At 66.9% G+C, this 49048-nt stretch carries 74 protein-coding genes and 3 tRNA genes (1 of these 77 only partly in view); 54 read left to right on the plus strand and 23 right to left on the minus strand.

Annotated features, from left to right (window positions below):
- The 5 genes in view from Q0Q47_RS16870 to Q0Q47_RS16890 are tightly spaced (each overlapping or abutting the next) and all read left to right on the plus strand, a layout consistent with a single transcriptional unit that may run on beyond the window.
- Positions 1-283: the final stretch of a hypothetical protein gene (locus Q0Q47_RS16870; RefSeq protein ID WP_293862374.1), read on the plus strand. The gene continues 377 nt to the left of window position 1, outside the view; the window shows 283 of its 660 coding nt (coding positions 378-660); its start codon lies beyond the left edge, outside the window; its stop codon occupies positions 281-283.
- Positions 280-507 (plus strand): hypothetical protein, encoded by a 228-nt coding sequence (locus tag Q0Q47_RS16875; protein WP_293862377.1) that lies wholly within the window; start codon positions 280-282, stop codon positions 505-507. The genes Q0Q47_RS16870 and Q0Q47_RS16875 overlap by 4 nt, the downstream gene beginning before the upstream one ends.
- Positions 500-949, plus strand: a complete 450-nt coding sequence (locus Q0Q47_RS16880) for a hypothetical protein (protein ID WP_293862380.1) — start codon at positions 500-502, stop codon at positions 947-949. The genes Q0Q47_RS16875 and Q0Q47_RS16880 overlap by 8 nt, the downstream gene beginning before the upstream one ends.
- Positions 942-1256 (plus strand): hypothetical protein, encoded by a 315-nt coding sequence (locus Q0Q47_RS16885; protein WP_293862383.1) that lies wholly within the window; start codon positions 942-944, stop codon positions 1254-1256. Before Q0Q47_RS16880 ends, Q0Q47_RS16885 begins: the two co-directional genes overlap by 8 nt.
- Positions 1253-1624 carry a hypothetical protein gene (locus Q0Q47_RS16890; protein ID WP_293862386.1) on the plus strand — a complete coding sequence of 124 codons (372 nt, stop codon included), beginning with the start codon at positions 1253-1255 and terminating at the stop codon, positions 1622-1624. Before Q0Q47_RS16885 ends, Q0Q47_RS16890 begins: the two co-directional genes overlap by 4 nt.
- Positions 1625-1657: 33 nt before the next feature.
- Here the strand turns inward: Q0Q47_RS16890 and Q0Q47_RS16895 are convergent, their stop codons facing one another.
- From Q0Q47_RS16895 to Q0Q47_RS16975, 17 genes are all read right to left on the minus strand, one after another.
- Positions 1658-1972, minus strand: coding sequence for a hypothetical protein (locus Q0Q47_RS16895; RefSeq protein ID WP_293862389.1), 315 nt, complete (start codon positions 1970-1972; stop codon positions 1658-1660).
- Between the two features lie 2 nt (positions 1973-1974).
- Positions 1975-2547 (minus strand): helix-turn-helix transcriptional regulator, encoded by a 573-nt coding sequence (locus tag Q0Q47_RS16900; protein WP_293862392.1) that lies wholly within the window; start codon positions 2545-2547, stop codon positions 1975-1977.
- Between the two features lie 26 nt (positions 2548-2573).
- Positions 2574-2837, minus strand: coding sequence for a hypothetical protein (locus Q0Q47_RS16905; RefSeq protein WP_293862395.1), 264 nt, complete (start codon positions 2835-2837; stop codon positions 2574-2576).
- Complete coding sequence (locus Q0Q47_RS16910; protein ID WP_293862398.1) at positions 2830-3276, minus strand: hypothetical protein; 447 nt, start codon at positions 3274-3276, stop codon at positions 2830-2832. The genes Q0Q47_RS16905 and Q0Q47_RS16910 overlap by 8 nt, the downstream gene beginning before the upstream one ends.
- Before the next feature lies 1 nt (position 3277).
- Positions 3278-3739 carry a hypothetical protein gene (locus Q0Q47_RS16915; RefSeq protein ID WP_293862401.1) on the minus strand — a complete coding sequence of 154 codons (462 nt, stop codon included), beginning with the start codon at positions 3737-3739 and terminating at the stop codon, positions 3278-3280.
- Positions 3740-3788: 49 nt separating this feature from the next.
- The gene (locus Q0Q47_RS16920) at positions 3789-4559 is read right to left on the minus strand and encodes a hypothetical protein (RefSeq protein WP_293862404.1); all 771 of its coding nucleotides are present in this window, start codon (positions 4557-4559) and stop codon (positions 3789-3791) included.
- A gap of 3 nt (positions 4560-4562) precedes the next feature.
- Positions 4563-5198 (minus strand): hypothetical protein, encoded by a 636-nt coding sequence (locus Q0Q47_RS16925; RefSeq protein WP_293862407.1) that lies wholly within the window; start codon positions 5196-5198, stop codon positions 4563-4565.
- Between the two features lie 308 nt (positions 5199-5506).
- On the minus strand, positions 5507-5770 hold the full coding sequence (locus Q0Q47_RS16930; protein WP_293862410.1) for a hypothetical protein: 264 nt from the start codon (positions 5768-5770) through the stop codon (positions 5507-5509).
- Positions 5771-5851: 81 nt separating this feature from the next.
- Positions 5852-6085 carry a hypothetical protein gene (locus Q0Q47_RS16935; RefSeq protein ID WP_293862413.1) on the minus strand — a complete coding sequence of 78 codons (234 nt, stop codon included), beginning with the start codon at positions 6083-6085 and terminating at the stop codon, positions 5852-5854.
- Positions 6086-6134: 49 nt separating this feature from the next.
- Positions 6135-7004: a hypothetical protein gene (locus tag Q0Q47_RS16940; RefSeq protein WP_293862416.1), complete on the minus strand. Its 870-nt coding sequence runs from the start codon at positions 7002-7004 to the stop codon at positions 6135-6137.
- Positions 7005-7218: 214 nt separating this feature from the next.
- Positions 7219-7764, minus strand: coding sequence for a hypothetical protein (locus Q0Q47_RS16945; protein WP_293862419.1), 546 nt, complete (start codon positions 7762-7764; stop codon positions 7219-7221).
- A 203-nt stretch (positions 7765-7967) separates the two neighbouring features.
- Positions 7968-8153, minus strand: a complete 186-nt coding sequence (locus Q0Q47_RS16950; RefSeq protein ID WP_293862422.1) for a hypothetical protein — start codon at positions 8151-8153, stop codon at positions 7968-7970.
- A 231-nt stretch (positions 8154-8384) separates the two neighbouring features.
- A complete protein-coding gene (locus tag Q0Q47_RS16955) occupies positions 8385-8771 on the minus strand; it encodes a hypothetical protein (RefSeq protein ID WP_293862425.1) in 387 nt (128 codons plus the stop codon).
- A 1-nt stretch (position 8772) separates the two neighbouring features.
- On the minus strand, positions 8773-9123 hold the full coding sequence (locus Q0Q47_RS16960; protein ID WP_293862428.1) for a hypothetical protein: 351 nt from the start codon (positions 9121-9123) through the stop codon (positions 8773-8775).
- 317 nt (positions 9124-9440) lie between these two features.
- The gene (locus Q0Q47_RS16965) at positions 9441-9602 is read right to left on the minus strand and encodes a hypothetical protein (protein ID WP_293862431.1); all 162 of its coding nucleotides are present in this window, start codon (positions 9600-9602) and stop codon (positions 9441-9443) included.
- Between the two features lie 60 nt (positions 9603-9662).
- Positions 9663-9833 (minus strand): hypothetical protein, encoded by a 171-nt coding sequence (locus Q0Q47_RS16970; protein WP_293862434.1) that lies wholly within the window; start codon positions 9831-9833, stop codon positions 9663-9665.
- A 14-nt stretch (positions 9834-9847) separates the two neighbouring features.
- A complete protein-coding gene (locus Q0Q47_RS16975; protein ID WP_293862437.1) occupies positions 9848-10057 on the minus strand; it encodes a hypothetical protein in 210 nt (69 codons plus the stop codon).
- 448 nt (positions 10058-10505) lie between these two features.
- Between Q0Q47_RS16975 and Q0Q47_RS31160 the strand changes: the two genes are divergently transcribed.
- The 6 genes from Q0Q47_RS31160 to Q0Q47_RS17000 all read left to right on the plus strand — a co-directional run bounded on the left by Q0Q47_RS31160 (position 10506) and on the right by Q0Q47_RS17000 (position 13236).
- Complete coding sequence (locus tag Q0Q47_RS31160; protein WP_367278260.1) at positions 10506-10853, plus strand: HNH endonuclease; 348 nt, start codon at positions 10506-10508, stop codon at positions 10851-10853.
- Between the two features lie 200 nt (positions 10854-11053).
- Positions 11054-11557 carry a hypothetical protein gene (locus Q0Q47_RS16980; protein ID WP_293862440.1) on the plus strand — a complete coding sequence of 168 codons (504 nt, stop codon included), beginning with the start codon at positions 11054-11056 and terminating at the stop codon, positions 11555-11557.
- 179 nt (positions 11558-11736) lie between these two features.
- Entirely contained in the window at positions 11737-12084 is a 348-nt protein-coding gene (locus tag Q0Q47_RS16985) for a hypothetical protein (RefSeq protein WP_293862443.1), read from the plus strand.
- Complete coding sequence (locus Q0Q47_RS16990) at positions 12084-12296, plus strand: hypothetical protein (protein ID WP_293862446.1); 213 nt, start codon at positions 12084-12086, stop codon at positions 12294-12296. Before Q0Q47_RS16985 ends, Q0Q47_RS16990 begins: the two co-directional genes overlap by 1 nt.
- A 221-nt stretch (positions 12297-12517) precedes the next feature.
- The gene (locus tag Q0Q47_RS16995) at positions 12518-13036 is read left to right on the plus strand and encodes a hypothetical protein (RefSeq protein ID WP_293862449.1); all 519 of its coding nucleotides are present in this window, start codon (positions 12518-12520) and stop codon (positions 13034-13036) included.
- A 125-nt stretch (positions 13037-13161) separates the two neighbouring features.
- Positions 13162-13236: transfer RNA gene (locus tag Q0Q47_RS17000), tRNA-Met, on the plus strand.
- A gap of 72 nt (positions 13237-13308) precedes the next feature.
- Here Q0Q47_RS17000 and Q0Q47_RS17005 read toward each other — a convergent pair.
- On the minus strand, positions 13309-13620 hold the full coding sequence (locus tag Q0Q47_RS17005) for a hypothetical protein (RefSeq protein WP_293862452.1): 312 nt from the start codon (positions 13618-13620) through the stop codon (positions 13309-13311).
- Positions 13621-13716: 96 nt separating this feature from the next.
- On the opposite strand from Q0Q47_RS17005, the gene Q0Q47_RS17010 reads away from it, so the two are divergent.
- From Q0Q47_RS17010 to Q0Q47_RS17205, 40 genes are all read left to right on the plus strand, one after another.
- Positions 13717-13854, plus strand: coding sequence for a hypothetical protein (locus tag Q0Q47_RS17010; RefSeq protein WP_293862455.1), 138 nt, complete (start codon positions 13717-13719; stop codon positions 13852-13854).
- A 3-nt stretch (positions 13855-13857) separates the two neighbouring features.
- Complete coding sequence (locus Q0Q47_RS17015) at positions 13858-14298, plus strand: hypothetical protein (RefSeq protein ID WP_293862458.1); 441 nt, start codon at positions 13858-13860, stop codon at positions 14296-14298.
- Complete coding sequence (locus Q0Q47_RS17020) at positions 14298-16148, plus strand: terminase TerL endonuclease subunit (RefSeq protein ID WP_293862461.1); 1851 nt, start codon at positions 14298-14300, stop codon at positions 16146-16148. The genes Q0Q47_RS17015 and Q0Q47_RS17020 overlap by 1 nt, the downstream gene beginning before the upstream one ends.
- Positions 16149-16160: 12 nt before the next feature.
- Positions 16161-16535 carry a hypothetical protein gene (locus Q0Q47_RS17025; protein WP_293862464.1) on the plus strand — a complete coding sequence of 125 codons (375 nt, stop codon included), beginning with the start codon at positions 16161-16163 and terminating at the stop codon, positions 16533-16535.
- 11 nt (positions 16536-16546) lie between these two features.
- Entirely contained in the window at positions 16547-17932 is a 1386-nt protein-coding gene (locus tag Q0Q47_RS17030; RefSeq protein WP_293862467.1) for a phage portal protein, read from the plus strand.
- Positions 17933-17939: 7 nt separating this feature from the next.
- Positions 17940-18899: an HK97 family phage prohead protease gene (locus Q0Q47_RS17035; protein ID WP_293862470.1), complete on the plus strand. Its 960-nt coding sequence runs from the start codon at positions 17940-17942 to the stop codon at positions 18897-18899.
- 102 nt (positions 18900-19001) lie between these two features.
- Positions 19002-20315 (plus strand): phage major capsid protein, encoded by a 1314-nt coding sequence (locus Q0Q47_RS17040; RefSeq protein ID WP_293862473.1) that lies wholly within the window; start codon positions 19002-19004, stop codon positions 20313-20315.
- Position 20316: 1 nt separating this feature from the next.
- A complete protein-coding gene (locus Q0Q47_RS17045) occupies positions 20317-20757 on the plus strand; it encodes a hypothetical protein (RefSeq protein WP_293862476.1) in 441 nt (146 codons plus the stop codon).
- Positions 20758-20769: 12 nt separating this feature from the next.
- Positions 20770-21264, plus strand: a complete 495-nt coding sequence (locus Q0Q47_RS17050; protein WP_293862479.1) for a hypothetical protein — start codon at positions 20770-20772, stop codon at positions 21262-21264.
- Positions 21265-21394: 130 nt separating this feature from the next.
- Entirely contained in the window at positions 21395-22015 is a 621-nt protein-coding gene (locus Q0Q47_RS17055) for a hypothetical protein (protein ID WP_293862482.1), read from the plus strand.
- Entirely contained in the window at positions 22015-22368 is a 354-nt protein-coding gene (locus Q0Q47_RS17060; RefSeq protein WP_293862485.1) for a head-tail adaptor protein, read from the plus strand. Before Q0Q47_RS17055 ends, Q0Q47_RS17060 begins: the two co-directional genes overlap by 1 nt.
- Positions 22368-22850, plus strand: coding sequence for a hypothetical protein (locus Q0Q47_RS17065; protein WP_293862488.1), 483 nt, complete (start codon positions 22368-22370; stop codon positions 22848-22850). Before Q0Q47_RS17060 ends, Q0Q47_RS17065 begins: the two co-directional genes overlap by 1 nt.
- Positions 22847-23236: a hypothetical protein gene (locus tag Q0Q47_RS17070; protein WP_293862490.1), complete on the plus strand. Its 390-nt coding sequence runs from the start codon at positions 22847-22849 to the stop codon at positions 23234-23236. The genes Q0Q47_RS17065 and Q0Q47_RS17070 overlap by 4 nt, the downstream gene beginning before the upstream one ends.
- 8 nt (positions 23237-23244) lie before the next feature.
- Positions 23245-23484, plus strand: coding sequence for a hypothetical protein (locus Q0Q47_RS17075; RefSeq protein ID WP_293862492.1), 240 nt, complete (start codon positions 23245-23247; stop codon positions 23482-23484).
- A 21-nt stretch (positions 23485-23505) separates the two neighbouring features.
- On the plus strand, positions 23506-23928 hold the full coding sequence (locus Q0Q47_RS17080; RefSeq protein ID WP_293862494.1) for a hypothetical protein: 423 nt from the start codon (positions 23506-23508) through the stop codon (positions 23926-23928).
- A gap of 4 nt (positions 23929-23932) precedes the next feature.
- Positions 23933-24406, plus strand: a complete 474-nt coding sequence (locus tag Q0Q47_RS17085; RefSeq protein WP_293862496.1) for a hypothetical protein — start codon at positions 23933-23935, stop codon at positions 24404-24406.
- Between the two features lie 80 nt (positions 24407-24486).
- The gene (locus Q0Q47_RS17090; protein WP_293862498.1) at positions 24487-24678 is read left to right on the plus strand and encodes a hypothetical protein; all 192 of its coding nucleotides are present in this window, start codon (positions 24487-24489) and stop codon (positions 24676-24678) included.
- Complete coding sequence (locus Q0Q47_RS17095; protein WP_293862500.1) at positions 24675-28823, plus strand: tape measure protein; 4149 nt, start codon at positions 24675-24677, stop codon at positions 28821-28823. The genes Q0Q47_RS17090 and Q0Q47_RS17095 overlap by 4 nt, the downstream gene beginning before the upstream one ends.
- The gene (locus Q0Q47_RS17100; protein WP_293862501.1) at positions 28823-29449 is read left to right on the plus strand and encodes a hypothetical protein; all 627 of its coding nucleotides are present in this window, start codon (positions 28823-28825) and stop codon (positions 29447-29449) included. The genes Q0Q47_RS17095 and Q0Q47_RS17100 overlap by 1 nt, the downstream gene beginning before the upstream one ends.
- Positions 29449-30009 carry a hypothetical protein gene (locus Q0Q47_RS17105; protein WP_293862503.1) on the plus strand — a complete coding sequence of 187 codons (561 nt, stop codon included), beginning with the start codon at positions 29449-29451 and terminating at the stop codon, positions 30007-30009. Before Q0Q47_RS17100 ends, Q0Q47_RS17105 begins: the two co-directional genes overlap by 1 nt.
- Complete coding sequence (locus Q0Q47_RS17110) at positions 30009-30419, plus strand: hypothetical protein (RefSeq protein ID WP_293862505.1); 411 nt, start codon at positions 30009-30011, stop codon at positions 30417-30419. The genes Q0Q47_RS17105 and Q0Q47_RS17110 overlap by 1 nt, the downstream gene beginning before the upstream one ends.
- Entirely contained in the window at positions 30419-33301 is a 2883-nt protein-coding gene (locus Q0Q47_RS17115) for a phage tail protein (RefSeq protein ID WP_293862507.1), read from the plus strand. The genes Q0Q47_RS17110 and Q0Q47_RS17115 overlap by 1 nt, the downstream gene beginning before the upstream one ends.
- A 1-nt stretch (position 33302) precedes the next feature.
- Positions 33303-34679 carry a hypothetical protein gene (locus tag Q0Q47_RS17120; protein ID WP_293862509.1) on the plus strand — a complete coding sequence of 459 codons (1377 nt, stop codon included), beginning with the start codon at positions 33303-33305 and terminating at the stop codon, positions 34677-34679.
- Positions 34680-34682: 3 nt separating this feature from the next.
- A complete protein-coding gene (locus Q0Q47_RS17125; RefSeq protein WP_293862511.1) occupies positions 34683-35033 on the plus strand; it encodes a hypothetical protein in 351 nt (116 codons plus the stop codon).
- The gene (locus Q0Q47_RS17130) at positions 35026-35343 is read left to right on the plus strand and encodes a hypothetical protein (protein WP_293862513.1); all 318 of its coding nucleotides are present in this window, start codon (positions 35026-35028) and stop codon (positions 35341-35343) included. The genes Q0Q47_RS17125 and Q0Q47_RS17130 overlap by 8 nt, the downstream gene beginning before the upstream one ends.
- 13 nt (positions 35344-35356) lie before the next feature.
- On the plus strand, positions 35357-36148 hold the full coding sequence (locus tag Q0Q47_RS17135; protein ID WP_293862515.1) for a hypothetical protein: 792 nt from the start codon (positions 35357-35359) through the stop codon (positions 36146-36148).
- A gap of 7 nt (positions 36149-36155) precedes the next feature.
- A complete protein-coding gene (locus Q0Q47_RS17140; RefSeq protein WP_293862517.1) occupies positions 36156-36569 on the plus strand; it encodes a hypothetical protein in 414 nt (137 codons plus the stop codon).
- A 7-nt stretch (positions 36570-36576) separates the two neighbouring features.
- On the plus strand, positions 36577-38007 hold the full coding sequence (locus Q0Q47_RS17145) for a hypothetical protein (protein ID WP_293862519.1): 1431 nt from the start codon (positions 36577-36579) through the stop codon (positions 38005-38007).
- Positions 38004-38153, plus strand: coding sequence for a hypothetical protein (locus Q0Q47_RS17150; RefSeq protein WP_293862521.1), 150 nt, complete (start codon positions 38004-38006; stop codon positions 38151-38153). The genes Q0Q47_RS17145 and Q0Q47_RS17150 overlap by 4 nt, the downstream gene beginning before the upstream one ends.
- A gap of 65 nt (positions 38154-38218) precedes the next feature.
- On the plus strand, positions 38219-38731 hold the full coding sequence (locus Q0Q47_RS17155) for a TIGR02594 family protein (RefSeq protein WP_293862523.1): 513 nt from the start codon (positions 38219-38221) through the stop codon (positions 38729-38731).
- Positions 38728-38862, plus strand: a complete 135-nt coding sequence (locus tag Q0Q47_RS17160; protein WP_293862524.1) for a hypothetical protein — start codon at positions 38728-38730, stop codon at positions 38860-38862. Before Q0Q47_RS17155 ends, Q0Q47_RS17160 begins: the two co-directional genes overlap by 4 nt.
- The gene (locus tag Q0Q47_RS17165; protein WP_293862526.1) at positions 38859-39560 is read left to right on the plus strand and encodes a hypothetical protein; all 702 of its coding nucleotides are present in this window, start codon (positions 38859-38861) and stop codon (positions 39558-39560) included. Before Q0Q47_RS17160 ends, Q0Q47_RS17165 begins: the two co-directional genes overlap by 4 nt.
- Entirely contained in the window at positions 39560-39913 is a 354-nt protein-coding gene (locus Q0Q47_RS17170; protein WP_293862528.1) for a hypothetical protein, read from the plus strand. The genes Q0Q47_RS17165 and Q0Q47_RS17170 overlap by 1 nt, the downstream gene beginning before the upstream one ends.
- 9 nt (positions 39914-39922) lie before the next feature.
- A complete protein-coding gene (locus tag Q0Q47_RS17175; protein WP_293862530.1) occupies positions 39923-40267 on the plus strand; it encodes a hypothetical protein in 345 nt (114 codons plus the stop codon).
- Between the two features lies 1 nt (position 40268).
- Positions 40269-40661, plus strand: coding sequence for a hypothetical protein (locus Q0Q47_RS17180; protein ID WP_293862532.1), 393 nt, complete (start codon positions 40269-40271; stop codon positions 40659-40661).
- 1 nt (position 40662) lies between these two features.
- Positions 40663-41277, plus strand: coding sequence for a hypothetical protein (locus tag Q0Q47_RS17185; RefSeq protein WP_293862534.1), 615 nt, complete (start codon positions 40663-40665; stop codon positions 41275-41277).
- Between the two features lie 58 nt (positions 41278-41335).
- Positions 41336-41986 carry a hypothetical protein gene (locus Q0Q47_RS17190; RefSeq protein WP_293862536.1) on the plus strand — a complete coding sequence of 217 codons (651 nt, stop codon included), beginning with the start codon at positions 41336-41338 and terminating at the stop codon, positions 41984-41986.
- Positions 41987-41989: 3 nt separating this feature from the next.
- Positions 41990-42607: a hypothetical protein gene (locus Q0Q47_RS17195; RefSeq protein WP_293862538.1), complete on the plus strand. Its 618-nt coding sequence runs from the start codon at positions 41990-41992 to the stop codon at positions 42605-42607.
- 2 nt (positions 42608-42609) lie between these two features.
- Positions 42610-44640, plus strand: a complete 2031-nt coding sequence (locus Q0Q47_RS17200) for a hypothetical protein (RefSeq protein WP_293862540.1) — start codon at positions 42610-42612, stop codon at positions 44638-44640.
- Positions 44641-44693: 53 nt separating this feature from the next.
- Positions 44694-45677 (plus strand): exostosin family protein, encoded by a 984-nt coding sequence (locus Q0Q47_RS17205; protein WP_293862542.1) that lies wholly within the window; start codon positions 44694-44696, stop codon positions 45675-45677.
- Between the two features lie 293 nt (positions 45678-45970).
- Here Q0Q47_RS17205 and Q0Q47_RS17210 read toward each other — a convergent pair whose 3' ends face one another.
- The 4 genes from Q0Q47_RS17210 to Q0Q47_RS17225 are packed head-to-tail and all read right to left on the minus strand — an operon-like array spanning position 45971 to position 47053.
- Complete coding sequence (locus tag Q0Q47_RS17210; RefSeq protein ID WP_293862544.1) at positions 45971-46336, minus strand: hypothetical protein; 366 nt, start codon at positions 46334-46336, stop codon at positions 45971-45973.
- Positions 46333-46572, minus strand: a complete 240-nt coding sequence (locus Q0Q47_RS17215; protein WP_293862546.1) for a hypothetical protein — start codon at positions 46570-46572, stop codon at positions 46333-46335. The genes Q0Q47_RS17210 and Q0Q47_RS17215 overlap by 4 nt, the downstream gene beginning before the upstream one ends.
- Complete coding sequence (locus Q0Q47_RS17220; protein ID WP_293862548.1) at positions 46569-46775, minus strand: hypothetical protein; 207 nt, start codon at positions 46773-46775, stop codon at positions 46569-46571. The genes Q0Q47_RS17215 and Q0Q47_RS17220 overlap by 4 nt, the downstream gene beginning before the upstream one ends.
- A complete protein-coding gene (locus Q0Q47_RS17225) occupies positions 46772-47053 on the minus strand; it encodes a hypothetical protein (RefSeq protein WP_293862550.1) in 282 nt (93 codons plus the stop codon). Before Q0Q47_RS17225 ends, Q0Q47_RS17220 begins: the two co-directional genes overlap by 4 nt.
- A gap of 139 nt (positions 47054-47192) precedes the next feature.
- On the opposite strand from Q0Q47_RS17225, the gene Q0Q47_RS17230 reads away from it, so the two are divergent.
- The 3 genes from Q0Q47_RS17230 (at position 47193) to Q0Q47_RS17240 (ending at position 47738) form a co-directional block, all read left to right on the plus strand.
- Positions 47193-47269 (plus strand) — tRNA-Pro (locus Q0Q47_RS17230).
- A 62-nt stretch (positions 47270-47331) separates the two neighbouring features.
- The gene (locus Q0Q47_RS17235; protein WP_293862552.1) at positions 47332-47637 is read left to right on the plus strand and encodes an ETC complex I subunit; all 306 of its coding nucleotides are present in this window, start codon (positions 47332-47334) and stop codon (positions 47635-47637) included.
- A 24-nt stretch (positions 47638-47661) separates the two neighbouring features.
- Positions 47662-47738: transfer RNA gene (locus Q0Q47_RS17240), tRNA-Arg, on the plus strand.
- Between the two features lie 87 nt (positions 47739-47825).
- Here the strand turns inward: Q0Q47_RS17240 and Q0Q47_RS17245 are convergent.
- Positions 47826-48809, minus strand: a complete 984-nt coding sequence (locus tag Q0Q47_RS17245) for an ABC transporter substrate-binding protein (RefSeq protein ID WP_293862554.1) — start codon at positions 48807-48809, stop codon at positions 47826-47828.
- Positions 48810-49048: the final 239 nt, after the last annotated feature.

Below are 49048 nucleotides of genomic sequence, written 5' to 3' on the forward strand. Positions count from 1 at the left end.
CGAGGATTACGAGCAGATCGGCGGCCGGGCGATCAATTACGGCGAGCGGGTCGACGGCGGCCGGGCCCCGGACTTCCTGGAGCGCCAGAGCAGCATCGGCGCCACCATGGACGCGTTCCGCCGGCACATGGGCGACCACCGGATGGGCCTCCTGGATGCCGCATGCATCGGCGGGAATGCGCTCTACGTCGTCGCCCAGATGGGGCGATGGGGCAGGGACCATCGGACGGTTCTCAAGGTTCTGCGCGCGGCGCTGGATCACGCAGGGAGGTTCTTCGGATGAGCGATGCGCCCGAGCGGATCGTCCATTTCATCGGCTTCCGTGGCGATGAGTTCTGGTCGGCCGTGCGCGTCTTTGGCCGGCCCCACTACATCCACCGGGGTTGGGATCTCCGGGCTCGACGGGAGATCGACGCTGGCGACGTGCTGGTGTTCGCCCAGGGCTCCGCTGACGATCCGCCCCGCACACGATCCTTCGACGACCTAAGGGAGACGACAGATGCCTGAGCGACCCACGGAACAGATGGTCAAAGCGGCGCTTATCGCCTTCGACATAAACCGCTGGAAGTCGCGCGAGACACAAATGGCGGACGCGATCGCCGCAGCCCTCGCAGTGCGAGAGAGCCCCCCCCGCGTGCGACACCTCAAGCGCGGCACGGTCTATGAGGTGATCGGCGAGGCCGAGGCGCAGGTTGCGGGGCCGCCGAACACGCCCCCTGGCATCGCATGGTCGCGGCAGTTGACGGAGGGGCACAAGCTGACCGTCTACCGGGGCGAGGACGGGCGGTTGTGGGCCCGGTTCTCGGACGAGTTCAACGACGGGCGGTTCGTGCCGGTGACGGTGCCGAAGTGCCTTCGCGACGCCAAGCACGATCATGGGTTGCAAGGTCCATGCTCTGCGGGTCAATGCCAGTGGCCCGACTGTCGCGAAGGAGGTGAGCATGATTGAGATCACCAACGAGATGCGTCGAGCCGGAGCATTGGCCGTCGCCAGGGCATCGGGGTTCGAATTCTCCGGCCCGGACATCCTGGAGAGCGTCAACCCTCGCGCGCACCAGTTCGTCGCGACGGCCGACGCGGTTCTCAGGGCGGCCCTCGCAGTGCGAGAGAGCCCCAACATACGGTGCAATCACGAGCCCTACCTGGGCCGATGCGCGCATTGCGACGCGCCGTTCAAGGATGGCCGCGCCATGTCCCTCAAGCCGGCGATCCCTTCTCCGCCCGATCTCGACTCCGACGAGGAAGCATTCTCGTGACGGATGAGGCCGACGACAAGGTCAAGCGACTGCCGGTCCGCTTTCGGACCCCGCGCGCCGACGATAACGCGCCGACGCTGCACATCGTTGAGACGTGGGATCGCTCGGCGTGCAACCATAAGTACCGCTTCGAAGGCGGGAAGATGCGCGACGCCACCTACGCTATCCGTGACGGCGAAACGGAGGTCGAATGCGGGCTCTGCGGAACCCGTCTTGATCCGATGTTCGTCCTTCGCCGCCTCGCGACGGATGAGACGCAGTGGCGTCGATCGGCTGAACGCTATGCAGACGAAATGCGCCGCCTGTCGGCCCGCAGCCGAACGAAGTGCGAGCATTGCGGCGAAATGACCAGGATCAGCCGGTCGTAGAAACGGCGCCCCACGGCGCCGCTCTCCCGTCGATCAGAAGTAGGCCAGCAGCCTCGCCAGCAGGCCCGGCGGCCTTGGCGGCACGCCCGGCACCGGCCGGTCCCTGATGGCCCGCAGCGTGCCCGCGGACAGGTCACGATAGTCCCGGCTCTGGATCACCTTCGACACCCGGCTGGCGGTCGCGGTGCCGTAGAGCTTCACCATCTTCGGCACCTCTTCGGCCAGGATGCGCTCGCGCGCCTCGAAGAACCACGTGCCGGCGGCCGTCGTCGACTCGATGCGCTTCCAGACGCGCTCGCATTCCTCGAACGCTGCCCACGCAATGGACGGATCTTCCACCACCCGCATGGTCAGGACTCCGGTCGGCCGATGATCGGAAGGCCGGGCTTGACCTTGTAGACCGCCACGTGCTCGCGCGCCCAGGCGGCCCGCATCTCCGGCGTATCGGGCCGGTCGCGGCGGAACTCGGCGTAGCGGGTCGGGATGATCTCGACGATTGCGGGGGCCGACGGTGTGCCGTCTTCGTCGTAGACGGTGAGCGCGCTCTGCACGTTCGCCAGGGCCATGCGGTGCACGCTGTTGAACTTGAGCACAGCGAACGCGTGTGGCTCCATCTCAGCGAACACGCCGTCGTTCGGGTATCCGATCAGGAAATAGACGCCATCGAGCGCGCCGATGAGGTTGTCGACGACCATGTCGAAGGCCTCCTCCAGAGCCAGCAGCGCGTCGATGTGCCCCTGGTGCATCGTCCAGGTGCGCGCCTTCTCGAGGTTCTCGACGATGTCCCGCCGCCCGGGCATGCCCAGCAGTTGCGCGAGCTCCGCCATGTCCAGGCCGAGGCGCAGGCGGATGGCTTTCAGGTCGGATGGCGTCACGTCTGACGGCTCCAGGTCGGCGTCGTTGTCGATCAGGGCGAGGGTCATGTTGTGCTCCTTCAGGTTGGGCCCGGTCAATCCCGGGCCGTGTTGTCGATCTCGGTCATCTTGCCCTTGAGGTGCCGGACGCGGGCGCTCCTGGTGCCATCCAGCCCGCCGGTCCAGCCTGGAAGCGTTTCCTCCCAGGAGGGCCGCGCCCGGCCCACCCGGCGGCCCTTTATGTTCGGGAAGAACCGCCAACCCTCGCCGGGCGAGTGCCAGCAGACGCCCAGGAGCGTTCCACGCCGGCCGAGAATGTCCCTCCACACCGCTATCTGGTAGTCGGGAGGATCAGCCATTTTCGCGGCCCTCCGCCTTCGCGATCGCCGCCCGCAGCGAGAACATGCCAGCCGGCGCGCCGATCACGCCCGGCATGTTCATGCCATCCGTGATCCACCACGCCTCGACGGAGCGCATGGCCACCAGCGCGTCACGCACCCATTCGTCAGCACGCACGAACGGGAAGCGTGGCTCCACGTCACCAGCTTCGAACACGTTGACGATGTAGGTGTCCTCGCCAGTCTTCGGCGATGGCCCCGCATGGATTGTGACGGCCACGCGCAGGCCCTGAGGGCTCCACCGGATGGAGTCGACCACGGCCACGGCGCCGGGCCAGAGAGTGACCGCGCGCCCTTCGTGCGTCTCGCCTGACGTCGGCGCGGTCATGATGAGGATCGTGCCTTGCTCCACGTGGAAGCCCAGGGTCGCCTTCGGGGCGATCATGTCAATCTGCGCCATGTCAGCGGCCCTCCGCCGTCCGGCGGATCATGCCGTCGCCCAGGAGCATCGACACCTCGTCGCGCGGGGCGTCGACGGGCACCGGGTCGGCTGGCGGCTTCCCCTCCGCGCGGGCGATGGCGGCCTCCACCAGGGCCTTGGTCTGTGGCGCCATGACTTGCCAGCCCAGGGACTGGCTCACGGCCTTCAGCGCCACCAGCATGTCGCGGGCCGCGTCGTGCTGCCGCTCGGAAGCGCCCAGGGCCGCCTTGTGGATCTCCGCATAGGCCACCCGGTAGGCGTCTCCGTCCTTCGCCTCGACGGGATCGCCGATCCGTTCGGAGATGAAGGTGGCGGAGTCGACGGCATAACCGCCCCCGCACTCCACATAGGCGCGGATCGCGCCCGCCGGGTCGTCGCCCTCGACGCGATAGGCCACGCGCCGCGTCTCGTAGGCGAAGATCACGTAAACGTTGTCTGCCATGTGATAGTCCTCCGTGTTGTGCCGCGACCGTTCGCGGCGTGGTTGGTGTTCAGATTGCCGTTTCACGCACGGCGACGATGGGAGTCGACTCGATGTCCGAGAGCTCCGTCTCGAACGCGCAATCAGGCTCGTCCATCGTGCTCCGGTAGAAACCGGCCTCGGCGTCCCATGCCTCATCAGGATAGCGCCCGATGAGCCAGTCGGCGCGCGTCGGCTCGCTCCCGCCGTCCGTGTTCGTCACCACGACATGCTCGCCGTTCGGCATGGTGCGGACCCATGCCATGCACCCTCCGGCCGTGTCGGTGAGCACGTAGCCACGGGCGGCCAGGATGGGAGCCAGGGGTTCGGAGGAATTCTCCTCGGTGTACGGGTGCGGCGGTAGCTCCACGCCAGCGGCGGCGGCAATGCGCGCGATGGCTTGGGCACGCTCGAAGGAGCATGCCTCGATCATCGGCCATTCCACGTCGTCCGGGTTGCGCTCGCAGCCGCCTTCTGCTTCCTCGGCGTCGTCCAGCGCGGCCTTGTGCTCGGCCAGGATGGCAGCGCGGATCGCCGCGAGCGGGTCCGGTTCCGGGGGCCGGATATGCCGCATGACGGCATCGGCGGCATCAGCCTCGCCGAGATTCCGGAGGAGCACGAACGCCGCCCCGCCGCCGCTCTTGTAGGTCTGGACGATGACTGGCGCGCCATCGACGGACAGGTATTCCATCCATGCGACGTCTGTGCCCTTCGGGCCGCGCATCTGCCACACGCACATCACGCGCGCACCGCGCTCGCGCAGCGACTTCTCCAGCCTGTTGTCCGGATAGGTCTTTGCCATGTGTCAGCCCTCCACCTCGTTCAGCGCCTCGGTTGCGGTCTCGAAATAGATCCGCCACTCGTCGCCGCGCTGGACGGCGCGCGGATCGTGACCGGTCGCCGTGACCTCGCTGTCGGCCGGGTGCCAGGCCCGCTCCAGCGCATCCATCTCCGGATCGATCACGTACCAGGGCCACTCGCCGGCCGCTGCGCCGGCGTCGTCGAACAGGACACCGCGCTCGGCGCATTCCGCCCGCTCGTCCTCATCCGGCGCCGGATAGGGGACCGTGACGCCGCTGGCCTTCAGCGCCTCCAGCAGCGCCGGCAGGACTTCTCCCAGCCGTGTGATGGCATCGAGCCCCTCCAAGGGGTCGCCGCTCCGGATCTCCGGGAATGCGGCGATCACGGCGAGCGCCGCGTCTTTCAGCACGTCCGGAACGTCGCCGTTCGGGTTGACTGTGCACACCGGCGCATCGTCCGGGAGCCGGACCACATAGTCCGCCGCCTCGCGTTCCACGCTGGAATTGGCGAAGTCTCGGAACGGCGCGCCGGACTGGACGAAAAGATCCTCCGCCGCGCGCGACGCCGCGTCCTCGTCGGCCGCTTCTACGGCAATCTCATAGGACACGCGTTCGCTCAGCGTGACGCTGAATTTCGGCATCGTGCATTCCTCCATCGTTCGCCCGGATCGTTCCGGGCATCGCAGGACAATGGCGTCCAGTGTGTGCCGTCCACCGGGGCGGGCGGCACAAGGCGAGACGTCAGGCCCTCCGTTTCGTGACACGCGCATTGCGTGTGAGGTTGAACCCGCAGCACTTCGTCACGGACGCGTCGCCATCGAACGTGACGCGGACGAAACCGTCCCGGGAATATCCCGCCACCCATCCCGCGCGCCCCTTGAGCATGGGGCACGTGCTCCCCGTGTAGGTGACGCGGACGCCTCGACTGAACTTCGACTCGTCCATCGGTTCAGCCCTCCGCGATGGCGATGGCGGCATCCATCGCCTCGATGACGTCGGCGCGCAGATAGAGGGGCTGGCCGGATGCCGCGCGGGCGGCCTTGAGCGCCGCAAGCATGGCGTCATGGGCGTTTACCGCGCGAATGATAGGCATGGCGTGATCGACGGAGACGGTCTCCGCTATCTTCACGCCAAAGGCGTTCACGATCACATCCGCGCGGTTGCTGGCCAGGGCGAGCGGCGCGTGAAGCGCGATCTTCATGGTCTGAGTCATCGTCTAGTGTCTCCAGGTTGCGCCCGGCATGTTCCGGGCAGGGATAGGGGAAGGCGGCCGGTTAGGGCCGCCCGGCCGTTATCAGATCACGACCTTTGAAAGGGCAAGGCGGACGGCATCAGAGCCATTTTCGCCATCGGCCACGAACGGAACTTCGCGGACCTCATAGTCCCAGTCATTGCCGCCGTGGTAGTCGGAAAGGCGGTCTATCGCATTCCCGGCGATGTACTCGGAGTGGCCCGCGTCGCCTGCAACGGCGAACTCGAACACATGAACGCCTGCCTTTAGCAGCGTGACGAGATGGATAGTCGGCAAGGTGTTTTCCTCCATTAGAAGGGGCGACAGTACGGGAAACTCTGGAAAATTACGCCGCCCGTTTCCACGCCGTTGCGAGCGCACCGGACGACGTTCCGAGCGACAGGCTACCCGCGAGCGGAAGCGGACGGCGCAGCGGAGGCGCAGGGATGGCAGGCATCGCCTTTGCCGCGTCCACGTAGCCGCTGGCCACGTCTCGCCAGTGTGCGGCCTTCCCGCGCGCGTCCTCCGCCGCTTCCGGCCACGTCGCCAGGTCACGCGACGCCAGCCACGCATAGCCCTCCGCTCGCCAGTGCGCGAGAATGAACCGGGCACGATGGTTGTCGTCCACCTCATCGGCGAGCGCTTCCACGTCCGGCAGATGGAAGGCGCCCCATCGCAGGGCATCGGTTTCCGCATTGGCGACGGCAGGGTCGTAGGACAGGCCCAGAGTTTCCACGTCGATGCGCGCGAAGTCCGGCACGTTCACGTGGTCGCAACAGGCTTGATAATCCGTCCGGAGCGCGCCCCATCCGGTTGAGATTTCGGACGGCTCGCCGCGCAGCACACGGGACCGAATGCGGCACCGATAGAACTCGATGGCGACCCGGGCCGCCTTGGCGATGGCGAACGGCTTGCCCGGCGTCACGTACTGGCCAGCGTGCACGGTCTCGCCATCGGCGAAGGTGAACGTCGCCACGTGGCGGACCGCGTTCCGGGCGCGCCCGAGCGGCGCGTCTATCCACGGCGCCCACGATGAAAGCGGCTCATCGGCTTTGACCTTACGGGCCGCCGGCAGGGCCGCGCGCAGCATGTCCGCCACGGCTCGCCAGTTCGCAGTCTCTGGCGAATCGGTCGCCATGTCATAGGCCAGGATGGCCAGCGCCTTGCGATCGCTCGCCTTGGTCGCGGACAGGTTTGCAGGGTCCAGAGCTTTCAAGGTGTCATCTCCGCGTTGTGGCCGGACCGTTCCGGCCTGGGATGGCGCCGGGCCCGTTTGGGCGCGCGGCGTTTCGCTCGCACATCCTGCATCAACAGGGCATGCGTCACATCTTGCAGTCTGGCGATGTCGCGCGCCGTCGATTGATGCGCCGCGCGTTTCGCCTGTATCCGGCCGATTAAGGCGGATCGCTGGGACTCGAGCGATGTCCGGTTCATTCGCCGCCCGCGATGCCGTGCAATTCGCGGTAGATGTCGCGGATGACGCCGTCCAGAAGGATAGCCTGGCCGGTTGTGGTGCGGCCCCACACGATGAGGCCAGCGAAGTCGCGGTCTATGCGTTCTCCGCGCGATTCGAGCTTATCGGCGAGCCATGACGACACCGCCCAATGTTCATAGATCTCCCTTTCGTGGGGCTCGATTCTGTATTCCTCGCACAACTCTTGCCATGAACCTTCGAACGATTCCGCTCGCCCGGTGTCCTCATCGACGAGCTTATCGTTGACGAGCATGCCGGGCGTCATGTCGGCACTTTTCCATCCGGCGTCCCGCGCGGCCTCTTCATAGTCGGGGATCGGAGTCGAGAGCTCCATAGCTTGCTCGCAAAGGTCACCTAGATCATTGCCCGGGCCGTTCGCCACTGTCGCCCCGTAAGCATTGGCCAGAGTGTGCACGAGCATGGAAAGGCAGTTTCCAACCTCATTCTGCACGAGCTTGCGGCAACCGTCCTGAATCGAGGACTCGTCATGCTTCGCAGTCATGGGACTTGCTCCAATTTTGGCCCGGACCGTTCCGGGCGTTCACGGACTCTAGCGTCCACTCATCTCGCCACACGGAACGCGCGGCGAGATGGATTGAGGCTAGGCCAGCGCAGCGCACCACGCGATAAGCGAGGCGCAGAATGTGCCAAGGCATACAATTTCGGCGAGAGTCCAAGCGGCTCGCACAACGGCTCGGCGGACCGTCATGAGCGCACCGCCTGCGCCGCGCGACCTATGCGCAGCGCTGTCACCATGGAACGCCGCTTCCACCCGTAGTAAGCGCGGATGGCGCGGAAACTGCCACGAAACGGGCCCGTGAATTGGCGATAGAGAGTCGCGCATTCCAGGCTGTCGCCGAGCCATGCGGCGCGCGCGTTGATCGTGATCATGATCACGACTCCAGCCATGAGCGCTTCGCAGCGATGCGCGCGCGTCGTCCGGACCGCATGAGGCGTTGCACCTCATCCTTCATGATGCGCCGAATCTTCCGCAGTTCACTGGGCTTGCTGGCAAGCATGGTCGACTCCATCGTGGTGCGCTCGGATCGTTCCGAGCGAGGCGCAGGCATGCGTCCCATGATACGGCGCGCGCGGTGTCGCGCCGTATGGTGCGAGGCAAGCCTAGGGGAGACGGGCGAAAGCCGACTCGTAGCCGCGCGACTCTTCCACGGTCGCCCGACATGCCTGGGCGGAGTAGCGCAGGCGATGCGGATCGCGGCGATCCCGGACGGCGTTCCGGCGGTAGCGCGCAGCCCATGCGAGCGCATCGAAGGACAGGGCGCGGCGTGGCCTATCGGCGAGGCATGATGTCCGGACCGTGACAGGCTCGCCATGCGCACGGGCTTTGTGCTGCCACGACATCGCGCGGGATCGGTACACGGAAAGCGTGAATGGCACGCCGTCCCGTTCAAACCCATAACCGAAAGTTGCAGCCTGGCCATAGCCGAGACGCCGCGCGGCATCGGTGCGGCACTGGCGAGAAAAGGCTTTCCACGCATCGCGATTCATCTCAGCGGCCCTCCGCCTTGGCAATGGTTGCGCGCATGTCGTCTATGTCGCGCAGGGTGGCGCGGACGCCGCGCGAAAGATCGCGTTCGATCCGTTTCAGAAGTGCCAGCATTTCCGGCGCCGCCGCGATGAGTCGCGCATCCGAGTCGCGCTGGATTCCCGTGGCGATGTGCAACGGGATCTCACCCATCGCGAAACCGCGATCCTGCCGAACGAAGAATGGCCAATCCACCGCCGCGCCATCGGCCACGCGTGCGCCGTCCTCGATCGCGACATCGGCGAAGGCCGGAGCGCAGCCGAGAGGCGTGCCATCGTCCCCGCGCACGATCCATGGGCCTGATGTGTGAGTCATCGCATCCACTCCAATTCAGTCCGGACCGTTCCGGACTCTCTGCATTCAATGGGACGGCGCATGCCACGCCGTCCGGTTCAATGCAGCGTCAAAGGGTCTCAACTTCGACGGCGACCACACGAACGGTCGCGCCCGTGTCGCGGTCGATAAGGTCGCGACCGATTTTGCGGCGCTCGCCTGTCGCCCAATTCTCCGCCTGTCCGGGCCCGCGCGTGTCATACGCTAGCCGCCTCCCGTCCGCATAGACCGTCACCACACGGTGCGTCACGGGCTGCGCCATGGCGCGAAGGATCAAAGGATGCGTCATGCCCGGGCCCTCACTTCGCCAGCCGCGCAAGCTCAGCCGCATAAACGGCCTTCGCCCCGTCGGAAAGGTTGCCGATAGCGATTGCCGTGCGCAGTAGCGTGATGCGCGATTCCTTCTTCGTCCGCGCGGCGTCCATATCGCGAAGGACTTCGCGCGCGCCGTCCGCTGTCATGGGTGCAGGGCGTTGGCGTGCCGCGTGCGTTGGTCTGGTTCCAGTCATGGCGAAAGCTCTTCAAACGAAAGTCAGAAAGTGACCGCGCGCCTTGTCGTGCACCGCGACCATGATGAAACCGCGCGCCGACTCTTTGAAGCGCGCCTCGATTGCCGAGTCGTCGCCGTCATAGTAGGCCGCAACGAAACGGAGCCACGCGCGGTCCGCCGCATCCCGTGTCCGGTATTCCATGGCGAGCGCTCCCGTCACGCTGCCAGCATGCGGCGCAGGCGCGCAAGGCGCGCAGCGCTCGCCGCACGACGGGCCCGGTCCGCTCGCCGCTGCGCCACGCGGTCGCCGATGCGATCCGCAAGCTCGCACGCCGCGCCAATGCCGTGCCAGAAGGCGAGCGCCGTAGCGAACGGCGCAGCCATCACTGCCAGCCATCCAAAGTTTGTCCAGAGAGTCGCGCACATCAGCTTGTGTCCTTCGCGTTCCGGCCGGTCAGTCCCGTCCGATGGACTCAACATAGCGCCAGGTCTGAACGACGCAAGACGAAAAACGAAACGGCAAAGAAATAATTCGCGTCGTCTTGGCGGACGAATCCCGCGCCCGCTCGATTGCAAGGCTCATGCCATGCGCGCCCATGATCACGCGAAGCACAAGACAAGCAACGAGCGTGTGCCAGGCTGCGATCGAGCGCGTCGCAACACTGAAAGGGATGGCCCCTCGAGCTTAAAACATCGCGCGGTATAGAGAGGACCGAGGGGTCGGTCATTTTTTGATACTTGGGAAATGAGGAAATTTGACACGTATGTCGGTTGATGCCATGCATCGTGTCATTCCGGAGAACCTATGAAGCGAACACCGGTCGTCAGCGACCTGGTCCCGACGTTCCGACGTCGCGAGCCGCCGCGTCTTCAGATGAAGCAGCGAGACGGAGCGCGGGGCAGTCGACACGAACGGGGCTATGACGCGAGATGGACGCGGTTGCGTGACAGGTTCCTGCGCGAAAATCCGTTATGTGCGGAGTGTTTGCGATGTAACCGCGACCAGGTTGCCGACGTAGTGGACCATATCCAGCCTGTCAGGGACTTCCCTGACAAGCGGCTGCTGAAATCCAATCTTCAAGCGCTATGTGTAGCCTGCCACGCCGGCAAAACGGCGATGGAGCAATACGCGCGGGAGATCGATTTGCTGGACGAGTTGCCCATCTGGGTCGCCGACATCTCGGCTCGACCCTTGCGGTTCAGACCGTCAGGTTTCAGATAAAATGCGGGCCCCGAAGGTGGTGGAACACCGACGAGGCCCTGACCGACGACCCGTAGGAGGGGCCGATGGCATACGAGTGCGTAGCCGCTCGCGCTGCAGACGACAAGTGCTGCGAGCGTTCCGGGTGTGGGCGCCAGGCGCGCACACGGCGGTATGGCCGGTTCTGTACCGCCCACCACAACGCGGCTTATCGATCACGGGTGAATGCCGGTCTGGAAGCGCAGCATCCGGCCTGCTCCGTGGCTGGCTGCGATCGCCCGGCGAGGAACCGTTCGGTTCTAGTTTGCGAGGCTCACTACTATCTCAAGGCGCGGACGGGGCGCGCGGAGAAGATCTCGCGGAAGGGGCGCGGCGACTCGCCGAACCCCTACACGATGATCCATCGTCCGGGTCACCCATTGGCCGACAAGCGCGGCAACGTCCGGGAACACCGTGTCGTGCTGTTCGAGGCGATCGGCTACGGCCCGCACGCCTGCAGATGGTGTGGTGCCGAGGTCGACTGGATGGTATCGGCGCGCGGTCCAGACAAGACAGTCGGCGCCTTGGAGGTGGACCACCTCGATGGTGACAAGGCACACAACGCGATCGAGAACCTCGTGCCGTCCTGCCACCGCTGCAACGGTGCGCGAGGGCTTTTTATGGGTTGGCTGCGCCGACATGGCGACGACCCGATGATCATCGCTGCGCTTCAAAACCGCAGCTGACGAGTTCTGGCCCTATGAGCGCAACGGTAGCGCTGGGCGCTCTAAACGCCACGGTTCCCGGTTCGAATCCGGGTGGGGCTACCACAACAGGGGACGACGATGCGTTAGCTCGCTCGCAACCGTGACCCTCCGGAGACCGATGTCGGAATTCCGATGTCGATAAATCCTGGAGAACCACGATGAAAGCCTACCTGAAAGTGAAGATCATGAGCCTCGCCGCCGAGGCTCGAATAATCCGGAAGCTTCAGAACCGCCGCGCGGCGTACCTGGTGGCGAAGCATCTGGCGAAGGGCCTGGACCGGGAGTGGTCCGGCTTGCACGCCCACCGCCGGTTCGATGTCCGCTGCGAGACGCGCTCCGCGCACCTGGCGTACGGCTTCCTCCGCGGGCGGCCGTACCGGGCGATGGAAGCCAAGTGCTGGCAGGGCCCGGACTGGAAGCGTGTCCAGCAGCTGGTCGAGAAGTTCGGCGAAGGTGATCGCCGCGAGCTCGTCCAGAAGTTCGCCGAATGGAAGGACGCCGCCTGATGTCGATCGTTGCGGGCAGGGGCCTGATGGGCCGCACGCTGGCCATGGCCGCCGCAGCCGCGGCGCTCTCCCTGGGCAGCGCCGGCATGCCGGAGAAATTCCGCGGCGCGATCCGCCCGGCGGCCAAGCGCTCGAAGGCGAAGTGCCGCGGGAACGGCTACTGGCTGCACCCGACGAAAGGATGGCGCGGCGGCCGCAAGGACGCGCGCTGACACGATACCCCAGGGGGCTCCGGCCCGACGCTGCCGTGGCAACAGGCCAGGGACCCGTCCCCCGACATCCAGAGCCGAGCAGCCGGGGGCCATGAGCCGGCGGGCAGGCCCAGGGGATAGCAAAACCCTGGGTGAGGCATGAGCACCCGAGCCCGCTGAAAGCCTCCGGGGCGTGATCGGAGGCGGGCGCCTGGCGAGGCGCCACAACATCGCGAGACGAGATGAGCGCCGAGACCTTCCACTGTCCCCGTGGCCCTGGTCCAGGATCTCCGCACAAGCCCCCGTTCGATGGTGTCGCCACCTGGCGCGACGACGGAACGTGCTCCTACTGCGGCTCGATGAGCCCGGAGCGGTTCTTCGAGTGCGTCGAAGCCGGCAACGAGCTCGTCCCGACTGACAAGAACTATAAGGTCTACGTCAGGCACCCGAACCCGATTGCCGGCAAGATAACCATCCGGCAAAGCGCCAACTACCAGCCGGGGCCGGACTGGATTGAGGCCACGCCGGAAGTCTGCAAGCAGTACGACTGGACGCCGGGCGAAGGTGGACCATATTGGGTGCTTCCGTCGCCGGAGGGGCCAATCGAAACCGGCAAGTTCTACTTCCAGCACCTCGACGAGGCCGGGCAAGTGCGCTTCATCGAGCTCCTGAACGCCAAGCGCGTGAAGCTGGCCTATCCGGGCCATTTCTACGTGGCGCCGTTCTTCATCAAGTTCAGCGCGCCGGCCGACGCCGGCTGACGAGTTCCCTGGCGAAAGCCGGGCGTCGATCCTCTTCACCGCGACAGGTGGCGAGGGGAGCCTGGCCGGTAGGCTGCAGTCGAAGCGGATCGACCGAGGGGGTGGAAGGCCCCCACTTCAGTTTCTGCGCGGTAGGGCAGTGGTAGCCCGCCTGGCTCATAACCAGGAGGTCGTCGGTTCAAATCCGACCTGCGCAACCAGTTCGAGCGGGGTCCGCTTCGGCCGTCCGACCGAGCAAATGCCGCCGGCTACCCTAACCGGCCCGCTCGAGCCTACCTGCAGCGGATCCTGTAGTGCGCGTCATAGAACGCGCCGCGCAGGCTTTCCCCCGTCTTGAGCAATTCGCGCTGCTCGACGACATAGCCTGCCGGGCAGAGCCGGTTCTCGCGCAGATAGAACTCGAGGTTCGAGATCCGGAAGGGCTCGCTGTCGACGATGTCCTGTTCGGAGTCGGCGCCGAGCTTCGCGGTGTAGGTGTAGACGCCGCCGCCCAGCGGGGTGAACGTCGTCTCCTTCATCCGCCGGTAGGTATCGCAGCCGGCCAGCGCCAGTGTCGCGGCCAGGCACACCACAATCGCTCGCATGGGAGATCTCCGCGCCGGGATGGCGCCGGGCAGATCTTCTACACGAACGGCCTCCGCCGTTCCATGACGCCATCGATCATCCAGGGAGCGCTCGCCATGCAAGAGGCCCCGGGGTCCAAACTCGTCGTCCGCGTGCTCACAGACGTGCTGATCAAGACGCTCTACGCGATCGCCCTGCTCGGCTGGCTGTCCGCGATCTTCGGAGACGACCTGTCCATCCTCCTCCCGACCTGAACCATGGGCCGCCCCGCACTCACCGACGCCGAGAAGAAGGCAAAGGGCACGTTCGATCCGCGGTACTCGGCGGACGCGCGGGCGGAGCGCGCCACGGAGAAGGTCGTCACCCTCCCGGTCCTGGACCACATCCCGAAGTGCCGGCTCCCGCTGGCGCCGGGCGGGATCGGCCAGGAGACCTACGACAGCCTCATTCGCACGCTGCACGAGCAGAAGCGGCTCACGGTCATGTCGCACCTCGAGGTCGAGGCCCTGGCCGCCGGCTATGAGGTGCTGCACCGCAAGATGAGCGCCGGCGGCAACGTGCCGGCGTCGGCGATCCAGGGCATCCTGTCCCGGATCGACAAGCTGCAGCGCATGGACGTCGACCGGCCGTTCGCCGGCTCGAGCACGGACCGCCCGAACAAGTTCTCGCGGAACGGCTTCGCGCAGCGGAAGCGCTGATGGCGCGGCCAAAGCGCAAGATCGCCGTCGAGTCCTATTCGCACCCGCTGCGGAGGGATTACGCCGACCTCCCGAACATCTTCGTGGAGATCGACGGCGAGGCGCAGCCGTTCGTCGACTACCCCACGATCGCCCGGGACTATGCCGAGCGCGTCGTCGACGGCCGGGTGATCGCGTGCCGCTACGTGGTCCTGGCGGCCGAGCGCTACCTGCGCTTCCTGAAGCGCGCCGAGAAGAAGGACAACGCGTTCCGGTTCTCGATCGAGCACGTCTGCGACGTGTGCTCGTTCCTCGAGAACCTGCCGCACGTGGAAGGTGAGTGGAACGAGCCGCTCATCGTCCTCGAGCCCTGGCAGATCTTCATGCTGGCGGCGATCTTCGGCTTCATCCGGAAGGACGGGAGCCGGCTCTGCCGCTGGGTCTATTTCGAGATCCCGCGCAAGAGCGCGAAGTCGACCCTGCTGGCCGGCATCGCGCTCTACGTCCTGACGTGCTCCGGCGAGGTCGGGCCCTCGATCTACATCGGCGCGCCGACGCTCGAGCAGGCCGGCAAGGTGTTCAGCCCGGCGTCGAAGATGGTCCAGAAGGACCAGGAGCTCCAGGAGGCCTTTGGGCTGCGCCCGCGCGCCCGGAAGATCTTCTCCGATGTCACGCTCGGCGCGATCGAGATGATCACGTCGGTCGGCGAGCACCAGGACGGCCACAACCCGTCGATGGTGATCCTCGAGGAGCTCCACGCCCAGAAGGCGGACCTCTACGAGGTGATGCGGTCGTCCTTCGGCGCCCGAAAGAACCCGCTGCTGTTCCAGATCACCACCGCCGGCCGCGTGGCCAGCGGCATCTGCTGGGACCAGCGCAAGCGCATGATCCGGATCCTCGAGGGCCTGGAGACCGCGGACGAGGTCTTCGGCGCGATCTACACGGTCGACAAGGACGACGAGGGCGGGAAGGACAAGAAGGACTACACCGCCTGCTTCACGGAGCGGGTGATGATCAAGGCGAACCCGATGTGGGGCGTCTCGGTCGACCCGACGAAGGCCTTCGAGTTCGCGAACGAGGCCAAGGGCTCCATCCGCCTGCGGGCGGAATTCCTGCGCACCAGGCTCAACGTCTGGTCGAACGCGGCGGAGCGCCTGATCCAGACCGAGGATTGGGACGCCTGCCTGGACCCGCGGCTCCGGCTGGAGGATTACCGCGGCCGCGACGCCTACATCGGCGTCGACCTGGCGTCGCGGCGGGACATGGCGGCGAAGGTCGTGATCATCGAGGACGGCGAGTACCTCATCGTCTTCGCGTCCTTCTACATCCCGTCCGACTGCGCCGCCTTCGGCGATCCGGACGTCGGCTCGCTCTACAAGGCCTGGGTCGACGACTACCACGTCTTCACCACGGGCCCGGGGATGATCGACTTCGACATGATCGAAGAGGACATCCGCGAGGACTGCCGGTTCTTCAACGTCAAGGCGATCGCGCTGGACCCCTTCCAGGCGCAGCAGCTGGCCCAGAACCTGGCGAAGCGGAACCTGCCGGCACTGCTGTTCCCGAACACGGCGCGGAACATGACGGAGCCGACGGACGACCTGGTGTCCAGGGTCGAGACCGGTCTCCTCCGGCACGACGGGAACCCCGTCCTGGCCTGGCACGCGTCGAACACGGTCGGCTACGAGGACCAGAAGGGGAACACGCTGCCGAAGAAGGACGCGCCGAACTCGATCTACAAGATCGACGGCATCGCGGCGGCGGTGTTCGCGAACGGTTGCCGGCTCCAGGCGAAGGAGCCCGACAAGAAGAAGCCCAAACTGGACGTCTACTCGAAGCGGGGCGTCCACGGGGCGTCGTCCGAAACCTGACGGAGAACTCTCATGGCGACCATTCCTCTGATCACCCCGGACGAGTCCGGCGTCACCGCGGCGGCCATGACTGCCACCGCCACCGGCGGCGACGCGTTCTCCTGCCCGAACGACACAGGCGACTACGTGTTCCTGTTCCGCAACGATCACTCGGCCGGCATCGATGTCTCGATGGTGTCCCAGCTGACGAACAAGGTGGTCCAGGGCGTCGGCAAGGTGTCCAAGGCCAACCAGACGAAGACCGTGGCGGCCAACGGCGGCATCTGCGCCTTCAAGCTGTCCAGGAACGAGATCTCCGCCTATCTGGACAACTCCGGCCTGGTGAACTTCAGCTACGCGTCCTGGAACGCGGCGCTGAAGGTCGTGGGCATGAAGGTGCCGGCCTAAGGCCGTCCGCCATGTCGCGTCGTCGCGCCCGCCGGCAGGCGGCCCGGGCCCAGGCCCAGGTCGCCCCCCGCGTCCCAACGTACCAGGAGGTCGGCAAGTCGATCTATTCGACATGGACCGGATCCGACGGGTCGTGGAAGACCCTGTCGGATCTCCTGGGCCTCCAGGGGGTCGCGGGCCCGACGTCGCTCCACGAGGCTTTGCGCAACACCGCCTTCCTGCTCTGCAGCGACATCGTCGCCCAGGACATCTCGAAGGCGAAGCTGCGCATGTACCGGAAGGTCGGCGACGACCGCCGCGTTGAGGTGAAGCCCAAAGACCATTCGCTCGCCGAGCTCCTGGCTCTGGATCCCAATCCGGAGCACACCTGGATGGACTTCTGGGACATGGTCATCCGGCACTTCGCGATCTCGCAGAACGCGTTCATCGCGAAGAAGATCACGACCCGCGGCGACATCCGCGCGCTGATCCCGATCGTGCCCGGCCGTGTGCAGGTTCTCGTCTACGAGGCCGGTGGCGTTTTCTACCAGGTGGCCCGCTCGACGATGTTTGAGCACATGCTCCTCAACGACTTCCCCGATCGGATGGACGGCGAGGACATGGTCCACGTGAAGGGGCGTCTCTACGACGGGCTCCAGGGCTATTCGAGCCTGCTGGCGGGCGCCGGCGCGCTGTCGCTGGCCGCGGCGGTTCAGACCTACCAGGACCGGCTCTACTCCGGCGGCGGGCGCTACAAGATCGCGTTCACCCTGAACGAAGACAAGGAGATGTCGAACGAGCAGTTCCAGCGTCTCCGCGGCCAGTTCAAGGAGATCTACCGCAAGACAATGGACAGCGACGAGCCGCTGCTCCTGGAGAACGGCGCCGACGTCAAGACGCTGATGATGACCGCCAAGGACAGCGAGATCGCCGTCGCGGTGAAGAACTCGCTGACCGACATCTGCCGCCTGTTCCGCATGCCGCCCCACAAGGTCATGCACTTCGACGGGATCAAGTACGAGAACATGGACTCCGCCGAGCGGATGTACGTGTCCGACAGCCTGGTTCCCACGGCGATGCGGTTCGAGGCGGCTCTCGAGCGCGCGCTCCTCACCCGCAGCGAGCGGCTCGAATACTGCTTCGAGTTCGATCGCGAGATGATGGCGGCGAGCGACCTGAAGACCCGGGCCGAAGTGGTCAAGATCGGCGTCCAGACGGGCGTGGTCACCGTGAACGAGGCGCGGCGCGACCTCGGCTACGACAAGCTTGAGGGTGACGCCGGCGATGTGCGGTCGATCCCGGTGAACGTCACCCTGGTGGACGGCAAGAACAAGCCGGTCCTGGACGGCGCGGCCGGCGCGCCGGGCGACAACCCCACCACCGACCCGCTGCAGCAGCCGGCCAACCCGCCGAAGTGAGGCACCCATGAAGAAGTACCTGTCCGCTCAGGAGTTCGCCAACGCCACCGACGAGGTGCGCGCAGCTTCTGTCGTGGCGAAGGGCTACCAGATCGAGACAAAGGCGGAGGGGGATGAGAACACGGTCACCTTCATCGTCTCCTCCGACAGCGTCGATCGCGATGGCGACATCGTCTACCAGGCCGGCATCGACTGGAGCCACTTCCAGAAGAACCCGGTGATCCTGTGGGCGCACAACTCGCGCGATCTCCCGATTGCGAAGGGGGGTAACCTGCGCCGGGAAGGCACCAAGACCCTGATGGACATGACCTTTGCGCCGGCCGAGGCCAACCCGAAGGCGCCCCAGGTGCGTGATCTCATCAAGGGCGGCTTCCTCAACACCGTCTCGATCGGGTTCATCCCGACCGAATACTCCTGGGTCGAGGACAAGAGCACCGGGCGTCGCGGTCTCGACATCAAGCGGTCCGAAGCCCTCGAGGTGTCGGTGGTTCCGGTCCCATCGAACCGGGACGCGCTGGTGACAGCCTACGCCAAGGGACTGGCCGTCGAGCCGGTCGAGGACGAGATCCGCACGATCCTGAAGGGATACGAGCTCGACGAGAACGACAAGGTGGTGGCCAAGGCGCCCGGGGATGGCGGCCCCCCCACAACGGAGACCAGCACCGAGACCACGACCGTCACGGTCAGCGTCTCCGTGAACGTCGGCAACGAGACCGAGACCGAGACGCCCGGCGCGCCCGGCGCGATGACCGACGCGGCTCCGTCCTTCCGGCAGAAGCTCTTCCGCGGCCTGGCGAAGGCGTTGGGCATGTCCGAGCAGGAAGCCGATGCGGCGCACGCCGCGCCCGAGCCGGAGACCAAGGATCCGCAGGATCCTCCGGCGCTGTCGACCGAAGACATCGACTCGAAGATGGCCGAGCTTCGCGCCCGCAATGCGCGGCTGAAGTCGGCCTTCGTCGAGGACTGAACCACTTCCCACCCGGGAAAACCGCCCCGTGAGGGGCGAAGCGAAGGGCTCCCTGACGGGGGCCCTTTTGCTTTGGCGAGACCCAGCAGACAGGAGAACATGATGACGCTGGAGCAGCTTCGCGCCCGCCTCAAGGAGCTCACGGAGGCGAACGAGAAGACCCTGAAGTCGGCCGCTGATGAAAAGCGCCGCCTGACGGCCGAGGAGATCAAGGCCGTCGACGATGCGACCGTCGAGGCCGAGGGCATTCAGAAGGAGATCGAGCTCCTGAAGCGCGCGAATGCGGTGAAGGCCGCGTCCGCCGTGCCCGCGAACACCCCGGTCGATCCGGCCGGCCGCGTCGCCCCGACGCCGAAGCGCGCCACCACGACCGAAGAGAAGGTCGGCGTGGTGATCAAGGGCCTCCTCATGTCCCACAAGGACAAGTCGAAGACCCCGCTCGCCCACATGGATGAGCTCGGCTACGGCGAGGTGGCCAAGGAGATCGAGTTCGGCACCAAGGCGCTCAACGCGTCGACGGCCATCTCCGGCGGCCTGCTCATCCCGACCGACATGAGCTCCGAGATCATCGAGCTCCTGCGGCCGAGCACCGCCTTCCTCCGCGGCGGCCCGATGCGGATTCCCATGCCGAACGGCAGCTACACGCTGCCCGGCGCCGCGACCGGTGCCAGCGCATCGTACACGACGGAAAGCCAGCCGGCCGGCGTGACCGAGCAGACCTTCCGTGACGTCACGATGAACGCCAAGACGCTCACGGCGCTCATCCCGGTCACCAACGATCTGCTGAACTACTCCATCGCCGGCACGCAGCAGTTCGTCCAGACGGACCTGATCAACGCGATGTCCGAGAAGATGGACAGCGCGGCGTTCCGCGGTGATGGCGTGACGGGCAACCCGCTCGGCATCTACAACATCACCGGCATCTCCTCCAACGCGGCGCAGAACACCACCACGCCCTCGGTGGCTCAGGTGGACGCGGATCTCCGCAAGGCGATCAACGCCTTCGTCACCGCGAACATGTCGCTGGCTGGTGCCGCGTGGGTCTTCCCGGCCACCACGATCGGCTATCTCCAGGACATGCGCGATGGCAACGGGAACCTGGTGTATCCGACGCTGAACGGGCCGAACCCGACGCTGAAGAACATCCCTGTCATCGACACCACCAACATGCCGACGAACCTCGGCGGTGGCGACGAGACCATCGTCGGCCTGGTGAACTTCCGCCACATCCTGTTCGGCGAGTCGATGCCGCTGGAGCTCGCTGTCTCCAGCGAGGCCGCGATCGAGGTGGGCGGCCAGGTGCTCTCCACCTTCCAGCGCCGCATGACCGCCATCATGGCCGTCATGCAGCACGACTTCAACACCCGTCACTACAAGGCGATCTCGCTGCTGACGGCGGTTCGGTGGGGCAAGTGACGTGGCAGACGAACTCATCGTTGTCCGCGTCCTGAAGTCCTTCGGGATGTACTACGCGAACGACACGGCCGGGTTTCCGGCCGCTGTCGTCGCCTCCCTGGTGAAGTCCGGCCACGCCCAGCGGCTGGAGCCGGAAGCCGCGGAGGGAGAAGCCGCGTCGGGCGACCCCGACCAGACCATCGATCCGTCGGCGCCCCCCGCGCCGCCGGCCGATGCACCGCCCGCCGATCCTGCCGCGGCGGCCGACAACGCTCTGACCGAACCGACCGCCGAGCCGGCGGAAGGGGAGACGCTCGAGAGCATCCCGGAGGACTGGCAGACCCTCCATGGAAACACGCGGAAGAAGTACGCGAAGCTGATCTCGGGCGCCCCGGTAGGGTCTCTCGATGAGGCGGATGCGATCATCGCCGCGGAAGTGCAGCGCCGCGCCGCGGCACCCTGATAGGAGGGCCAGATGAGCCTCAACAAGTTCCGTGACGGCGGCGCGTTCTGCCGGTCCGTTTACGCCGGCGGCGGTTCGGCGACTGCCGGCGGTGCCGGCGACAACACCGCGGCCAACGGCCCCTGGGTCAATCGCGACCAGGGCGTCGGTGGCATGTTCCGATCCGCCAAGCTGGTCATCAGCTACACGGCGGCGCTCGGCGCGGCGGCCACCCTGACCTTCAACGCGAAGATGCAGGACGCCACGTCCAGCGGCGGCGCCGGCGCGGCCGACATCGCGGCTGACACCATCGACAATTTCGCCATCCCGGCGACCATTGTCGGAACCGGTGCCGGCACCGTGACGGGGACGATCGAACTCGATCTGAACCTCGCGAAGGCGAAGCAGTACCTCCGCACGGTCATCACACCCGACCTCTCTGCGGCGAACACCGACACCTGCACCTGGCAGGCAACCCTGATCATGTTCGGTTTCGACCGTGACCCGGTCACCAAGACCCTCGCCTGATCGCGAGCGTCCAAGTGAGCAGCCCCCGGCCGGTCTCCCCTTGGGCCGTCCGGGGGCCCGCACACCGCGCCCCTGGCCCGACAAGGCCAAGGATGCGGACCGCGGCGACTATGTGAGGAAGGGCTGAACCATGGACCTCGTCCGCACCACCGCGCCGACGCGGTCCGAAATCCTGGCGTTCATCACCGTCCCCGCGGTCAAGGCGGCCAAGCGCATCGCGCACGATCTCGAGGATCAGCTGATCGCCGAATTCGTGGTGGATGCCTTCCAGTTCTTCGACGGCCCCGATGGCTGGCTCCGCCGCGCGGTGCTGCCGCAGGCCTGGACCTACTACCGCCCGGCCTTCTCCGACGAGATGGAGATCCCGGTGCCTCCGCTGGCAAGCGTCGAGGCTGTGAAGTATCGCGACGCCGCGGGCGCGCTGCAGACGCTGGCCCCGACGAACTACGAGGTCATCGACGGCACGTTCTTCGGCAAGATCGTCCTTGCCGCCGACGGCGCCTGGCCCACGACGAAGACGATGCAGCGGGCCGTGGAGATCCAGTTCCGCGCCGGCTGGGCCGCCGACGAGGTGCCGGGCCCGGTGCGCCGGTCGATCATGCTGCTGGCCGGATCGCTCTATGAGCACCGCGAGGCCGACTTCGAGGACACCCGGGTGTCGTTCGTGAGCCGCAAGATCGAATACGGGATCGAGAAGCTCGCCGGCCGGTTCCGGATCCTGAACGACCTCTATGACGTGTTCGCCGTCTGATGCGCTCCGGGAATTTGAGCCTGCCGGTCCAGATCTACCGGCGCAGCGAGCAGCTGGATCCCTACCGGCAGCGCCAGCTGGTCGAGACGCTCTGGCGTCAGGTCTGGTGCGAGTTCACGCCGTTCCGCGGCGGCGAGCTCTCGCGCACGGGCGATGTGACCGAGAACCCCACGGCGAAGTTCCGCTTCGCCTACCTGGACGTGATGGCGCCGGGCGCCGGCGGCGTGGTGCTGAACTCCGACATGGTGATCCGCCACGACGGCCGCGTCTGGGACATCGACGTCGTCCACATCGACCACGCCACCAAGCGCTACGTAGAGGTGATGGCGATCGCCAAGAGGCTCGCGGCCTGATGGCCTCCAAGGGCGGCGTGCGCGGGGCGGGCGAGCTCGCCAACGCGTTCCGGATGATAGGCAAGGCGCCGACCGCCGCCGCGCGCCGGCAAGCCCGCCAGGCCGCCCTGGAGCCGATCCGCCAGGCGGCCGCGGACCACCTGGTCCTGAACGACTCCATCGTCACGGGCGCCCTGCGCGCCTCGCTGGCGATCGGCGAGGACGTCCGGAAGAACACCTCGATCCTGGGCCAGCGCAAGGGCACGGTGAGGGGGCAGAACCCGAGCGCCACGGCGCACCTGGTCGAGTTCTCCGTCCGGCCGCACTACCAGCCGAACCGCTTCGGCGGGATCATGCACCCCGGTCACCCGGGCTACCCGTTCATGCGGCCGGCCTACGAACAGAAGCTGAACGTGGCGGGCCAGACCTACCTGCGCGAGATGGCGGCGGTGATCGAGACCATGGCCCGGTCCGTGCCGAAGCCCTCCAGGAGCCGCTCGTGAAGACGTGCACCCCGCAGCTGGCGGACCGCATGCTGCTGAACCCCGACCTGGTGGCCCTCGTCGGCCAGCGGGTGTGCCTGTTCCAGGCGGTCCAGAACGCGCCGCTGCCGGACATCGTGCTGGTGGACATCACGTCGAGCTTCAACCTGAACCTCGCCGGCGCCGACAGCATGACGATCAGGCGCATCCAGGTCACGTGCCGGGCGAAGACCTACCTGGAGGCTGACGCAATCGGCGAGGTCGTGCTTGCCACGATGCGCGCGATCAAGGGCCCGGTCGGGGACTTCAACGTCCAGGCGGCTATCCCGGTGAGCGACACCGCCTTCTTCGACGACACCACGAACATCTCGCACCGGAACATCGACTTCCGCGTGCACTACACCTGAGGGATCCGATGGCCGACGACGACCAGAGCGTCCAGGGCGAAGAGGCCCTGGCGGAAGCCGCCCCTGCGCCCGCGCCGAAGGCGCCCGAAACCCTCGATCCGCCGAAGTTCGCCGGCTGCTCGCCTGCCGCGTGCGGGCTGGAGCCGCGGCGCTGGGCGGACATCGAACACTGGTACTGCGACGCGTGCAACTTCAGCACGTTCTCCGCGGACGAAGCGGCCGGCCGCCGGCCGTCGCACAAGTCGTAACTCGCACAGGAGACATGAGAAATGGCGAGCACCAAGGCAATCGGCGCCGGCACCGTCCTTCAGATGGACGACGGGACGGGCGTCTACACCGCGATCGCGGAACTGGTTTCGATCGGCGAGCTCACCCGCGAGCGGCCGGAGGTCGACTCCACGTCGCTCTCGTCGACCGCCCGTGAGTACGTCCCCGGCCTGACCACGGCGCCGGAGCTGGACCTCGAGATGAACTTGCTCCTCGAGGACGCCACCCAGAACGACCTCACCGGTCTGGCCTACATCTTCAACAACTCGATCACCCGGAACTTCCGGCTTCTCCCGAACGGCGAGTCGAAGCAGATCCGCTTCGCGGCGTTCGTGAAGTCGCACACCTACGGGCCGTTCGAGATCGAGGCGGTGAAGAAGGGCAAGGCGCGCCTGAAGCTCACCGGCCCGGTGACGGTGGTCTGATCCCATGCACAACGGCTTTCAAGGGGAATGGCCGTTCCCGCAGTTCGGGGACGGCGTCGTCGTGCGGTTCAAGTCCTCGGATATGGCCAGGCTGCGCGGCCGGTACGGCTCGCCGCCTGGCACTCCGCCCCGCTACGACGAGAAGGGGAACCGGGTCGACCACTTCTGGCAGATCCTGTTCACGGGCATCAACGACATCGACCCGCTCATCATCACCGACCTCTTGCGCGCGGGGCTGAAGAAGCCGGGCGGCAAGGATCCGGTGGAGGGGATCGACTTCGACGACCTCCCGATCCCGTTCATCGAGTGCTGCCAGCCGCTGCTGGAGGGCATCATGCTCGCCCGTTGGGGCAAGACGACAGCGGAATACGCCCGTGAAGAGGCCGCGGCGGAGGCCGAGGAAAACCCTCAGACGGGCCCGGAGACGGTCTCGACGAGTTCGACCGGATCCTCCGGGCCGGATGGCGCGCCGGCCTGAAGCCGGCCGAGTGCTGGGAACTGACCCAGCACGAGATCATCTCCTACGCCGCCGAGCTCGGCGACCACGAGACGGGACGGATGCTGATGTGGGCCAACCACATCGGCCTGGGCTTCAACAGCCCGAAGACGCTCAACCAAATGCTTCGTGAGCGGAAGCGCGAAAAGGACGCCGAGCGCGACAGGCGCATCGGACAGAGCCAGACCAGAGGATTGATCGACGTGTTCTTGCGAGCAGGCGCGACAGTCGTCGCCGGGGATCGCCCCGCGTGACCACGACCATCGGCGGTATCACCGTCTACCTGACGGATGATACCGACCGCTTCCAGGCTTCCATGCGGCAGAACGCTGCTCTCGTCGAGCAGCAGTCGAACCGCATGTCGAAGGCTATGGGCGGCGCCGCCAAGTCGATCGACGAGCTCAACCGGAGGTCGTCCGGGTTCCAGCCGGACGGCTTCCGGGCTCTGGCCATCTCGGCCCTGCGCGCCGAGGATTCGGTCAAGCGCCTCGAGCTCAGTTTCTATGCCCTGGGCGCCGCGCTCGGCGGCGGCTTCCTCGGCACCGCGGCCGCCCGCGCGCTGGCCGACTACGCCGACAACTTCACCAACATCCGCAACAGGATCCGCACGGTCGTTGAGGGCCGCGGTGAGCAGCTGGCCGCCGAGCGCGACATCCTCGCGATCTCGGAACGGTCCCGCTCGTCGCTGCAGTCGACCGCGACCCTGTACGCCCGCATCTCCGCGTCCTCGCCGGAACTGGCGAAGAACGCCGGGAACCTGAACCGCGTCATCGAGACGGTTCAGAAGTCGTTCCAGGTCGGCGGGTCGACGACGCAGGAAGCGCAGGCCTCCGCGATTCAGCTGGCCCAGGCGCTGGGCTCCGGCCGTCTGCAGGGCGACGAACTCCGGTCGATCCTGGAGAACAACATCCCGCTGGCCAAGATCCTGGCGCGGGAGCTATCCGGCGGCAACGTGGGCAAGCTGAAGGAGCTCGGCTCCGACGGCCTGCTGACGTCCGAGAAGGTGATCGCCGCGATCCTGAAGGGGTCGGCGGAGATCGACGCGCAGTTCGAGCGCACCACCGCGCGCATCTCCGACGGCTTCACCCTCCTTAACAACGCCGTCACGGTCTACGTCGGTAAGCTGGACCAGGCCTTCGGCCTCTCCTCGTCCCTCGCCGGCGGCCTCTCCTCCCTCGCGAAGAACTTCGATAGCGTCGCCAATGCAGCGCTCATCGCCGGCGCGGCGATCGGCGGCGCGTTCCTGGGCCGCGGCGTCGGCTCCGGTGTCAAGGGCGTGGTCGACCGCGTCCAGGGCAACCGGGCCCAGGCGATCGCGAACAAGGACGCCGCCAGCAAGATCGTCAGCGACGCGATCGCCGCGTCGCAGCAGGCGCAGCTGCGCAGCCAGATCGCCGGCGCCATCTCCGACGACTTCCGCACGCTGCCGCGCTCCCAGCAGGCCGACCCCGCTCTCCTCAAGGCCCGCGCAGCCGCGGCCGCGAACGAGGACAAGGCCCTCCAGAACCGCGCGAAGCTGGTCGACCGGGAGGCCGAGGCCTACGTCCGCCTGGCCGACGCCCAGAACCAGTCCGTCAGCGCGTCCGCCGCCGCCCAGAAGCGGGTGGAGTCGACCACCAAGGGTGCGATCTCCGAGCAGGAGAAGCTGCAGAAGCTGATTGACGGCCGGGCCGTGAAGCAGGCGGCCCTGGACACCGCCGGCGGCGACGTGCGGCGGTCCGAGCTCCAGAAGTTCTATGCCGCCCTGGCGCGCGAGGTCGACGCCCGCACCGCGGTGGCCGACAGCCGCGCGGCCTACGCGCTGAACCAGGCGAACATCGCGTCGCTGCAGCGCGCCGAGGCGATGGCGAAGTCGAAGAAGGACTTCGAGTTCCTGGCCGCGATCCGCGACCGCCTGGCCGAAGAGGCGAGCCGCACGAAGGCCCTGTCCGACCAGCAGATCCTGGCCAGCAACGCGCTGCGCAAGGCGGAGATGGCCGCGGCGGAGGAAAGCGCGAAGATCAACTCGCGCCAGTTCTCCGACAAGGAGCGCGCCCAGGTCGCCCTGGACAAGTACGATTCCTCGATCGTCGCCCAGCAGCAGCGCGTGGCCCGCGCCGAGGAGGCCAAGGCCGCCGCCGCCCGCGCCGCGGACGACTCGAGGGTGCGCAGCGCCGCCGACGCGCAGGCGCGCCTGAACAAGATCGAGAACGACGCCCTGGCCGCCCGGCAGGCGCGGGTCAAGGCGGACCAGGCCGTCGACTTCACCACGGCGCAGCGCAAGGCCTTCGACGTCCAGATCCCGGTCTCGGCCGCGGCGAACCAGACGAAGCTGCTGAAGGAGACCGTCGACGCGGCGAACGCCTACAAGGCTTCGCTCGACACCGTCGCCGTGGCCCAGCGCAACGCCGCCGCGGCCGCGGGCCAGACCTCCCTGCCGATGGCCGTGTTCCGCACCGCCACGCAGGGCGCGGCCGCGGTGGTCGGGAGCCTGGTGTCGTTCCTGGGCGGGCCCTGGGGCGTGGCATTCGCCGCGGGCTCGGCGGCGCTCGGCGTGTGGGCGGCGTCCGCGGCCCAGGCCGCCCAGCGGGCCAAGGAGTACCAGGAGACCCTGGAGAGCCTGAAGGTCGCGACGGACCGCCTCACCGAGGCCAACCGCAGCGGCCTGATCGCGTCGACCAGCGAGGTCATCTCCAACCAGGCGACCGTGAAGCGGCTGCAGGACGGCCTGGCCGCCTCCCTCGACGAGCTCGCGGCCAAGGGCGGCGTGCGCGGCCCGGGGCTGGGCAACCTGATCGACTTCTCCGCCTTCAGCGGCTCGCTCATCGATCTCCGGAAGGGCTTCAACGCCGCCGGCCTGGATCTCGAGAAGTTCCTGCTGGCGCTGCGCGGGTCGAAGGACAACACGTTCACGGCCAAGGCGGCGATCGACGAGTTCATCACCGCGCTGGAGCGGGTAGGGGCAGCGAACCCGAACCTGTCCGGCGTCGTGAACGAGTTCCTCCGGGCGGCCCAGGCCATCCAGGCGGCGATCGGCCAGATCAACGCGTTCGAGATCGCGACGATCAACCAGCGGACCCGGCAGAACAACATCCGCTCGGCCTACGATCTCCCCGACGGTGCGGAGATCATCAAGAAGCAGTTCCAGCTGCCCGAGGAGCCGCCGCCGGTGTCGTCCGGGCCCCTCGGCCGGCTGATCGGCCAGTCGATGGCCAGCGATGCGATCGCCAAGGCGACCACGAAGAAGAAGGACCAGACCCCGGACAACGCCGCTGTCCAGAAGTTCATGCAGGAGGTGAAGGACGCCGGCGGCTGGATCAGCTACGACGACGCGGTCAAGGTCGTGCAGAAGCAGCTGGAGGGCGTGGCGAAGGCCGGCGGCCGCTCCCGCAAGACGCCGGAGCAGACCTTCGAGGAGAAGCTCGCCCGCCTGACCGAGGTCGGCAAGGCCTCCTTCTTCACCGACAGCGATCGCGAGCTCATCGAGAAGCTCTCGAGCCTGAAGGCCACCCCGGACCTGATCAAGTCGACGGGCGACGCCCTGCGCAACCGGACGGCACTGCCGGGCCAGGCGCAGCAGGTTCGCGACGCCCTCGAGCTCGAGAAGGCCGGAAAGCTCTACCGGGAGCTCATCCCGACCTACGGCACGCTGGACCAGCTGGCACCGCAACTGGAGGAGCGGCAGCGCCTGCTCAACATCGCGGTCCGCGACGGCGGGCTGACGGCGCAGCAGGCGGGCCTGGCCTATGCCGACTACCTGGCGTCGTTCAAGCAGTACCAGTGGATCACGAACGTCGCCGACGCGTTCGGCAGCTTCGCGGAGAGCGTCGCGACCGGGTCGACCAAGATCAAGGACGCGTTCAAGAACCTGCTGAAGGATCTCACGAAGATCGCGGTCAACCAGCTGCTGACGATCCCGATGCAGAACAGCCTCAAGACGCTGCTCGGCGGGTTCGTCGGGAGCGTTGGCGGCGGCGGTGGCGGGCTGCTCAGCAGCCTGTTCGGCGGGCTCTTCGGCGGGGGAGGGGGCTCGAGCCTCTATTCCACGGTCAGCGCGGCGGCCGTGAAGTTCCACGGCGGCGGCCTGGTCGGCGGCGGCGGAACGCCCGTGCTGGCGCCGGCCTCCGCGTTCGTGCGGGCCCCGCGCTTCCACACCGGCCTGAAGGCCGACGAGATGGCGGCGATCCTGCAGCGCGGCGAGCGCGTGCTGACCACGAAGCAGAACCAGCGGACGGAGAACGTCCTCGACGGCCTGACGAGCGCGGTCGAGAGCAGCGGATCGGGCGGAGGCGTGACCGTCATCCAGCAGAATTCCTTCGCCGCGGGCACCGACGTCGCCGCTATCATGAAGCTGCTCCCGGCGATCAAGGAAGCCTCCAAGGCCGCAGTCCGCGAGGACATGATGCGGGGCAAGCTCTGATGGCCATCACCTACCCGCTCACGATGCCGCCGGAGGTGGCCCGGGCCGCGAAGTTCATGCCGCGCCTCAAGCGCGCCACCTCGCTCTCCGAATCCATCTTCACGGCCGAGCAACAGGTCACGTCCTGGCCCTATGCCCGCTGGGAAGCGGATTGGGACATCGCGGCCTCGCTGCGCGACAAGGGCTCGGTCGTGGAGGGGTTCATCGCCGCCCTGCGCGGCCGGCGCGGGACGTTCCTGATGGGCCCGCTGCACGCCCTGAACCCGCAGGGGACGGTGAACACGTCCGGTGTCCAGGTGAACGCCGCCGCGGCCACCTATGCCACCGAGGTCTCGCTGAAGGGCATGGGCGCCGGCAATACACTGCGGATCGGCGACTACATCCAGTTCGGGTCAGGCCTTGGCGCCCGGCTGCACATCGTCTCCCAGGACGCCACGGCGAACGGATCCGGCGTAGCGACGGTCTCGATCGAGCCGGGGCTGCGCGGCGCCCTCGCGGTGAACGACCCGGTCGTGACCCAGAACATGGTCGGCGTGTGGCGGCTGAACGCCGACTCCATCGGCCCGAGCATCATCCCGGGCTTCATCTACGAGTCCCTGACGCTGCCGTGCATCGAGGCCGTGTGATGCCTCGCGCGCTGACGCCCGCCTTCCTCGCCGCGCTCGCGGAGCCGGAGCTCTTCCCCGCGCTGCTCGTCAGGGGCGAGTTCGACACCGGGAACCTGCTGCTCTGGACGGGCTACGGCGTCCGGAACATCGGCGGCGAGGACTACACGGGCACCGGAAACCTGCTCGACATCGAGCCCGTCGACGAGACGTCGGCGATCCAGTCGAACGGGGCGAAGTTCACCCTCGCCGGCATCTCGTCGCAGGCCGTATCGCTGGCCCTGGGCGAGCCGTACCAGGGCCGCCGGGTGGAGATCCTGCTGGCCCTGTTCAACTCCAGCTGGGAACTGATCGACGACCCGTCGGTCCTGTTCTCCGGCCGCGCCGACGTCATGGCGATCTCCGATGGCGCCGACCTGTGCACGATCGTGATGACGGCGGAGAGCCGCCTGGTCGACCTCCAGCGCGCGCGGATCCGCCGCTACGAGAACGAGGACCAGAAGATCGAATACCCCGGCGATCGCGGGTTCGAGTTCGTGTCGGTGATCCAGGACGTCCCGCTGAAGTGGGGCACGGGCTGATGCGGCGCGAGGACTGGCTCGCCAGGCTCGAGGCCCTGGTCCGGGACCGGCAGCACCGTGAATTCGCCTGGGGCACCTTCGACTGCTGCACGTTCGCGGCGGAAGCGGTCGAGGCCGTGACCGGCACCTATCCGGTGCCCGGGCTCCCGGGCGCCTACGACACCCGCATGGGCGCGCTCCGCTGGCTGGCCGAGAGGGGATTCGCCAACCTCGAGGCCGCTCTCGATGCCTTCGCCGGCGAGCGCCTGGCCTGGCCGCTCATGGCGCGCCGGGGCGACATCGTGCTGGTCAACGACATGACGGTTGGCGTCGTCCACCCGGCCGGCGGCGTGATCGCATGCCTGTCCGCCGACGCGCCGGGCCTCGCCCTGGTCTCACCACGGCTCGCTACGGCGGCTTGGGGTTCATAGTGCTCGCACTCGTCCTGGCTTTCCTCGTGGCCCAGACCGGGCCGGCGAGTGCAGATCCTATCTCCGCGCTGATCCTCGGCGCGGTCAGCACGTCGCTGGCGGCGAGCGCGACGGCGGTCGCGGTCACGACCTTCGTGCTCACGTCGGTGGCGTCGCTGGCTCTCAGCTTCGTCACCAGCAAGCTGTTCGCGCCGAAGCAGAAGAAGTCGCCGACCAACCTGGACTCGTCCATCAACGTGACGACCAGGGAGGCGCTGGCGCCGCGGCGGCTGGTCTACGGCAGGACGCGCCTGGGCGGGACGATCGTCTTCATCGGGACGACGGACAACAACCTGTTCCTGCACATGGTCATCGTGCTCTGCGAAGGGCCGATCGACGGTGTCGAGACCATCTATTTCAACGATGTGGCAGTCGTCACCGATCCGACGAACGGCTACGCCCTGTCGTCGCAATACAACGTCAACGGCAACCCCTACGCGATCGCGTTCCCCTATCTGGGCAGCGAGGACCAGGCGGCCAGCCACTACATGACGGCCTTCTTCCCGTCGCAGTGGACGGCCGATCACCGGCTGCGCGGGTGCGCCTATCTCTACGTGCGCCTGCAGTGGGACGCGAACATCTTCACGACGGGACTGCCGAACATCACGGCCGTCGTGAGGGGCAACCGGAACTACGACCCGCGGACCGGGACGCGCTACTGGTCGGACAACGCCGCGCTGTGCATCCGCGACTACATGCTGCGCCCGCACAACAAGGGCGGGGTCGGGGCCGGGCCCGACGAGATCGACGAAGACAACATGATCGCGCAGGCGAACATCTGCGACGAGATCATCCCGTTGTCGGATGGCACGACGGAGCGGCGCTACACGCTGAACGGCGTGATCCAGATGGATTCGCAGAACTCGCCGCAGTCGACGATCGAGACGATGCTCTCGGCCTGCGCCGGCGAGATGCCCTGGTCCAGCGGCGTGTTCTATCTCTTGGTCGGCGCCTGGCGGCCGCCGGTCTTCGAGATCACGGACACAATGATCGTCGCGCCGATCAAGGTTGAGCCCCGCCGGCCGCTGGCCGAGCAGTTCAACGCCGTGAAGGGGTCGTTCGTGAACCCGGCGGCGCGCTACGAGGCCGCCGACTACCCGGCGATCACCAGCGCCGTCTTCGAGGCCGAGGACAACGGGAACCAGATCTTCAAGGATCTCCCGCTCGAGTTCACGCAAAGCTCATCCATGGCCCAGCGCCTGGCCCGGATCGAGCTCCGGAAGTCGCGGGAGCCGATCGGCCTGACGCTGACGTGCGACATGCGCGCCTACCAGCTGACGGTCGGCGACGTCGTCACGATGACCCGGGCCCGGTACGGCTGGGCGTCGAAGGCCTTCGTGGTCACGGTCTGGCGGTGGGCGATCGCCAAGCAGGACGACGTCCCGCGGCTTGCCATCGAGCTCACGCTCCGCGAGACGTCGGCCGCGGTCTACGACTGGTCCGCCACCGACGAGCAGCTGCTGGCCGCGGCGCCGGCGACGAACCTGCCCAGGTGGAACGACGTCGGCGCGGTGTTCTCCGTCACCCTGTCGGCAGGGACCGCCGACCTCCTGATGGCGGGCGATGGCTCGGTCGTGAGCCGGATCCGGGTCACGTGGGTCGAGTCGGTCGACGCCTTCGTGAACCGCTACGAGATCCGCTGGAAGCAGAACACCGACCTGGCGTTCGGCGCCCCGGTGACGGTCGCCGCCGGATCGGCGTCCTTCTTCATCTCGCCGGTGGAGGACGGGCAGATCTACGTCGTCGAGGTCCGCGCGGTCTCCATCCTGGGCGCGGTCTCGGAATGGCGCCCGGGCACCGTCCTGGTCACCGGGAAGACCGAGGCTCCTCCGGACATCGCGAACATCCGGATCGCAGACGGAGTTCTGACCTGGGACTATCCGAACCCGCCGCCCGACTTGGCCGGGTTCAAGGTCCGGTATCAGGTCGGAAAGTACGTGTTCTGGCCGTCCGCGATCGACGCGCACTCCGCGCTTCTGGCGGCCGGGTTCTTCGATGCCTCCAGCCTGCTGTCGGGGACCATCACCTTCATGGTGAAGGCCGTCGACACGTCGGGGAACGAGAGCGCGACGCCCGCTGTCGTGATCACCGACCTTGGCGATTACCTCGTCGACAACGTGATCCTGGACGAAGACCTGAAGGCCGCTGGGTTCTTGGGAACGATCTCGAGCGGCGCCGTCTCGGGCGGGGATCTCGTGGGCGTTTCGACGGGCCTGTTCTGGCCGTCGAGCGACGTCAGCCCGTTCTGGCTGTTCGACGACAACGGCCTGTTCTGGCCGACCGACACGTACACGGACATCGTCTGGGCGTTCAGCTTCGAGGCGGACAGCGACCTCCTCGGGTCGACCATGTCGATCGCGTCGACCATCGAGGGCCGGCCGTGGACGATCTTGTTCCGCGACAGCGGCAACACCGCGTTCTGGCCGTCGAGCGATGGGGCCCTCTTCTGGGGTGAAGATGCCGACCTGTTCTGGGGGCCCGAAGGTGACTTCGTGCCATGGAGCGGGCAGTCCGCAGTCCGGGCCACGCGATACGACTTCATCGTGACGGTCTCGGGCGGGTCCATCCAGCCGCGGATCTCGGCGTTCAACCTGCTGTTCGACGTCCCCGACATCATGGAGTCGATCGGCGACGTGGCGGTGCTCGCCGCCGGGACGCTGCTGCCGCTCACGAAGACCTACCGCGCGATCGAGGCCGTCCAACTGACGCTCCAGGCGGGCGCCGGCGGCGCTGTGACGGCGCGGATCGAAAGCAAGTCTCCATCCGGCGTCCTGGTCAAGGCTCTGAACGCGGCCGGAACTCCAGTCGACGCCACTCTCGACGCCATCGTGCAGGGATACTGACATGACCGCATTGCCAGCGAACAACTTCGTCAACGATGGCGGCCGCACGTCCGGCGAGATGAAGACGGCGCTGAACGACATCGTCAAGTTCCTCCGCGAGCGCGGCGGCGCCGGCGCCGGCTGGGTTGGCCTGGCCGGCGGCGGGACGGTGGATCTCGGCGCGCAGACCGGGCGCATGTACAGCCTGACGGGCGGCCCGTCCGTGACGTCGCTCGGAACGACCGCGCCGGGCGACAGCTTCCCGTTCCTGATCAAGGTTGCCGCGCGCACCACGTTCACCCGCGGGGCGAACCTGCAGATCCAGGGCCTGGCCAACAACGGCGATGTTCTCGTCCTCGAGATCGACGACATCATCGGGGCGGTCTGGGAAGGCTCGAACGTCTGGCGCGTCTATGTCGTGTCCAGGGCTTCAGGCCAGGGGGCGACCAGCCCGTCCGGGTTGCGGAACAGGGTCATCAACGGCGATTTCCGGATCGACCAGCGCAATGCCGGCGCCAGCATCACGATCACCGCCGGCGCGGCGCTCCTCTACGGCCTCGATCGCTGGTATCTGGCCTGCACCGGAGCCAACGCGACGGCCCAGCAGGCCATATCTGGCGGGAAGGCGAGGCTCCTGATCAGCGGCGCGTCCGGCGTCACCGGGGCGACTGTCGGCCAGCGCATCGAGCGACAGAACAGCGACGACTTGGCCAACGGCCGCGCCTCGCTCTCGGTCGATATTCAGGCGGTCGGATCGCTGACGACGGTCAACTATGCGGTCTACCACGCCAACACGAATGACGCGTTCGGAACGATCGCCAGCCCCACGCGGACGCTCATCGCGTCGGGGCCGTTCACCGTCAGCACGACCGAAGCGCGCTACACGGTGCCGAACATCTCCATCCCCTCGGGGGCGACGACCGGCATCGAGATCGTCTTCAGCACTGGCGCGCTTGGGTCGGGGAACGGGTTCTATCTGGGCAACGTGCAACTCGAGGCCGGCTCGTTCTGCACGCCTTTCGATCGTCGCCCCCACGGCGCCGAACTGGCCCTGTGCCAGCGCTACTACGAGAAATCGTTCGACCAGAACGTGAAGCCAGCGCAGGCGACCGGCATCTATTCTGGAGCGATTACGACCCTTGTGGCCGGCTCGGCGTTCGTTGGGAACGCCCTGCTGACCAATCGTTTCAAGGTTGAAAAGCGCGCTACGCCTACGATCACTGCGTTTAATCCGCGCTCTGGCGGGACGTCGAACTGCATGACTGACAGCGCTGGGACCGACACAGGCGCTACGCTCAACGTCGCTGGCACATCTGGATTTATGTTCTACAACTCAGGTGGCGCGCTGAACGCGAATGCTTACGCGTACGTGCACTTCACCGCCGACGCGGAGCTCTGACCCATGCCCGCGCGCTCTGACCTGGACGTGTGGAAGGGCAACACCTTCGCGCGGACCTTCCGGCTGACGACCGATGACACGACGCCCCTGGATCTCACCGGGAGCGTCTTCGTGTTCCGGGTCGTCGACAGCGGCGCGGAGATCATCCGCTATGAGTCCGGGACCGACGACGAGCTCGCCGTCCCCACGCCGGCGAACGGCGAGGTGAACCTGCTGATGCCGGTGGCGGGAACACGCACCCTGCCGGAGGGCTCCGTGGCGCGCTACGAGCTCGAGCGCCGGATCGGACTCGAGCAGACGACGCTCCTCTATGGGCTGCTCGTCGTCACCGGCTGGGCGAACGACGATGCCTGACGTCGTCCAGATCCTGGTGCCGGCGCCGCCCGCCGTCGTCCAGGTCACCGTCCCGGGACAGGTCACCGCCGTCCAGGTGGTCGAGCGCGGGCCGCAGGGCCCGGCCGGCGACGCCATGGCGGCCTATGACCACGTGCAGGCCAGCCCTGCCAGCACCTGGACCGTGAACCACAACCTGGGGCGGATCCCGATCGTCGGGGTCCGGTCCGTCGGTGGCATCGAGATCGAGGGGGACGTGATCCACACCTCGGTCAACCAGACGCAGATCTCCTTCAACGTCCCAACGGCCGGCACCGCCCGCTTCCTCTAGGAGCACACGACCCATGTCCAAGCAGATGCTCACGAACCTCGACTTCAATGGGGTCGCGAAGCCGGTCAACCTCCTGGACCCGACAGCGGCCCAGGACGCCGCCACGAAGGCCTATGTCGACAGCCTCGTCGAGGGCCTCGCGTGGAAGGACTCCTGCCGCGTCGCCACGCAGGCGAACCTGTCGCTCGCGTCCCCGGGCTCGACGATCGACGGCGTAACGATGGCGACGAACGATCGCGTCCTGGTGCGGTCGCAGTCCACGGCGTCGGAGAACGGCATCTACATCTGGAACGGCGCCGCGGTGGCGATGACGCGGTCCCTTGACTGCAGCACCGCCGCGGAGCTCGAGCAGGCCATCTCCACGGTGGAGGAGGGCACCTCGGCCGGGGCCACCTACCGCCAGACCACGGTCAACTTCACCCTGGGCTCCGGCTCGGTGACCTGGGCGGCCTTCGGCACCGCCGCCGGCGCGGCATCGGAGTCGACCGCCGGCATCGCCGAGATCGCGACCCAGGCCGAGACAGACACCGGCACCGACGACGCGCGCTTCCTCACGCCCCTGAAGGCGAAGAGCGCATCGTGGATGCTGCGGAAGTTCTCGTCGACCTTCGGCGACGGCTCGGCCACGCAGTTCACGATCACCCACAACTTCGGGACGGATGACGTCCAGGTGGAGGTCTACCGGGCATCGGGCGCCAAGGACTCGATCCTGTGCGACGTCGACCGGCCGAGCACGAACGCCGTGCGGCTGACCTTCGCCGCGGCGCCGGCATCCAACGCCTTCCGCTGCGTGGTGATCGGGTAACCGCCCGATGAAGGCCCTCTCGAACATCGTCGCGGAAGGCCACAACGGGAACGTTGGTGCCTTCACCACCGGCGGGGGTGGCGCCGGCGCGACGCCCGTCGAGGTCACTGTCGACTTCGGCACGGTTCCCGTCTGGTCGAAGGGGTTCACCATCCTGCTCGCCGGCGCGCTCCTCAAGGAAGATGGCGGGGAGCTCCTGGCGGAAGACGGCGGCCAGATCCTCATCGACACCGATACCGCGGTGACCGTCGGCATGAAGGTCGTGATGACGGCCTCGGCCGAGACGGACGGGGACGAGCTCGAGATGGACGGCTTCATGGCGGCCGCTCGCGTCACCGCGACCGACACGGTCGAAGCCTTCATCCAGGCATTCCCTGGCCCCGTGACGGGCCAGCGCCGGTTCAACCTCCTGATCGGATAACCGACCCATGGCACAGATCCAGTCCGGCGATTCTTCCGCCCTGCTCTCCATCCACCCGACGGCCAAGGCGGCGCGCGGCCTGCTCTATGGGCCGGATGGATCGCTGATCACGCGCCAGCGCGGCGAGGCCGGGGGCCTCTCCGACTATGGCCTCGCGATCATGGGCATGAACGACGACAACTACCGCATGCAGCGGATGGACCGGACGGGTGGCGCGGCGGTCTCGCTGAACAACGTCCTGTTCTCGGAGCCGTTCGAAGGCGCCACCATCTCCGTGCCAAACCGGCTGACCTCGGCCGCTACGACGTTCACGGTGGCGCAGTCGGCGTCCCTCGGCCTGAACTTCAACAGCACGGCGATCACCACAAGCACATCGGCGGCTCTGGTCACCACCAACCGCCGGTTCATGAGGCTCCAGCGGGCGCCGCTGCATCTGCGGGCGCGCGCGCGCTTCGGCCATGTCGCGAACACCCTGATCGAGATCGGGTTCGGGGCCCCGGCCAACCAGATCTCGTCGCCGACCGTCGGGGCCTATTTCCAGTGCACCGCGGCCGGCGTCGTGCATGGCGTCTGGAGCTTCAACGGCGTCGACACGACCACGACCCCGTTCTCGATGCCGAGCGGCTGGCAGAGCAACTTCTATGTCTTCGACGTGATCCTGGACGACGACGACATCCTCTTCATGATCCAGGACACGACGACCGGGCTCATCGTCGGCGAGCGCCGGATCCAGCTGCCGTCGACCGGCGTCAGGATGTGGGACGCCACGCGCCTCCCGGCCTTCGGCCGCCTGTACTACCCCGCGGCGCCGGCGACGCCTGGAACGCTCATCCTGTCGGCGCTGGACGTCGTCCTGCTCGACGCCTTCATGAACAAGCCGTGGGCGCATACCTCGGCGCACATGGGCCTCGGCGGCGAGGTGCTTCCGACGACGTTCGCCCAGGCCGCGCAGTGGGCCAACTCGGCGGCGCCGTCCAGCGCTGCGCTGTCGAACACCACCCCGGGCTACACCACGCTCGGCGGCCTCTGGCAGTTCGCGGCCGTGGCCGGCGCCGCGACCGACTACATCCTGTTCGGCTTCACGGTGCCATCGCCCTACAGCTTCGTGTGCACCGGCGTGACCATCGACGCCTACAACACGGGCGCCGCGGTTGCGACGACGCCCTCGCTGCTGGCCTGGGCGGTCTCCCCCGACCAGACGGCGGCGTCCCTGGCGACGGCCAACAACCGGCGCGTGCCGCTGGGCGCGCAGTCGTTCGCAGTGGGTGCGGCCATCGGCGCCCGCGCCGACCGCGTCATCTCCGAGGACTTCTCGAACAGCCCGCTGGTGACCAACCCGGGCCGCATCCTCGGCCTCATCCTCCGCATGCCGATCGGCACGGCGACCGCGTCCCAGGTCATCGCCGGCACGGCGCTCTTCAAGGGGTACTTCGAATGATCGACCAGGTGACACTCAGCGGCGGCGATCTCGGCGGCGAGGTCGTGGAAGGGGAAGGCTGGGCCGAAGGGGAGCGCCGCGACTTCAACGGCTTCCTCTACGAGCGCCGCGGCGACCAGGCCGTGTTCGTGGGCATGGCGCCCTGAAGCCGACCCTCATCAGCATCCTCCAGGGCCGCCTCCGGGCGGCTCTCTCATTTCTGGAGACCGCAATGCCCCAACGCGAACCGCGCTGGCTCGAGCTCGCGCGCGCCGACCTCGGCGTGAAGGAGATCCCGGGCCCGCTCCACGCGGAGAAGGTGCTCGAGTACTTCCGAGAGGTCGGGCGCCCGGACATCACCAACGACGAGACCGCCTGGTGCGGTGCGTCCATCGGCGCCTGGCTGAAGCGCGCCGGCGAGGTGATCCTCCCGCCGGACAAGGTGCTCGGCTCCCGGAATTGGGAGCGCTGGGGCGTCCCGCTCACCGGCCCGCGCTTCGGCGCGATCGGCGTGAAGTACCGCGCCGGCGGGAGCCCGAAGGACTGGACCGGGCACGTCGGCATCATCGTCGCGGCCAACGCCACCACGATCTGGATGATCTCCGGCAACTCCGGCAACCGCGTGAGCATCGCCGCCTACAAGCGCGCGGAGTTCACGGCTTACCGGTGGTCCAAGGACACGCCGATCACGGCCCTGCCGCTGCCCACGTCCCTGGCGGCCGCCGGCGGGGTGACCGAGGCGTGAAGCCCCTGGTCCTCGCCTTCCTGCTCATCCTGGCCGGCTGCGCCGCTGTCCAGAAGATCCAGCGGCCTCCGGATCCGGAGCCTGGCCGCAACGTGTGGCGCGAATGGCTGAACGAAGGAGAGAAGCGATGAGGTTCCTCGATAGGAAGATCTGGTCTGGAGGTCTCGCGAGCGTCGCGGCCTACGCCATCGTGTGGTTCCTGAAGAGCCGTTACGGCATCGTCCTGTCCGAGGAAATGGTGACGGCCTTCATCATCACCACCTTCACATCGGTGGCCTGGGCCGTCCCGCCGTCTGTCCAGGACATCGTCAAGAGGGTCAACGGCACGATCATCGATGTGATCGCCAACAGCCCGAACATCCCGCTCGAGAAGACCGGCGATCCGCCGCCGCGGCCGGTGGCGAAGACGACCGTGTTGACGCCGCCAAACGAGGGCTCATCGGGCCGACGCACGCCATACAGCATCTTTCTGGCGCTCCTCCTGATCCTGCCGATGCTCGGCGCCTGCGGGTCGACCAAGGTCATTGAGAGCGCGGCGCCGGCCGTGACGACGGCGCCAATCACCAAGGCGGTGCAGACCGTCAGGGACATGCCCGATGAGGAAAAGTGGCGGCTGGCCTGCATTGGCGCCGACGGCATCTATGTCGGCTACGTCACGATGGTCGCGCCGAAGGTGTCCGACGCCTGGAACGTCAAGGTCCAGGGCGGCTACGAAGTGGTGAAGGTCATCTGCGCCAACCGACCGACGAACTACGCCGAGGGTCTCGTCACGCTCATGAAGGCGATCGCCGCCTTCAACGCCTCCATCCCGGCAAAGGCGGGTGCGTGATGTCGGATGCCTGGCAGGGGTCGGTGCTCGGCGTGAAGGCATCGGCAATCATATGGGGCGCGCTTGGCGGCGCCACGGCGGCCGCGCTCGGCCCGGGCACGTGGAAGCACCGCTTCGTCACGACGACCGTGGGCGGGGCGTTCGCCGTCGCCCTCGGCCCGCCGCTGGCGAGGATCGCCGACGCGATCGAGGCGGACCGCTGGGGTCTGTCCCAGGCGGAGATCGAGCCCGGGGTCATCTACATGGCCGGCGTGCTCGGGATGATGGTCTGTGCGTCCGTCATCGAGGCCGCTCGCCGCGTGCACGACAAGACCCCCAGCCTCGTCGATCACGTCCTTCCGAAAGACGACTGAGAGGGTCCGATGCCTGTGTTTCGCCCGTTCATCGAGAACTTCCCGTGGGGATCCAATCGCGGGTCGATCACCCCGCAGCCGCCGGGCTACGTCGACCACATCCGCCTGTCGGCCAACACGCCCAAGCGGTACGAGATTCCGGCGGGGGCGAAGAGCATCTCGTTCTCGGCGGATGGCGACTTCTACGCCCTCTACGGCGGGAGCTCGGTCGTGACGAGCATCCCATCGGACGATGTCACCGACGGCTCCGCTGCCGAGCTCAACCCGATGGCACGGCGCCTGCCGGACGGCATCACGCACATCTCGCTGGTCGCCCCGGCCGCCACCCGGGTCACCATCTCGGCCTGGTCCTGACATGCACGCGCTCCTGAACGGCCGCGCGCGGGCCCACGGCTACATCAACGGCCGCCTCGGAGGCTTCAGCCTCATCAACGGACGGCCGCGGATCCCGATCAGCATGGCGGGCCACTTCCTGCTCAAGGAGGATGGCGGCCTTCTGCTCGCCGAGGACGGTTTGCCGCTCGTCATCGACGACCCGTCCGACATCCTGCTGAAGGAGGACGGCTGGGCCCTGCTCGCCGAAGACGGCTCCTACATCCTCTTCGACCGCGGCGGTGCGTACCTCCTCAAGGAGGACGGTGGCGCCCTCCTGGCCGAAGACGGCACGCATATCGGCATCGACACCTCGTCGACCTTGGCCGGCCGGCCGGTCGGCATCTTCCCCTACATCCTGACGAGGACGCCCTGAGATGGTCGACTATGTCCCGCTGCTCGACGCGGACGGCTCTCCTTTCCAGGCGCCCGTCAACAAGGTCGGGTCGCTCAACTACCCGCTCGCGCAGCTGACGTTCGGCGGCTCCGGGTCAGCCACCTTCGTCTCACCCGCGAACCCGCTCCCGGTGACGGTCGACAACGTCAACGAGAACGGCCCGGCGCCGATGGCGAACAGCGTCTCGATCACGTTCGCGACGGACCAGACGGCCGTCCCGTTCTGGCAAGAGTACCGGCCGAACGCGACGAATGGCGCAAGCGTGGTCTCCGTGCTTTCGCCATCCTCGCCCGCGGCGGCTGCAATCAAGGGCAGTGCCGGCCGCCTACTGGGCTGGCAGCTGGTCAACACGTCAGCTGCGCTCCGGTCGGTGAAGATCTTCAACACGGTCGCGGGCAGCGTTTCCCTCGGCACCACGACGGCCATCTTCGAGATCGACATCCCTGCCGGCGGCCGGGCCGAGTTCCGGCTCGAGGGCGGCATCTCGTTCGCGACCGCCATGTCCTACGCCGTGACGAGCGCCAAGGGCCTCACGGACAGCACCAACACCGGGCTCGCGACGAACGACGTCAGCGGTGCCTTCTTCTACGCCTGACCGGCCGCTGGCCAGGCTGGCTTCCCATCATCACCCCATCCCATAGCGGAGCATTGATATGTCCGGCGCACCCGAAAAGATCTCAGCACGGCCCGCGGCGACCTCGATCGGCGGCGCCGACGAGGTCGTCCTCAACCAGGGCGGCGTCACCAAGCGTGGAGCGGCGGCCCTGCTGAAGGCCACCGTCGCCGGGCTCAAGTCATTCTACGTCCCGGTCCGGGCGGCCTATCCCGCGCAGGTTGCCGGGTGCGCCGCGCACGCCGCCGTGGCAGGGTCCGCCGGCCAGCCGGACGTATGGGTGCTCAGCTTCGACAAGACGACCAAGGAACACGCGCAGTTCGCTGTTCGGATGCCGAAGAATTGGGACCGCGGCGTCATCAAGGCGGCCTTCACCTGGCGCCACGCCGCCACCACGACGAACTTCGGCGTGCGGTGGGGTCTGGCCGCCGTTGCCGTGAGCGACGACGACACCCTCGCTGTCAACTTCGGCACGGCGCAGGAAGTGACGGACACGGGCGGCACGACCAATGACGTTTACGCGACAGGCGCGACGCCCGACATTACGGTTGCCGGCACGCCGCAGGCCGAGGACACCGTGTTCTTCGACGTCTACCGCGATCCGGCCAACGGCGCCGACAACCTCGACGTCGATGCCGACCTGATCGGCATCAAGATCTACTACACCACCGACACCACGGATGAGGCCTGAGCAATGACCGGCTTGGAACTGGTGGGCTTCGGGGCGCTACCGCCGTCCGGGGCGCCGCTGCTGGACGGCAGCGAAAGCGATGGCACCAACTCGATCGGCGGCGGCATCGGCTGGTTCAGCGGAGGCGGGGCGACCCTAGCGAACACCTCGTCTCCGGCGCCAGACGGGACGAACACCGCGTACACCCTCACCGAGGACTCCGGTGGCGGTCGGCATATGGCCTACAGCTACACGGGGACGATTTCAGGCGGCGTCTCGGCATCGGCATATCTGAAGGACATCAGCCGCCGGTATGCGATGCTGCACTACGAAGACAACTCCTCAGACGATTTCACCAATTCCATTTTTGCATTTGTCGATCTTGTCACCGGCACTATTACCGACAGCGGGTCGACCGGGACGATGGTGCTGAATTCGGTGACAATCGAAGCCGCAGTGGGCGGATTCTATAAGATCACGATGAATGGCACTCAGGTGAATACCCGGGGTGGAACGTTCAACATTCACCTATCGCAAGAGGCAACGAAGGCGGCTTCCTCGATCGATTACCATGGCCAGCCCGCTTACACGGGCGATGGCGCTTCCTCCATCTATGTGTGGCGGCCGAAGGTCGTCGACTGACCATGTCGTCGATCAGGCTATCCATCGTCAGCAGCGCGACCGCCAACCGGGGCGGCGTGCCGATCTGGCTCGCGAACCCTGAGGTTCGCGGGCGGTGCGAGGTCGATCGGAAGCTGTCCGCCCGCATCCCGCCCGGCGCCTATGTCTACACGCCGACCCTAGACTACGCCCGGCCGGTTCCGTCGTGGCAGTGGAATATTGACGGGGTGCCAATCCCAGGCGCCACCGACCCGATCTACGTCCCCGCGCCAGAAGACGAAGACAAGGAAATCACGGTCTCGGTGACCCTGAAGGGCGCGTATGCCTCTGCCGTCGCCACCAGCGGCAGCACGGTCGCCTATTACTCGAACACCCCGGGGTCCGGCGTCTACGCCGACGTGGTCACGTCCAACGTGGTCCAGGCCAATAGCGCCACGACCACGATCAACCTCGCCACGACTGGCGGCTGGAAGACCTCCAAGACCACCGGTTCGATGACGGCGGGGAGCCCCACGCTGACCGTCGCTGACGCCACGAACTTCTCCGTCGGCGACCAGGTCATCGTTGAGAACACCGCGTCGTACGGCTCGATGGGCGTGGGCGGCGCAGTGCCGGCGCTCTATTACGCCGATGCCACGGCCAGGGACGCCGACACATCGAAAGCGACCAACACACGCTGCTGGCTGCAATCCACGGGACGCGTGTTCCGCTGGAATGGGTCGGCGTGGGTTGCCGACCGGACCTCCACCAACGACCCGATCTACTACGGTTGGGCCATGCCGAAGGCCCTGGTGGCGACGATCACGGCCAAGTCGGGTAACACGCTCACACTCAACAAAGACGCCGTGGTGTCGATTACAGGGGCCAACGTCTACTTCGACTGCCTCCCGCTGGCGGCGGCGTATTTCAGCATCTATTCCGGAGCGGTCGCGAACCGCCGGCTGTACCTGCCGACGGGCGAGTACGCATTTTCGGACAAGATCGAGATGCTCGATCTGCAGGACTGCTTTCTCTTCGGTGACGGCAGAACCCTGTCTGTCATGTTCTCCCCAGCTGGGTGCTGGTCGTTCAACATCCGTGGCAATCAATGCCACCGGACCATCTTCCGGAACTTCGGATACCGAGGGAGCCATCGGCTGAACTCGTGGATCCTCGACGAGGATGGAAACCGGGCGCGCGGCATCCACTTCGAGCTTTCCTTCGATCTCTTGTTCGACAATCTCCGGTCAGACGAGACGATGAACGATGCCATCACGCTCGGCGCAAACTGCGGGCAGAGCGCGATCCGTTCCTGCTATGCGCGCTTCGTGACGCCGATCCGCTCCTACTTCCAGTGGACCTTCAATACGGCGGATACCACGGACAACAACCTCATCGATTGCGAGGTCAATTCCGACTACATGATCCCGGCCATCGAGTGTTTCCGGTCGGATCGCGTGAACATCATCCGCTTCAAGGGGCGGAACGCGATGATCTCGACGAACACCTCCGGAGGGTTCCTGATCGACAAGCCGTATCTCCGGTTCTCCGCCGGCTGCTTCTACGAATTCGACCCAGACAAGGCGCCCCTGTCCCAGAACGCCTGGTGGGGGAACCCCTTCATCAACATCAACACGAACATCGGCAACACGTCCGGCTCGGGGCTCGACCTGGCGGCCAACGGCGGCTCCGTGGTTGACGCGGACATCGAGGTCGAAGGCTACATGGACGCGACCTACAAGGTGCGCGGCAAGGCCATCATCGTCGCCCCCAGCTACGGCGGCGTGATGGTGCGGGGCGGCAGGATCAAGACGATCCCCTACGTTCCTGGCGATAGCATCGCCTGGGGCATCGGCTGCGATGGCGACAGCGTCACGACGTCGATGGTTCGATTCGAGGGGTTCACCCACGAGGATCCGGACTATCCGAATGCTGCCGACTGGTCCGTGTTCCATCGCTTCGCCGATACGGACGGGCACGGCCGGGTGTTCGCCTGCGTCGGCGAGCAGTTCAAGGCGCGCGTCAAACGGCGCAACCGGACCAACGCACAGTACATTTCCGATGGCGGAATATGACGCGCGATCTATGATAGCCCCGTTGGCGGATGCGGCCGGACGGGAGTGTTATCGTGCCCTTGCGGGTGTTTTTCGATCTGTCGCGGCAGGAAGAGTGGCATCGGCGCGAGTGGGAGAGAACGCTCGGAGCGTTGAGCCGCGACAAGAATGAGAACATCGCGATCGAAAGCAGCGGGGCGCTGGCCGATGTCGTCGTCAACACGATGGCGCCCCAGATCGCCGACGCGCTGCCGCCTGGTCGGAAGCGCAGCAGGCTCGATCGGAAAGTCATCACCTGGGACGCCGCCGACTTCCCGACGGGCCGATATAGCGGGCTGTATTGCTCGCTCGACAAGCGGCTGTTCGATGCGGGTCGGCATGCCACCTTCTGCTACCCGATCAGCTACAACGAGGTTGTCGACTTCACGCCGCTCGAGACGGCGTCCGTCGACTTCAGCTTCCACGGCGGCATCACATCGGGCGTGCGGCAGAAGATCGTCGCCCTGTGGCAGGGATGGGGAAAGTTCAACGCCACGTGCGTGGTCCAGGGCGGGCCCTGGAAGTCGATGTTCGACAGAAGCGGCCTCGATGTGAAGGTCCGGTACGCGGAGGGCATCAGCAAAAGCCGCTTCGTGATCTGCCCGCGCGGCAACGGACATGGATCGATCCGCCTGTTCGAGGTTCTGAAAGCGGGCCGCGTTCCGGTCATCATCAGCGACCGCTACGTCTTGCCGCCGCACATCGACTGGACGTCGTGTGCGATTGTCGTGCCTGAGATCGATGTGGCCGCGTTGCCCGAGATCGTCGCCGCGCACATGCCGCGCTGGAGCGCTATGGCGGCGACCGCGCGCAGGACATGGGAAGAGCATTTCTCGAGCGATGGGCTCCTCACCTACATGGGGTCCATCATCCCTGCGATCGCCAAAGCCGCTGCTGGCGAGGATGAAACGCTGGGGCAGTACGTGACGAGAACCGCATCATTGGCGGGGATCTCGGCGGCGCTGTACGCAAAGCCCCGCATCGGGCGTCTCGTCCACAAGATCAGGCGCGCCGGATAGCAACTCGGCAGGAGCAAACGCCCTGCCGCCACGAGGTCCGCATGGTGCGGACGCCGGGATGAGCCCGGCACAACACGCAGCAGAAAGTCTGTAGAGCCGGACCGCGGTGTTGCCTCCCGCGGCGTCGTGCTGTGTTCCATGCCCAGGGGGAGCCCTACCCGGAGCTCCCCCACATGGCAATCAGTTTCGGGGCTTGTCCCCGTCCATGGCCTTCATCTGAAGGCGCCCGGACCCGGGTGACGATCAACCTCGACTGGCCCGCCTGGCATCACGCCGGCGGGCCTTTTTGCGTTTCAGAACGAGTACGAGCACTCGGGTGGCGGGGCAGGGCGGTCCATCCAGAAGTCGAACGGCCACTTGAAAGCGACGAGGCCCCACTCATTGTCCTCGTCGAGGCCGTACACTGCCCACCGTTCGTGAAACTCGTCCCATTGCACGTCCGTCACGCGGAAGTGCTTCACCCACACGTCGATCTTGCGGTCCTTCGGCGCCGTCTCCGCGGGTTGCCAGCCCGCCGTCTCCATCAGCGCCTGGATCGCGACCCTGGCGACGTAGGCCCGGTCGATGTAGGGGAACTTCTCCGTCCCCCTGATCGCCTCCGGGGGCGGGTTCAGCATCGCCGTCTCGATCGCGATGGTGACCTTCTCGAGAGGGGTCATAGCTCCACCCGCCCATCGTTGGCGATCTTGCGGTATGCCGATCCCACGCTCAGCAGCGCCATCTTGATGATGTTAGCCTGCCGTCGCTCGTCGTGGGTTTCCAGATGGCGCGTGATGAAGGTGTTGAACATAGCGTAGGCGTCGTCCCACGCCGTCGCATGGACCTGGGCATTGGCCCGCTCCTCCGGAGTTGGCCGTCGGTGAATCTCAGGATCGAACTCGCGTTTCTCGGTCAAGGCTTCACCTCCACATCGGCTTCATCCGCGAACACCATGACCGGGAACGGGAGCACCACCATCTGGCGCCCTGGATCCAGGTCGTTAATGACGGTCGCAAGGCGATCCGCCTGTGTCTTCTCGTGGAAGGCGGCGATGGGGAGGGGCTTCCCGCTCCCATCGGAATAGACCGCGACCACGGCGTAGATCGTCTTGCCCATCATGGTCCGATCATCCACCACATCGCCTCCCAGAAGCCGACGGAGATTATGCCGATCAGGCCGCCCTCCGCCATCAGGATCCGGAGCGGCTTCGGCTCCCAGCCGACCGCGCGGAGTTCGGTGGCATCATAGACGCGCACCGCGTCGGGCTCCCGCTCGAGCGCGATCGCCAAGATTCCGTGGCCGAGGTTCTGCCGCACGACGGCGATCTTCCCCTCCCACACGCCGGCGAGTACCCGGACGCGCTTCCCCGGGAGAATGACAAGGCTGTTCCAGTTCATGATCTCTCCTACGGGACTCGCTACGGGACTCTGTGCGCCGAAGGCCGCATTTCGTTGCCGTTCTGTGCCGGTAGCGTGTCGGCGAGGGCTTGCGGTCGATCGGCGGAATCGATAGGAAACACAAGGGCGCGAGCCCCGGCGGGGTATAGCGCAGCCTGGTAGCGCGGAAGTTTTGGGTACTTCAGGTCGCAGGTTCGAATCCTGCTGCCCCGACCATCAACCCGGTCCGTCTCGCGCCGCCGCAGTCGAGTCAATGTCTTCGCAGGAACACGACGTCCATGACCGCTCGGATCTACCGCCCCGCCAGGACCGCCATGCAGTCCGGCACCGCCAAGACGACGCGCTGGCTGCTGGAGTTCGAGCAGGAGCGCGCCCGCGAGATCGATCCGCTCATGGGCTGGACCTCCTCCAGCGACACGCGCCAGCAGGTGAAGCTCTGGTTCGACACCCGCGAGGAAGCGGTGGCCTACGCCCAGCGCAACGGCATCGCGGCGACCGTCGAGGAGCCGAACGAGCCGCGCCGGCGCACGATCGCCTACTCGGACAATTTCCGCTTCAACCGCGTCGGCCAGTGGACCCACTGATCGGGCAAGGCGTCGTCTCCGACCGGCCCCGTAGCTCAGCTGGATAGAGCAGCCGCCTTCTAAGCGGCAGGTCGCAGGTTCGAGCCCTGCCGGGGTCGCCAGCATCCAGGGGCTCAGTCTCTCGCGCGTCCGCCTGCGCCCATCGACCCCGTGCCCTTCGATCGTTCGCGCCAGGACTTCACATTCCCTCAGTCCACGATGTCGTCCGCCCGGGCGATGAGGGTCTCCTTCAAGGGGATGCCGAGCCTGCGCGCCGTGCGAAGGTTCAACAGGAACTCCACCTTGGTGGGAAACTGGACCGGCAGGTTGCCGGGGGCCTCGCCCTTGAGGATGCGGGCCACGTAGCCCGCCGACCGCCGGAAGAGATCCAGGGTGTCGGCGCCGTAGGACATCAGGGCGCCGGCTTCCACGAAGCTTCGCACCTCCGAGATCACGGCCAGCGACAGCTTGTCGCCCAGCGCGATGATGGTGTCCTGGGTCGAGCGGGTCAGGAAGTCGTAGACGACGAAGACCGCCTGGCCCCCCTGGGCGGCATAGTCCGACATCAGCCGCACGATCTCGTCGGGGTTGCTCGAGGTCAGGCCGAGGCGCGTCGGGCGAAGGCCCTGCTCCCGGGCCGAGGTTTCCGTCTGGATGCCCCAGTCGCGATAGACCGGGTCGGTGACGGTGTGCAGGATGCCGATCGAGGAGAGCCCCGGCAGGACCTCGCGCACGAGTTCGATCCGCTTCGCCGAGAGCTCCTGGCCGAACCAGGAAAAGCCCGTCAGGTTGCCTCCGGGCCGGGCCACGGTGGCGAACAGGTCGCCGGGCACCGAGGGCAGGCCGACGCTCACCACGGGCAGCGTCGTCGATCGCACCAGGAGCCGCGCCACGGCCGGTCCGGGGGACAGGAACACCGCGATCTTGCGGGCGACCATCTCGGCGATGAAGCGCTGCGCCGCGCCGGCGTCGCCGCGGGCGTGAAACTCGACCAGGCGATAGGTCTGTCCGTCGACCAGCCCCTGCTCCTTCATCCCGCCGAGGAAGGCACCGAGCTGCGGCTGATCGGCCTCCTGGGTCGCCAGGCCCAGGAACACGATCTCCGGCAGGGCGGATTGGGCCCGCGCGGCGCCGGCGATCCCCGTGGCCAGCGGAGCGGAAAGGCCGATGCGCAGAAAAGACCGGCGATCCATGACCGTTCCCGCCAAGAGGCCGGCACCACGGCTGGCCGCCGCGGACGCCGGGTGAGCCATCCAGCCTCCACAATCAGAAATGGGCGGCCGGCCGTAAAGTCACGTTGAAGCTAGCGGGTCTCGTCCATCCGCTGGCGCCCCGCGGGCGACGCACGCCTGGATGCGCTGGAACCCCGCGGAGGCCGAGCCGTTGTCGGCTGAACCTCGACGGGGGCGCGACGGGAGAGACATCCCGTCCG

Source organism: uncultured Alsobacter sp. (assembly GCF_945952055.1).
Classification (GTDB): Bacteria; Pseudomonadota; Alphaproteobacteria; order Rhizobiales; family Beijerinckiaceae; genus Alsobacter.

What these genes read in the sequence shown, in the direction of transcription:
- Q0Q47_RS16945 (WP_293862419.1), bottom strand. Translation starts at nt 7,764, where the DNA reads ATGACTGCGAAGCATGACGAGTCCTCGATTCAGGACGGTTGCCGCAAG.
- Q0Q47_RS17015 (WP_293862458.1), top strand. Translation starts at nt 13,858, where the DNA reads ATGGGCCGCCCCGCACTCACCGACGCCGAGAAGAAGGCAAAGGGCACG.
- Q0Q47_RS17135 (WP_293862515.1), top strand. Translation starts at nt 35,357, where the DNA reads ATGTCCAAGCAGATGCTCACGAACCTCGACTTCAATGGGGTCGCGAAG.
- Q0Q47_RS16955 (WP_293862425.1), bottom strand. Translation starts at nt 8,771, where the DNA reads ATGAATCGCGATGCGTGGAAAGCCTTTTCTCGCCAGTGCCGCACCGAT.
- Q0Q47_RS17105 (WP_293862503.1), top strand. Translation starts at nt 29,449, where the DNA reads ATGCCTCGCGCGCTGACGCCCGCCTTCCTCGCCGCGCTCGCGGAGCCG.
- Q0Q47_RS17195 (WP_293862538.1), top strand. Translation starts at nt 41,990, where the DNA reads ATGACCGGCTTGGAACTGGTGGGCTTCGGGGCGCTACCGCCGTCCGGG.
- Q0Q47_RS17025 (WP_293862464.1), top strand. Translation starts at nt 16,161, where the DNA reads ATGGCGACCATTCCTCTGATCACCCCGGACGAGTCCGGCGTCACCGCG.
- Q0Q47_RS16930 (WP_293862410.1), bottom strand. Translation starts at nt 5,770, where the DNA reads ATGACTCAGACCATGAAGATCGCGCTTCACGCGCCGCTCGCCCTGGCC.
- Q0Q47_RS31160 (WP_367278260.1), top strand. Translation starts at nt 10,506, where the DNA reads ATGAAGCAGCGAGACGGAGCGCGGGGCAGTCGACACGAACGGGGCTAT.
- Q0Q47_RS17085 (WP_293862496.1), top strand. Translation starts at nt 23,933, where the DNA reads ATGCACAACGGCTTTCAAGGGGAATGGCCGTTCCCGCAGTTCGGGGAC.
- Q0Q47_RS17030 (WP_293862467.1), top strand. Translation starts at nt 16,547, where the DNA reads ATGTCGCGTCGTCGCGCCCGCCGGCAGGCGGCCCGGGCCCAGGCCCAG.
- Q0Q47_RS16895 (WP_293862389.1), bottom strand. Translation starts at nt 1,972, where the DNA reads ATGCGGGTGGTGGAAGATCCGTCCATTGCGTGGGCAGCGTTCGAGGAA.
- Q0Q47_RS16875 (WP_293862377.1), top strand. Translation starts at nt 280, where the DNA reads ATGAGCGATGCGCCCGAGCGGATCGTCCATTTCATCGGCTTCCGTGGC.
- Q0Q47_RS17145 (WP_293862519.1), top strand. Translation starts at nt 36,577, where the DNA reads ATGGCACAGATCCAGTCCGGCGATTCTTCCGCCCTGCTCTCCATCCAC.
- Q0Q47_RS17100 (WP_293862501.1), top strand. Translation starts at nt 28,823, where the DNA reads ATGGCCATCACCTACCCGCTCACGATGCCGCCGGAGGTGGCCCGGGCC.
- Q0Q47_RS17050 (WP_293862479.1), top strand. Translation starts at nt 20,770, where the DNA reads ATGAGCCTCAACAAGTTCCGTGACGGCGGCGCGTTCTGCCGGTCCGTT.
- Q0Q47_RS17185 (WP_293862534.1), top strand. Translation starts at nt 40,663, where the DNA reads ATGGTCGACTATGTCCCGCTGCTCGACGCGGACGGCTCTCCTTTCCAG.
- Q0Q47_RS17110 (WP_293862505.1), top strand. Translation starts at nt 30,009, where the DNA reads ATGCGGCGCGAGGACTGGCTCGCCAGGCTCGAGGCCCTGGTCCGGGAC.
- Q0Q47_RS17210 (WP_293862544.1), bottom strand. Translation starts at nt 46,336, where the DNA reads ATGACCCCTCTCGAGAAGGTCACCATCGCGATCGAGACGGCGATGCTG.
- Q0Q47_RS17175 (WP_293862530.1), top strand. Translation starts at nt 39,923, where the DNA reads ATGCCTGTGTTTCGCCCGTTCATCGAGAACTTCCCGTGGGGATCCAAT.
- Q0Q47_RS17005 (WP_293862452.1), bottom strand. Translation starts at nt 13,620, where the DNA reads ATGCGAGCGATTGTGGTGTGCCTGGCCGCGACACTGGCGCTGGCCGGC.
- Q0Q47_RS17125 (WP_293862511.1), top strand. Translation starts at nt 34,683, where the DNA reads ATGCCCGCGCGCTCTGACCTGGACGTGTGGAAGGGCAACACCTTCGCG.
- Q0Q47_RS17040 (WP_293862473.1), top strand. Translation starts at nt 19,002, where the DNA reads ATGACGCTGGAGCAGCTTCGCGCCCGCCTCAAGGAGCTCACGGAGGCG.
- Q0Q47_RS17170 (WP_293862528.1), top strand. Translation starts at nt 39,560, where the DNA reads ATGTCGGATGCCTGGCAGGGGTCGGTGCTCGGCGTGAAGGCATCGGCA.
- Q0Q47_RS17225 (WP_293862550.1), bottom strand. Translation starts at nt 47,053, where the DNA reads ATGAACTGGAACAGCCTTGTCATTCTCCCGGGGAAGCGCGTCCGGGTA.
- Q0Q47_RS16880 (WP_293862380.1), top strand. Translation starts at nt 500, where the DNA reads ATGCCTGAGCGACCCACGGAACAGATGGTCAAAGCGGCGCTTATCGCC.
- Q0Q47_RS17180 (WP_293862532.1), top strand. Translation starts at nt 40,269, where the DNA reads ATGCACGCGCTCCTGAACGGCCGCGCGCGGGCCCACGGCTACATCAAC.
- Q0Q47_RS16885 (WP_293862383.1), top strand. Translation starts at nt 942, where the DNA reads ATGATTGAGATCACCAACGAGATGCGTCGAGCCGGAGCATTGGCCGTC.
- Q0Q47_RS16915 (WP_293862401.1), bottom strand. Translation starts at nt 3,739, where the DNA reads ATGGCAGACAACGTTTACGTGATCTTCGCCTACGAGACGCGGCGCGTG.
- Q0Q47_RS16970 (WP_293862434.1), bottom strand. Translation starts at nt 9,833, where the DNA reads ATGGAATACCGGACACGGGATGCGGCGGACCGCGCGTGGCTCCGTTTC.
- Q0Q47_RS17035 (WP_293862470.1), top strand. Translation starts at nt 17,940, where the DNA reads ATGAAGAAGTACCTGTCCGCTCAGGAGTTCGCCAACGCCACCGACGAG.
- Q0Q47_RS16965 (WP_293862431.1), bottom strand. Translation starts at nt 9,602, where the DNA reads ATGACAGCGGACGGCGCGCGCGAAGTCCTTCGCGATATGGACGCCGCG.
- Q0Q47_RS16925 (WP_293862407.1), bottom strand. Translation starts at nt 5,198, where the DNA reads ATGCCGAAATTCAGCGTCACGCTGAGCGAACGCGTGTCCTATGAGATT.
- Q0Q47_RS17245 (WP_293862554.1), bottom strand. Translation starts at nt 48,809, where the DNA reads ATGGATCGCCGGTCTTTTCTGCGCATCGGCCTTTCCGCTCCGCTGGCC.
- Q0Q47_RS17075 (WP_293862492.1), top strand. Translation starts at nt 23,245, where the DNA reads ATGGCCGACGACGACCAGAGCGTCCAGGGCGAAGAGGCCCTGGCGGAA.
- Q0Q47_RS17090 (WP_293862498.1), top strand. Translation starts at nt 24,487, where the DNA reads ATGCTGATGTGGGCCAACCACATCGGCCTGGGCTTCAACAGCCCGAAG.
- Q0Q47_RS17065 (WP_293862488.1), top strand. Translation starts at nt 22,368, where the DNA reads ATGGCCTCCAAGGGCGGCGTGCGCGGGGCGGGCGAGCTCGCCAACGCG.
- Q0Q47_RS17165 (WP_293862526.1), top strand. Translation starts at nt 38,859, where the DNA reads ATGAGGTTCCTCGATAGGAAGATCTGGTCTGGAGGTCTCGCGAGCGTC.
- Q0Q47_RS17220 (WP_293862548.1), bottom strand. Translation starts at nt 46,775, where the DNA reads ATGATGGGCAAGACGATCTACGCCGTGGTCGCGGTCTATTCCGATGGG.
- Q0Q47_RS16905 (WP_293862395.1), bottom strand. Translation starts at nt 2,837, where the DNA reads ATGGCTGATCCTCCCGACTACCAGATAGCGGTGTGGAGGGACATTCTC.
- Q0Q47_RS16920 (WP_293862404.1), bottom strand. Translation starts at nt 4,559, where the DNA reads ATGGCAAAGACCTATCCGGACAACAGGCTGGAGAAGTCGCTGCGCGAG.
- Q0Q47_RS16950 (WP_293862422.1), bottom strand. Translation starts at nt 8,153, where the DNA reads ATGATCACGATCAACGCGCGCGCCGCATGGCTCGGCGACAGCCTGGAA.
- Q0Q47_RS16990 (WP_293862446.1), top strand. Translation starts at nt 12,084, where the DNA reads ATGTCGATCGTTGCGGGCAGGGGCCTGATGGGCCGCACGCTGGCCATG.
- Q0Q47_RS17080 (WP_293862494.1), top strand. Translation starts at nt 23,506, where the DNA reads ATGGCGAGCACCAAGGCAATCGGCGCCGGCACCGTCCTTCAGATGGAC.
- Q0Q47_RS17150 (WP_293862521.1), top strand. Translation starts at nt 38,004, where the DNA reads ATGATCGACCAGGTGACACTCAGCGGCGGCGATCTCGGCGGCGAGGTC.
- Q0Q47_RS17235 (WP_293862552.1), top strand. Translation starts at nt 47,332, where the DNA reads ATGACCGCTCGGATCTACCGCCCCGCCAGGACCGCCATGCAGTCCGGC.
- Q0Q47_RS17120 (WP_293862509.1), top strand. Translation starts at nt 33,303, where the DNA reads ATGACCGCATTGCCAGCGAACAACTTCGTCAACGATGGCGGCCGCACG.
- Q0Q47_RS16910 (WP_293862398.1), bottom strand. Translation starts at nt 3,276, where the DNA reads ATGGCGCAGATTGACATGATCGCCCCGAAGGCGACCCTGGGCTTCCAC.
- Q0Q47_RS17060 (WP_293862485.1), top strand. Translation starts at nt 22,015, where the DNA reads ATGCGCTCCGGGAATTTGAGCCTGCCGGTCCAGATCTACCGGCGCAGC.
- Q0Q47_RS16975 (WP_293862437.1), bottom strand. Translation starts at nt 10,057, where the DNA reads ATGTGCGCGACTCTCTGGACAAACTTTGGATGGCTGGCAGTGATGGCT.
- Q0Q47_RS17200 (WP_293862540.1), top strand. Translation starts at nt 42,610, where the DNA reads ATGTCGTCGATCAGGCTATCCATCGTCAGCAGCGCGACCGCCAACCGG.
- Q0Q47_RS16900 (WP_293862392.1), bottom strand. Translation starts at nt 2,547, where the DNA reads ATGACCCTCGCCCTGATCGACAACGACGCCGACCTGGAGCCGTCAGAC.
- Q0Q47_RS17190 (WP_293862536.1), top strand. Translation starts at nt 41,336, where the DNA reads ATGTCCGGCGCACCCGAAAAGATCTCAGCACGGCCCGCGGCGACCTCG.
- Q0Q47_RS16985 (WP_293862443.1), top strand. Translation starts at nt 11,737, where the DNA reads ATGAAAGCCTACCTGAAAGTGAAGATCATGAGCCTCGCCGCCGAGGCT.
- Q0Q47_RS17130 (WP_293862513.1), top strand. Translation starts at nt 35,026, where the DNA reads ATGCCTGACGTCGTCCAGATCCTGGTGCCGGCGCCGCCCGCCGTCGTC.
- Q0Q47_RS17155 (WP_293862523.1), top strand. Translation starts at nt 38,219, where the DNA reads ATGCCCCAACGCGAACCGCGCTGGCTCGAGCTCGCGCGCGCCGACCTC.
- Q0Q47_RS17140 (WP_293862517.1), top strand. Translation starts at nt 36,156, where the DNA reads ATGAAGGCCCTCTCGAACATCGTCGCGGAAGGCCACAACGGGAACGTT.
- Q0Q47_RS16960 (WP_293862428.1), bottom strand. Translation starts at nt 9,123, where the DNA reads ATGACTCACACATCAGGCCCATGGATCGTGCGCGGGGACGATGGCACG.
- Q0Q47_RS17010 (WP_293862455.1), top strand. Translation starts at nt 13,717, where the DNA reads ATGCAAGAGGCCCCGGGGTCCAAACTCGTCGTCCGCGTGCTCACAGAC.
- Q0Q47_RS17055 (WP_293862482.1), top strand. Translation starts at nt 21,395, where the DNA reads ATGGACCTCGTCCGCACCACCGCGCCGACGCGGTCCGAAATCCTGGCG.
- Q0Q47_RS16995 (WP_293862449.1), top strand. Translation starts at nt 12,518, where the DNA reads ATGAGCGCCGAGACCTTCCACTGTCCCCGTGGCCCTGGTCCAGGATCT.
- Q0Q47_RS17020 (WP_293862461.1), top strand. Translation starts at nt 14,298, where the DNA reads ATGGCGCGGCCAAAGCGCAAGATCGCCGTCGAGTCCTATTCGCACCCG.